We start from the raw sequence: 48,539 nt of genomic DNA, 5'->3' as shown, positions 1-48,539 counted from the left end.
CGTTCGCGCAGTTCCCCGCGCCCCTGAGGCGGAGCTCCGCCCCGCATCCCCGGGCCGCCCGGATTGGTTTGGCTGCGGGCCGGTGGGGGTTGCTCGCGCCGTTCCCCGCGCCCCTGGGGCGGGGGCTTCGCCCCGCATCCCCGGGCCGCCCGGATTGGTTTGGCTGCGGGCCGGTGGGGGCCGTTCGCGCAGTTCCCCGCGCCCCTGAGGCGGAGCTCCGCCCCGCATCCCCGGGCCGCCCGGATTGGTTTGGCTGCGGGCCGGTGGGGGTTGCTCGCGCAGTTCCCCGCGCCCCTGGGGCGGGGGCTTCGCCCCGCGTCCCCCGCCCGTCCGCAGTCGTTCGACTGACGGCCGGTGGGGGCTGGTCGCGCAGTTCCCCGCGCCCCTGAAAGCCTCGGCCCGTCCGGCGTTTGAGGACGAGGCCGTTCAGGCCGACAGGGGGTTTGGGGGCGGAGCCCCCAGGGTGGGACGGGTAGGGGCGGCGGGGGCGAGGAACGTTTGTCAGTGCAGCGCCGCTCGCAACGCACCCTCGATCGACGGGAAGGCGAAGGTGAAGCCGGAGGACAGCAGACGGGTGGGGTGGACGCGTTGGCTGCCGAGGATGTCGCCGGACATGTCGCCGAGGGCGAGCCGGAGGAGGGGGGCCGGGGTGGGGAAGACGGTGGGCCGGTGCAGGACGCGCCCCATCGCCTCGGTGATCTCCCGGTTGGTGAGGGGCGTCGGCGCGGTGAGGTTCACCGGCCCGGACAGCGACGGCGTGTCGATGAGATGCCGGATCGCGGCCACCTCGTCATGGAGGGAGATGTAGCTCCAGTACTGGCGGCCGTCCCCCATCCGCCCACCGAGCCCCGCCTTGAAGAGCGGAAACAACTTCCCCCACGCCCCGCCCTCACGGGCCACCACCAGCCCCGTACGGGCGAAGACGGTACGGACACCCGCCTCCCGCGCCGGTGCCGCCGCCCCCTCCCACGCCACGCACACGGAGGGAAGGAAACCCGCCCCGGGCGGTGCCGACTCGTCCACCACCCGGTCGCCCGTCTCGCCGTAGAAACCGATCGCACTCCCGTTGACGAACACCCCCGGCCGCTCGTCGAGAGAGGCCACCGCCGCGGCCAGCGTCGCCGTCCCCCGCACCCGGCTGTCCAGGATCTTCCGCTTGTACGCCGCCGTCCACCGCCGCGAAGCGACCCCCGCCCCCGCGAGGTTGACCACCGCCGCGCACCCGGCGAGCGCCGCGGCGTCCATCCGCTGCCCGTCCGGATCCCACCGCACCTCGTCCCTCCCGCGGGGCGCACGCCGTACGAGGCGGACCACCTCGTGTCCGTCCGCGGTCAGGGAGCGCGCCAGCGCCGAACCGATCAGGCCGGACGCGCCGGCGATCGCAATACGGGACCTACGGGAATCCGGAGCGAGCGGTGAGTCGTTCATGCGCCCATCCTGCCGCGCGCGCCGGTCAAGCACGGGTCGGGACTCCGCGGGGCGGCCGTAAAGTGACCTTCATGCCGGTACCGCACATACGCATCGCCACCCTCGACGACGAGGACGCGCTCGGCCGTCTCGACCGCGCCACCTGGTCCACCCTGCACGCCGTCCAGCCGCGCCCCCAGCCGCCGTACGAACCCTTCTACAACGAGCGGTTCGGCCCCTGGGACCACCACGTCGCCGAACTCGACGGTGTCCTCGTCGGCTACATCCGGCTGGGCTATCCCACGCCCCTCGCCTGCAACTCCCACGTCCGGCAGATCCAGGGACTCGCCATCGCGGAGGAGGCGCGGCGCGCCGGAGTCGGGCGGGCGCTGCTGCGGGCCGTGCTGGACGAGGCGCGACGGCAGGGCGCCCGGCGGATCACGCTGCGCGTCCTCGGGCACAACGCCCCGGCACGGAAGCTGTACGAGTCCGAGGGCTTCGAGGTGGAGGGCGTCCTGCCCGAGGAGTTCCTGCTCGACGGCGAGTATGTCGACGACGTGTTCATGGGCCGCTCTCTCTGAGCGGCCCCGACCCCGACCGACACGGGGTCACCGGCTACGAGGTGATCAGGTCGCCCGTGTCCACCGGTGTCGTCGCGGCCGCCGCGCGCTGGGCGTCGCCCGCGACCTCGTCGGCCGTCAGCACGTAACCCGTCTCGTTGTCCGAGGTCGAGCGGGCGAACACGACGCCGTACACCCTGCCGTGGGTGGTGAGGAGCGGGCCGCCGGAGTTGCCGGGGCGGACGGTGGAGCGGATCGAGTAGATCTCCCGGGTGACCATGCTCGAGTTGTAGATGTTCTGGCCCCGCGCGTTGATCCGGCCTGCGACCGTGGCCGCCTGGAGATCCAGACCGCCGTCCTGCGGATAGCCCGCGACGACCGCCGAGTCGCCGCGCTTGGCGCTGTCGTCGAAGCGCAGGAGGGGGACCCTGAGGTCCGGTACGTACAGGACCGCGACGTCCTTGCGCGGATCGAAGAACACCACTCGCGCCGAGTACACGCGGCCCACACCGCCCACCCGCACGGTCGGGTTGTCGATGCCCGCCACCACATGGGCGTTGGTCATCACGTGCTGCGCCGCGTACGCGAACCCGCTGCCCTCCCGGCCCTGGTTGCCCGCGGCGCCCTCGATCTTCACCGTGCTGCGCTTGGCGGCGCTCGTCGCGGCCGCGGTGACGCTGTCGCCGGAGGGCTTCGCGACACCCGCCGTCGGCTCGTTCTCGAACGGGTTGAAGACCTGCGGGAAGCCCGCCTCCGTCAGTGCCGAGGTGGCCCGCGAGAACCAGGTGGGCGTCGTGTCCGGCATCGCCGTCTGTACGGCGCCCAGCAGCGCGGAGTTGCGGATCGACTGGGTGATGAGGGTGGACGAGGAGGCTCCCAGGACGCTCGCGGCGACCCAGGCCACCAGCAGCACCGCCACCGTGTTCGCCGCCGCCCCGCCGACCCCGTCGGCCACCCGCAGCGGCCCCTGATCCAGCTCGCGGCGCAGCTTCAGCGCCAGCCGGCCCGCCAGCTCGTGGCCCACCACGGCGGGCACGAGCACCGTCAGCACGGCCGTCACCGTCGCCGCCGACGTCCCCGCCGTCACCAGGTCCATCATCCACGGCAGCACCCATACGCCGATGACGGCACCGCCCACGAAACCGGCCAGCGAGACACAGCCCGCGACCAGCCCGCGCCGGTAGCCGGACGCCGCGTAGGCAAGGATCACCAGCAACAGCAGGATGTCGAGCAGGTCCACGGAGCCGCCTTTCTCTTGGGCCCCTTAGTACGCGTGGGGCAGGCCCAGTGATCAGGCACGCGCGCGTGGAGCCGGGAAACGGCCACGCGTGCGTGGACCTGTAAAAACGTCCCGGACCAGGACGATGGTTCCACCAGGTGGCACAGCACACATCGCGGAGGGATCGGAACCGGGCCAGGGTGGCTCCATGCGTGTCTTCCGAAAGGCGCGGGGGGCATGGACGCGGCTCGCGCGGAGGGTGTGGACGCGGCGTGCCGCCGTCGTCGTGCTCGGGTGCGTGCCCGGTCTGCTCGCCGTGCTCGCGCTGGTGGTGTGTGCGGTGGGGGTCGACCGGACGGTCGTCGAGCGGGAGCGGCCGGTGGCCGCGCCACTGCCCGCGGGTCCCCATCGCGCGGCGCGGCCGGTCATCGTGCCCCGGTCGCGGTGGCTGGACGCCACGAGCACGCACGCGCAGCCACCCGCCCGCTACGACGACCACGTCGTCGCGGTCTTCGTGCACCACACCGACTCGCCGAACGCGTACAAGTGCGCCGACGTGCCCCGCATCATCCACGCCCTCTACGCCGGTCAGACCGGTGTCCGGCGGTGGGACGACATCGGGTACAACTTCCTCGTCGACCGCTGCGGCACGATCTACGAGGGGCGGGCGGGTGGGGTCGACCGGGCCGTCACCGGCGCGCATACACAGGGGTTCAACCATGGCACCGCGGGGATCGCGGCCATCGGTACGTTCGGGGCGGGGACGCCGGTGCCGCGGGCGATGACCGAGGCGATCGCCGTGTTGGCGGCGTGGAAGCTGGGGCTGTCCGACGTCGATCCCCGTGCCACGGTGCGGCTCGTCTCCAGCAACGACCTCAGCCGGTACACCGCCGGTACGAGTGCGGTTCTGCCCACGCTGGCCGGCCACGACGCGGGCTTCATGACCAACTGCCCCGGCGCGGCGCTGACGTCCCAACTCCCCGGAATCCGCTCCCGAGCCGCCCACCTCCAGGGCCGCTGATCGCTCACGCGGTTCCCCGCGCCCCTTGAACGGGGCTGCGCCCCGGATCCGCCGTCCACCCCGAGTCGTTCGGCCGCGGGCCGGTGGGGGCTCTTTCAGCCCGTCCGGCGTTTGAGGACGAGGCCGTTCAGGCCGACGCGGGGGTCTGGGGGCGGCAGCCCCCCAGGGCAGGGACGGGTAGGGGCGGCGGGGGCGAGGAACGCGTTCACAGACAGCCCACAGTCGAGTCAACGGTGTCTCAGATCGCCGCTCTCTAGTGTCCTTCTCGTAACAGCCGACTGGAGGTGGGGAAGATGAGCAGCAGGCGTACTGAGAAGGCGGGCAAAGCGAACAAGGCGGCCGGCGCGGGGGGTTGGAGCACCGCTTTGCGGACCCCGTGGACCGTGGCCTGCGCTGTGGTGACGGTCCTCGTGGGACCCGCCGCCGCCACCGCCTCGGCACTGGACCGAGCCAACGCCGCACCTCCGTACCACGCCCACGAGAATCACGAAAACCACAAGAACCACGAGGCACACCTGCCGTACGTCACCCCGTACGCCACCTTGCCTCAGTCTCTGAAGCGCTCCCACAGCTTGGGATAGCGCTCGGCCAGCACGGACTCGTTCTCGAAGTCCAGCGGCGTACCCTCCGGCTCGGGTGACGCCGGCGGAATGCCCAGGTCGGGCGCGACGACCCCGGTCAGCTGCTCGTACGCCTCGTCCGCGGCGTACCCGAGCTCCTCACCGTCCCCGTCGAGATCCTCGTCGAAGTCGTCCAGGAGATCGGCGAGCGCGTCGGGATCGTGCATCGCGCCCTCGAAGACCTCCCGGCCCTGGCCGATCAGCCAGCACCGGAAGAAGTCGAAGGCGTCGTCGCTCACCCCGTCGAGCAGAACCCACGCCGCGCCCCACAGATCCCAGCGGTAGGCGCGGTTGTAGCGGGCCTCGAAGTGACGGGCGAAGTCGAGCACGGCGTCCGGGTCCAGCTGGACGAGCCGCTCGACGAGCAGGTCGGCGTGGTCCTCGGGGTCGCCCTCGACGGCCTCGCGGGTCGTGTCCACCAGCTCCCAGAACTCCGTCTCGTCCATCACGGGTCCAGCATCGGGCCTGAACGGGAGTGACGCACGCGGAGTGCCGCAGATTGTTATGCGTGCACATGCCGACGGTAAAACCGCCAGCTACGAGCGGTTTTCCCGAGGCACTCCCCAGTCACCGGTACAGCGCCGCCAGCCGCACCGCATCCCCCGCGAAACGGTCCCGCAGCGTCGCGGGGGAGACCACCTCCACCTCGGGCCCGAGCCCCGTCAGTTGTCCATGGGCGACATCCTCGGACTCGACGGGGAGGACGACCCTCACCCAGCCCCGCCCGTCAGGGGCACCGCATCCGCCCAGCGCCTCTCTCGCCGACGCGGGGTCGACGACGTACGGAAGTCTCCTCACGCCCTCCGGGGACAGCCGTACGACGGCCTCCGCCCGCAGGATGGACCGTGCGAACTGCTCGGCCCGCTCCGCCCAGAACCCGGGCAGGTCGAACCCGCCATCCCGGATGAAGCACTCCGCGGCGGGCTTCACCTCCGTGAAGCGGTCGATCCGGTAGACCCGGAAGGGGCCGGATCCGGCGGACCCGGGCACCCGCGCGCACAGGTACCAGACGCCCGCCTTCAGCACGAGCCCGTACGGTTCGAGCACCCGCTCCACCTCGGCCGTCCCGCGCCGGTACCCCGCGGTGATCCGGCGGTCGTCCCAGACCGCCTCCGCGACCGCGGGCAGCAGCTCGGGCGTCTCGGGCTCGTTGAACCACGCGGGCGCGTCCAGATGGAACCGCTGTCCCGCCGCCCGCGAGGCGTCGCGCAGGGAGGGGAGGAGGGCGGCGGACACCTTCAGGCGCGCGGCGGAGGCCGCGTCCTCCAGACCCATGTCCCGCAGGGCCCCCGGCACCCCGCTCAGGAACAGAGCCTCCGCCTCCGTCCGGGCCAGGCCCGTCAGCCGGGTGCGGTAGCCGCCGATCAGGCGGTAGCCCCCGGCCCTGCCCCGGTCCGCGTACACCGGAACCCCCGCCTCCGACAGTGCCTGCGCGTCCCGCGTGATCGTCCGTTCGGACACCTCCAGCTCCCGCGCCAGCTCGGCGGCGGTCATCGACGGCCGCGACTGGAGCAGCAGCACCATCTTGATCAGGCGGGCAGCACGCATACGGCCATGATGCCGGGCCCCACTGACAGCGAAGGGGCGCGCCGCAACGCCGAAGAGCTCGCGGGAACGCCGAAGGGCGCGCGGGAACGCCGAAGAGCGCGCCGCAACGCCGAAGGGCGCGGCGGCCGTAGCCACCGCGCCCCTCATGAAACAGGCGGACCGTCAGAGCCCGTAGCGCTCCCGCGCTTCCTTCACCGCGGACGCCTTGGCCTCGCCCCGCCGTGCCAGCTGCGCCAGCGCCGCGACGACGATCGACTGCGCGTCGACGCCGAAGTGGCGGCGGGCCGCCTCACGGGTGTCGGAGAGGCCGAAGCCGTCGGCACCGAGCGAGGAGTAGTCCTGCTCGACCCACTGCGCGATCTGGTCCGGGACCTGGCGCATGTAGTCGGAGACCGCGAGCACCGGGCCCTCGGCGCCGTGCAGCGCCTGGCGGACGAACGGCACCCGCTCCTCGCCGCGCAGCAGGGCCGCGTCGGCCTCCAGCGCGTCGCGCCGCAGCTCCGTCCAGGAGGTCGCGGACCACACGTCGGCGGCCACGCCCCACTCCTCGGCGAGCAGCTTCTGCGCCTGGAGGGTCCAGTGGATCGCCGTGCCGGAGCCCAGCAGCTGGATGCGCGGGGCGTTGGCGACGGGGGACAGGCCCGCCGACTCGGCCGTGTTGAAGCGGTAGAGGCCCTTGACGATGCCCTCGTCGATACCGAGGCCGGCCGGCTTGGCGGGCTGCGGCATCGGCTCGTTGTAGACCGTCAGGTAGTAGAAGACGTTCGAGTCCTCGCCCGGGGCCGCCTCGCCGTACATCCGGCGCAGACCGTCCTTGACGATCGTCGCGATCTCGTACGCGAACGCCGGGTCGTAGGACAGGGCGGCCGGGTTGGTCGCCGCGATGACCGGGGAGTGGCCGTCGGCGTGCTGGAGGCCCTCGCCCGTCAGCGTCGTACGACCGGCCGTGGCGCCGACCAGGAAGCCGCGGCCGAGCTGGTCGCCGAGCTGCCACATCTGGTCGGCCGTGCGCTGCCAGCCGAACATCGAGTAGAAGATGTAGAAGGGGATCATCGCCTCGCCGTGCGTGGCGTACGCGGTGGACGCGGCGATGAAGTCCGCCATGGAGCCGGCCTCGGTGATCCCCTCGTTGAGGATCTGGCCGTCCTTGGCCTCCTTGTAGTACATCAGCTGGTCGCGGTCGACCGGCTCGTACGTCTGGCCCTTGGGCGAGTAGATGCCGAGAGAGGGGAAGAGGCTCTCCATGCCGAAGGTGCGCGCCTCGTCGGGGACGATCGGCACCCAGCGCTTCCCGGTCTCCTTGTCGCGGACGAGGTCCTTGATCAGGCGGACGAAGGCCATCGTGGTCGCCACGTTCTGCGAGCCGGAGCCCTTGTCGAAGGACGCGAACGCCTTGTCGGCGGGGGCGGGCAGCGGGGCGAGCGCGTGCGTACGGCGGGCCGGGGCCGGGCCGCCGAGGGCCGCGCGGCGCTCCTGGAGGTAACGGACCTCGGGGGAGTCGGCGCCCGGGTGGCCGTAGGGAACCTGGCCGTCGACGAACTGGCTGTCGGAGATGGGCAGCTCGAGCAGGTCACGCATCTGCTTGAACTCGTCCGTCGACAGCTTCTTCATCTGGTGGTTGGCGTTCTTGGACGCGAAGCCCTCGCCGAGCGTGAAGCCCTTGACCGTCTGGGCCAGGATCACCGTCGGCGCGCCCTTGTGGGCGAGGGCGGCGCGGTAGGCCGCGTACACCTTGCGGGACTCGTGGCCGCCGCGGGAGAGGTGGAAGCACTCGGTGATCTTGTCGTCGCTCAGCAGCTTCGCCATCTCGACGAGCGCCGGGTCGGCGCCGAAGAAGTCCTGGCGGATGTAGGCGGCGTCGCGGGTCTGGTACGTCTGCACCTGCGCGTCGGGTACCTCGCGCAGGCGGCGTACGAGCGCGCCCGTGGTGTCGAGCTGGAACAGCTCGTCCCAGGCCGAGCCCCACAGCGACTTCACGACGTTCCAGCCGGCGCCGCGGAACTGGGCCTCCAGCTCCTGCACGATCTTGAAGTTGGCGCGGACCGGGCCGTCGAGGCGCTGCAGGTTGCAGTTGATGACGAAGGTCAGGTTGTCCAGGCCCTCGCGGGAGGCGAGGGCGAGTGCCGCGGTCGACTCGGGCTCGTCCATCTCGCCGTCGCCGAGGAACGCCCACACGTGGGACTGCGAGACGTCCTTGATGCCGCGGCTGGTCAGATAGCGGTTGAAGCGCGCCTGGTAGATCGCCGACAGCGGGCCGAGGCCCATGGAGACGGTCGGGAACTCCCAGAGCCAGGGCAGGCGCCGAGGGTGCGGGTACGACGGGAGGCCGTTGCCGCCCGCCTCCTGGCGGAAGTTGTCGAGGTGCTGCTCGGTGAGCCGGCCGTCGAGGAAGGCGCGGGCGTAGATGCCGGGGGAGGCGTGGCCCTGGATGTAGAGCTGGTCGCCGGAGCCGGGAGCCTCCTGGGACTCCTTGCCCTTGAAGAAGTGGTTGAAGCCGGTCTCGTAGAGCCAGGCCGCGGAGGCGAAGGTGGCGATGTGGCCGCCGACGCCGTGTTTCGCGCCCCGGGTCACCATCGCGGCCGCGTTCCAGCGGTTCCAGGCGGTGATCCGGGCCTCCATCGCCTCGTCGCCGTCCACGACGGGCTCGGCGGCGGTGGGGATGGTGTTGACGTAGTCGGTCTCAAGCAGCTTGGGCAGCGCGAGACCGTTGCCCTCGGCGCGCTCCAGCGTGCGGCGCATCAGGTACGCGGCACGGTGCGGCCCGGCCGCCTGGGTGACGGCGTCCAGGGAGGCCTGCCATTCGGCGGTCTCCTCGGGGTCGCGGTCCGGGAGCTGGTCGAGCTCGCTCGGCTGGATTGCGGTGGGGTCGGTCATTGCGCCGCCTTCCGGATGCGGAGGGGGGTTCCCTCATCGGCAAGGGGTTTTCGGGGGTGCCCTTATGTCTTTGGCAGGACAGGGCGGCGGGCTCTGGTGGGAGCCCAGCGCTGACTGTAACTCCCTGATCGATGATCGATCAAAGGGTTGAAGGCGAAAACCTCTTCGCATCGCAAAAGTCGGCACGGGGTGCCTTGACGACAGGCACCGGGTGCCTTGGATTCCCAGGGTTTCCCCAGGTGAGCATGAGTGTGCTCGGTTGTGTCACGGGCGCGGCGCGCAGCCCAGCACGTGTGCCTTCACCAGGTCGGCGATCAGTGGATCCCGGCGCCGGAAGGCGTCCACGAGCGCCTCGTGCTCCTCCGCGTACGACTGCTGGACGGTTCCCAGCCAGCGGATGGACAGGGCGGTGAAGACCTCGATGCCCAGACCCTCCCAGGTGTGCAGGAGGACGGAGTTGCCCGCGGCGCGCACGAGTTCGCGGTGGAAGGCGACGGTGTGACGGACCTGGCCGGTGCCGTCCGACAGCCGGTCGGCCTCGTACAGCGCCGTGACGTGCGGCTCCAGGGCCGAGCAGTCCTGGGCGAGCCGCTCGGCCGCCAGCTCCGCCGCGATGGCCTCCAGACCGGCCCGTACGGGGTAGCTCTCCTCCAGGTCGGCGGCCGTCAGGTTGCGCACGCGCACACCCTTGTTGGGCGCCGACTCGATCAGCCGCAGCGACTCCAGTTCGCGCAGCGCCTCCCGCACCGGGGTCTGGCTGACCTCAAGCTCGGTCGCGATCCGCCGCTCGACGATCCGCTCACCCGGCTTCCAGCGCCCGCTGACGATCCCCTCCACGATGTGCTCGCGGATCTGTTCGCGCAGCGAGTGGACGACGGGCGCGGTCATGAGGGGCTCCTTCGTTGGGGGTGGGCCGGCCCCAAGGGCGTTTGACCTTTAGACAATAAGGCCGCATCCCCGTCGGAGAGAGGCGTACGGGGGCGCTTTCATGCAGGTGAGACGAGACTTACACGCTGTCAAAGCGGCCGTGGACGTAAAGACCCGTACCGGGTGGGGCCCGGAGGCGTCACGTCCGTGTCACCCGGAGAACCCGCGGGCCCCGCACGGTGTGTGGGTCGGCACAGGGGTTTCGGCGCGGGGGTTCCCACGGGGGGCTCCCGCGAACGCCAGGGGGTTGGCATGGGCGGATGGGGACGGAAGCGGGCGTTCCGCTGGGTTCTGGTGGCCGGGGCGGTCGCGGCCGTGGCGGCGTGCGGGCCGGTGGACACGGGGGCGGCCGCGCGGCCGAGTACGACGCGGGCCCACGGTACCTCGGTCGCCTCCGGCGGGGCGTGTGTCTTCGTCAAGCCGGACGGCGCGCAGAAGTTCGGGCACGTCGGCTGGGGCTTCCGGATCACCGGCACCGACCGCTGGGTGTACGGCGCGGTGGAGAACCCGTCGAACGCGCTCTACACCCCGCCCGGCGGCGACATCGGCGCCTGGCACGCGGAGGGCACGTACGCGCGGATGCTCGGCGACATGTCAGGGGACGCGCTCCCCCAAGCTCTCGGCTTCGCTCGAGCAGGGGGGACCCCCATTCCAGGGAAGTCCACCCACCCGTACAGCCGCTACCGCTGCACCGACTCGTCGACCAGTGACGTGAAGGCCGCCCGCGCCATGATCCGTACGGTCGAGGAGCGGGGCTTCCTCGTCGGCGTCGACCCGCGGACGGGGGACCTCGGCTCGCGCGACTGCCTGGACGCCACGTACGACGTCCTCAGGGCGTACCGGACGCGGCACCTGACACCCGCGTACCCGACGGAGATCCCGAACCTGTGGGTGGAGACGCTGCTGCTGTGGTCGGACAACGTGCTGAAGCCGCGGTGACCTGCGGCGGAAACGCGAAGCCCCCGTCCGGAAGGTTCCGGATGGGGGCAGCGCGCGAGCGGGGGTGGTTACAGGCCGAGCTCGACCTCGAACTCGCCCGCCTCCAGGATCGCCTTGACCGCGGTCAGGTAACGGGCCGCGTCGGCGCCGTCCACCAGACGGTGGTCGTAGGAGAGCGTCAGGTAGGTCATGTCGCGGACGCCGATGACCGTACCCTCCTCCGTCTCGATGACGGCCGGACGCTTGACCGTGGCACCGATGCCGAGGATCGCGACCTGGTTCGGCGGCACGATGATCGTGTCGAAGAGCGCGCCGCGCGAGCCGGTGTTGGAGATGGTGAAGGTCCCGCCGGACAGCTCGTCCGGAGTGATCTTGTTCGCCCGGACCTTGCCCGCCAGCTCGGCGGTGGCCTTGGCGATGCCGGCGATGTTGAGGTCGCCCGCGTGCTTGATGACCGGGGTCATCAGGCCCTTCTCCGAGTCCACCGCGATACCGATGTTCTCGGTGTCGAAGTAGGTGATCGTGCCCTCGTCCACGTTGATCCGGGCGTTGACGGCCGGGTGGGCCTTCAGCGCCTGGGCCGCCGCCTTCACGAAGAACGGCATCGGGGAGAGCTTGACGCCCTCGCGTGCCGCGAAGGAGTCCTTCGCCTGCGCGCGCAGCCGCATCAGGCGGGTGACGTCGACCTCGACGACCGAGGACAGCTGGGCCTGCTCGTGCAGGGCCTTCACCATGTTGTCGCCGATGACCTTGCGGATGCGGGGCATCTTGACGGTCTGACCGCGCAGCGGGGAGACCTCCAGGGCCGGCGCCTTCTTGGCGGCATGGCCACCGGCAGTCACAGCGGCAGCGGCCGGAGCCGGAGCAGCGGCGGCGGCCTTCGCGGCCTCGGCGGCGGCGAGGACGTCCTGCTTGCGGATACGGCCGCCGACTCCGGTGCCCTTGACGGAGGCCAGGTCGACGTAGTTCTCCGCGGCGAGCTTGCGCACCAGCGGGGTCACGTACGCGCCCTCGTCGGTGGCCTGCGCGGCCGGAGCCGGAGCCGGGATGACCGGGGCGGGCGCGGCGACCGGCGCGGGAGCCGGAGCGGCGGGCGCGACCGGGGCCGGAGCCACGGGCTGGACCGGAGCCGGGGCGGCAGCGGCCGGGGCGGCCGGAGCAGCGGGGGCCGGAGCCGGAGCCGCGGGCGCGGCGGGGGCGGCCGGAGCGGCGGCGGGGGCAGCCGGAGCCGCGGGGGCGGCAGCGGCCGGAGCGGCGCCGGGCGCGCCGACGACGGCGAGCTTCGCGCCGACCTCGGCGGTCTCGTCCTCGGCGACCAGGATCTGCAGCAGGACGCCAGCCACCGGCGACGGGATCTCGGTGTCGACCTTGTCCGTGGAGACCTCGAGCAGCGGCTCGTCCTCCGCGACCTCCTCGCCGACCTCCTTCAGCCAGCGGGTGACGGTGCCCTCGGTGACCGACTCGCCCAGCGCGGGCAGCACGACGTCGGTACCGGAGGCGCCACCGGCCGGAGCGGCGGGGGCGGCGGGGGCCGGGGCGGCCGGAGGCGCGGGGGCCTCGGCGACCGGGGCGGGAGCGGCCGGAGCCGGGGCCGGGGCGGCCACGGGCTCGGCGGCCGGAGCGGGGGCGGCGGCGGGCGCGCCCGTGCCGTCGTCGATGACGGCCAGCTCGGCGCCGACCTCGACCGTCTCGTCCTCGGCGACCTTGATGGAGGCGAGCACACCGGCGGCGGGGGAGGGGATCTCGGTGTCGACCTTGTCGGTCGACACCTCGAGCAGCGGCTCGTCGGCCTCGACGCGCTCGCCCTCGGCCTTCAGCCAGCGAGTGACAGTGCCCTCGGTGACGCTCTCACCGAGCGCCGGAAGGGTTACGGAAACCGCCATGGTTTCTGTTGCTCCTTACGAATGGTGCGGAAGTCTGTGGTCGTCGTCGCGCCCAGGAGCGACGCGGTGACTGAAAACAGCCGGGGGCTGGATCAGTCGTGCGAGTGCAGCGGCTTGCCCGCGAGGGCGAGGTGGGCCTCGCCGAGCGCCTCGTTCTGCGTCGGGTGGGCGTGGATGAGCTGGGCGACCTCGGCGGGCAGCGCCTCCCAGTTGTAGATCAGCTGGGCTTCGCCGACCTGCTCGCCCATGCGGTCGCCGACCATGTGGACGCCGACCACGGCACCGTCCTTCACCTGGACGAGCTTGATCTCGCCCGCGGTGTTGAGGATCTTGCTCTTGCCGTTGCCCGCGAGGTTGTACTTCAGAGCGACGACCTTGTCCGCGCCGTAGATCTCCTTGGCCTTGGCCTCGGTGATGCCCACGGAGGCGACCTCGGGGTGGCAGTACGTCACCCGGGGGACACCGTCGTAGTCGATCGGAACGGTCTTCAGACCGGCCAGACGCTCCGCCACCAGGATGCCCTCGGCGAAGCCGACGTGCGCGAGCTGGAGCGTCGGGACCAGGTCACCGACGGCGGAGATGGTCGGCACGTTCGTCCGCATGTACTCGTCGACCAGGACATAGCCGCGGTCCATCGCGACGCCCTGCTCCTCGTAGCCGAGACCGGCCGAGACCGGGCCGCGGCCGACGGCGACGAGCAGGACCTCGGCCTCGAACTCCTTGCCGTCGGCGAGGGTGACCTTGACACCGTTCTGGGTGTACTCGGCCTTCGAGAAGAAGGTGCCCAGGTTGAACTTGATGCCGCGCTTGCGGAACGCGCGCTCAAGAAGCTTGGAGGAGTTCTCGTCCTCGACCGGGACGAGGTGCTTGAGGCCCTCGATCACCGTCACGTCGGTACCGAAGGACTTCCACGCGGAGGCGAACTCGACGCCGATGACGCCGCCGCCGAGCACGATCGCGGACTGCGGGACGCGGTCCAGGACCAGCGCGTGGTCGGAGGAGATGATCCGGTTGCCGTCGATCACCAGGCCCGGCAGCGACTTCGGCACGGAGCCGGTCGCGAGCAGCACGTGGCGGCCCTGGATGCGCTGGCCGTTCACGTCGACCGAGGTGGGGGAGGACAGTCGGCCCTCACCCTCGATGTACGTCACCTTGCGGGACGCGATGAGACCCTGCAGGCCCTTGTAAAGGCCCGAGATGACCCCGTCCTTGTACTTGTGGACGGCCGGGACGTCGATGCCCTCGAAGGTGGCCTTGACGCCGAACTGCTCGCTCTCGCGGGCCTGGTCGGCGATCTCGCCCGCGTGCAGCAGAGCCTTGGTGGGGATGCATCCCCGGTGCAGGCAGGTGCCTCCGACCTTGTCCTTCTCGATCAGGGCGACGTCCAGGCCCAGCTGCGCCCCGCGGAGCGCCGCGGCGTAACCGCCACTGCCACCGCCGAGGATCACTAGGTCGAAAACGGTGCTGGCGTCGTTCGCCACGTCACGTCCTCCATGCATGTGCGCCACGCCGGTCTCCAGTGACCGGTCGGCGGCTGGTGTCCGGCCGCTCTTCTTCGGCCCTGTGGTGGGGGCCCTGTCCTGCCGAGAACCCATCTTCGCACTTGTCCGGAGCGTTCGAGACGCCGGGCCGGTGTGTGAGAAGTCGCACTGTCCGAATACAGGGGGTACCTCCGCGCCGTGACAGGGACGCGGAGGTACTGCGCGATCGGCCGCGAATCACCCGCGGCCGCGACACATCCCTAGCCGAGATCGCCCGCGGCGGTCAGCTCGGCGAGCCGCACCAGCGTCCGCACCGCCGACCCCGTACCACCCTTCGGCGTGTAGCCGAAGGGGCCGGACTCGTTGAACGCGGGCCCGGCGATGTCCAGGTGCGCCCACGTGATGCCCTCGCCCACGAACTCCTTCAGGAACAGACCCGCGACCAGGCCGCCGCCCATCCGCTCGCCCATGTTGGCGATGTCGGCGGTCGGGGAGTCCATCCCCTTGCGCAGGTGCTCGGGCAGCGGCATCGGCCAGGACTCCTCGCCGACCTCGTCCGCGGCCTCGACGATCGACGTACGGAACGCGTCGTCGTTGGCCATCACGCCGAAGGTGCGGTTGCCGAGCGCGAGCACCATCGCTCCGGTCAGCGTCGCCACGTCGATGATCGCGTCCGGCTTCTCCTCGGACGCCTTCCACAGCGCGTCGGCGAGCACGAGACGGCCCTCGGCGTCGGTGTTGAGGACCTCGACGGTCTTGCCGCTGTACATGCGCAGCACGTCACCGGGGCGGGTGGCGGAACCGGAGGGCATGTTCTCGGCGAGCGCCAGCCAGCCGGTGACGTTGACCTGGAGGCCGAGGCGCGCCGCGGCGACCACGGCGGCGAAGACCGCCGCCGCGCCGCTCATGTCGCACTTCATCGTCTCGTTGTGCCCGGCGGGCTTGAGGGAGATGCCGCCCGAGTCGTAGGTGATGCCCTTGCCGACGAACGCGAGGTGCTTGGTCGCCTTCGGCGAGGTGTACGACAGCTTCACCAGGCGGGGAGCGGCGGCCGAGCCCGCGCCGACGCCGAGGATGCCGCCGAAGCCACCCTTCTGGAGGGCCTTCTCGTCGAGCACCTGCACCTTGATGCCGTGCTCCTTGCCGGCGGCGGTGGCGACGGCGGCGAACGCCTCGGGGTAGAGGTCGTTCGGCGGGGTGTTGATGAGGTCGCGGGCGCGGTTGAGCTCCTCGGTCACGGCGGTGGCGCGCGCGAGGGCCGCCTTGTACGCCGCGTCCCGGGGCTTGCCGCCGAGCAGCGTGACCTCGGCGAGCGGGGCCTTGCCGTTCTTCGCGTCCTTGCCGTTCTTGCCGGTCTCCTTGTAGGCGTCGAAGGCGTACGCGCCGAGCGCCGCGCCCTCCGCCAGGACGCCCGCGTCGGCGGCGTCGGTGATCGGCAGGGCGAAGACGGCCTTCTTGGCACCGGCGAGCGCGCGGGCCGCGGCACCGGCCGCGCGGCGCAGCGCCTCGGCACTGAACGTGTCGTCCTTCTCCGGGACGGCTCCCAGTCCGACGGCCACGACGACCGGCGCCTTGAAGCCGGTCGGTGCGGGCAGCTTCGTCACCTCGCCCTCGCCGCCGGACGCGCCGAGGGTCTCCAGGATTCCGGCGAGTGCGCCGTCGTACGCCTTGTCCACGGCCTCGGCGCCCGGTGCGACGACCGGGCCCTTGGCGCCCTTCGCGACACCGACGACGATCGCGTCGGCCCGCAGGCCGGACGCCGCGGCGGTGCTGAGAGTCAGAGCAGTCACTGTGGTGAGATCTCGCTTCCATTGTTTTGCTGCGGCCGAGTAGGGATGGGTCGACCGGGCCCTGACGAATGACCCTAGATCCGGCCTCAGGGAGTGTCGTTACCTGGGTGGCACATAGTCGGGACGAGCCTACGCGCGCCGCCGGGTTTCGCTCATTTCTACGCTCGCTGGAAGTTCAGCCGAGGGAGAGCGCCACGAGGGCGGTGGTCGCCGCCGTCTCGGCGAGGCCGCCGAAGACGTCGCCCGTGACGCCGCCGAAGCGGCGTGTGCAGTGGCGCAGGAGCAGCTCGGCGGTCGCGCAGGCGGCGAGGACGGCCAGTGGGGCGCGTACGAGGTCGTACGTGCCGAGGAGCGCGCCCGCGCCGGCCGCCGCGACGGCGACGGCGAGGGCCACCAGCAGGGCGCCGCGCACGGGCACCGTGCCCGCGACCGCGGCACCCAGGCCCTCGGGGCGGGCCGGGGGCACCCCGGTGCGCGCCGCCAGGGTGAGGGCGAGACGGGCCGCGGTCGCCGAGACGACGGCCGCGAGCACACCCCGCGCCCACGAGGCCTCGTAGGCCTGGAATAGCGCGGCGACCTGTGCGAGCAGCACGAAGAGCAGGGTGATCACGCCGAACGGGCCGATGTCGGACTGCTTCATGATCCGCAGCGCGTCCTCGGCGGGCTTGCCGCTGCCGAGGCCGTCCGCGGTGTCGGCGAGTCCGTCGAGATGCAGACCACGGGTGAGCGCGGCCGGTACGGCGGCGGTGGCGACGGCGGCCAGCAGCGGGCCCGCGCCCATCGCGAGCAGCGTCACGCCCACCAGGGCCGCGCCCGCCCCGACGACCAGCCCGGCGACGGGGGCGCACAGCATTCCGCCGCGCGCCGCCTCACGGTCCCAGCGGGTGACCGTGACCGGGAGCACGGTCAGGGTGCCGAAGGCGAAGCGGAGGCCGTGGGGGAGAGGGGTCCTGGACACCGGCGCAGGGTACCCGGGGCGGTGGCGGGCCGGCCGGGGACGGGTGCGGCGGCCGTGCACGAGAGCCGCGGATAAAGTGCGCAATATGGGTCATTGGTTGCAGAGGAACATCATCGAACCGGGAAAGCTGCCGCTTCTGCTGGCACTCGCCTCCTTCGTGCTGACCTTTGTGATCACCCGTGTCATCGTCCGCCTGATCCGCGCGGGCAAGGGTCCGTTCGGCAACGTCAAGGCGGGCGGTCTGCACATCCACCACGTCGTGCCCGGTGTCGTCCTGACCGTGATCGGCGGCTTCGGCGCGGTGGCCAGCTACCGGCACGGCTTCGGCGCCTCGCTGTTCGCGGTGGTGTTCGGGATGGGCGCCGGGCTGGTGCTCGACGAGTTCGCGCTGATCCTGCACCTCGACGACGTGTACTGGACCGAGGAGGGCCGCAAGAGCGTCGAGGTCGTCCTGGTCACGGCGGCCCTCGTCGGCCTGGTGCTCGGCGGTTTCCTGCCGTTCGGGGTCAACGACATGACCCAGGAGGAACTCCAGGACCGCGGCGGGGTCATCCTGACCGTCGCCCTGAACTTCCTCTTCGCCCTGCTCGCCCTGAGCAAGGGCAAGGCCCGCATGGCGATCTTCGGCGTGATCGTCCCGTTCGTCGCCCTCATCGGCGCCGTCCGGCTGGCCCGCCCGGTCTCCCCGTGGGCCAGGCGCTTCTACCGCCGCAGGCCGCGCGCCCGGGCCAGGTCGATCCTGCGCGCCTACCACCACGACCGCCGCTGGTTCGGCCCGCGCCGCAAGCTTCAGGACTGGATCGGCGGAAAACCGGATCCCGTCCGGTCCCTGCCCGGCCGCCGGTGACGATGGCGGTGTCGGTGGCGGTGACGATGGCCGTGGCGGTGACGCAGGATCGAGATCCCGTACAGCACGAAGACCGCGGCGAGTGCGGCGATGTGCTCCTTGCCCGCGAGGTTCCCCTTGAGCGCCACCTCGATCACCATCGCCGCGGCCACCCCCCACCCCGTCCAGTACGCGCGATAGCGCCAGGCGACGAACACGGCGAGGCCGACCACGGCCGCCGAGGGCCCGGTGTCCACGACCTGCGCGTCCGTCACGGGCAGCCCCAGGGGGTTGCCCGGGCTCAGCGAGATCGCCACGCGCGCGTAGAGCGTGCCGGCCAGCGTGGCGGCGTACGCGATGACGAGCATCCGCCACCAGCCCAGACAGATCTCGGCGATCCCGAACACGATGAGAAGTTGCAGCAGCGCACCCCACACCGGCAGGTCGAGGGCCGGCACGAACAGGGAGAGCGGGGTGCGCAGCAGGGCGAGCCAGCGCGGCTCCTCGGCCCGCACGGAGCCGATGTCCTGCACGAACTGGAAGCCCCAGGGCTGGTTCTGCACGAACTGGAGGAGGGCCGTCAGAAAGACGGCCCCGAGCGTCACCGGCATCGCCCGCCAACGCTGTCCGGCGAGTGCCTCGCGCACGGTGACGTACAGCAGTCCCCATTCGGCGCGGGCGAGGCGGGCGAGGGTGTTCATGCAGTGGTCCCCATCTGTCCTGCTGTCCCGGTCCCCGTCCGGCAGGCTCGCCCCGTCCGTCCGGTCGCCGTCATCGGTGCGACTCCAGGTGCCTGCGGTGCAGCCACTTCGGCAGTCCGGGGGCTTCGAGAAACCCCTCGGCGCGCGCGGCCGCGAGGCCGATACGCAGCAGGTCCGCGCTCTTCTCGAAGAGCAGGAACCGGGGTTCCCAGATCGGCCGGTACTTGGCGTTGGCCCGGTACAGCGACTCGATCTGCCACCAGCGCGAGAAGAAACTGAGCAGGGAACGCCACAGCCGCAGCACCGGCCCGGCGCCGAGGCGTCCACCACGTTCGAAGACGGAACGGAACATGGCGAAGTTGAGCGAGACCTGGGTGATCCCGATCTCCTGGGCGCGGCGCAGGAGTTCGATCACCATGAACTCCATCAGCCCGTTCTCGGCGTCCCGGTCACGCCGCATCAGATCGAGCGAGAGCCCCTGCGGCCCCCACGGTACGAAGGACAGCAGCGCCCGCAACTCTCCCTCCCCATCGGTGCATTCCAGCATCACGCACCGTCCGTCGTCCGGGTCGCCGAGCCGTCCGAGCGCCATGCTGAACCCGCGCTCGGTCGCCCCGTCCCGCCAGTCGTCGGCACGCCGCAGGAGGTACGTCATCTCGTCGGCCGGGATGTCCTCGTGCCGGCGGATGCGCACCTCGTACCCGGCGCGCTTGACCCGGTTGTAGGCCTGCCGGACCGTGCGCATGGCGCGTCCTTCGAGGGTGAATTCGGCGGTCTCGACGATCGCCTCGTCACCGAGTTCGAGGGCGTCGAGCCCGTGCCGTGAGTAGACGGTCCCCGCCTCCTCGCTCGCTCCCATCACCGCCGGGATCCAGCCGTGCGCGCGGGCCTCGGCGAGCCAGGGCTCGATGGCGCCGGGCCACGCCTCCGGGTCGCCGATCGGATCGCCGGAGGCCAGTGAGACCCCGCCGACGACGCGGTACGCGACCGCGGCCTTGCCGGTCGGCGACCAGATCACGCTCTTCTCCCGGCGCAGCGCGAAGTAGCCCAGCGAGTCGCGGTCGCCGTGCCGGTCGAGCAGGGTGCGCAGTCGGTTCTCGTCGTTCTCGGTCAGCGGGTCGACGGCGCGGCGGGAGCGGAAGGCGGCGTAGAACACGGCGAGGACCAGCAGGGTGCTGAGCACGTTGATCGTGACGTTGACCCAGTTGGCGATCTCCAGGCCGGGGAAGCGGGAGTCGTCGGCGGCGACGGAGACCAGTCGCAGGGCGCCGTAGCGCCAGCGGTCCCAGAAGGTCGAACGGTAGGCGTCCTGCGCGCTGTTGGTGACCGTCACCAGCAGTGCGGCGAGCAGGGAGGCGACGAGCAGTCCGCCGACGGCGACGGCCGCGGCGAGCTTGGGGTTCGACCGGTCGCCCTTCGCGTAGAACTCCCGGCGGCCGACGACGAGCGAGACGACGAAGGCGGCGGTCAGGACGATCGAGACCCAGTTCTGGGCGTACTGGCGGATCTCCGGGAACGTCATCGCGACGGCGAACAGCATCAGGAACAGTCCGCTGAGCACGAAGTTGAGGATCCACGCGGCCCGTTTGCGGCGGCGCATCGTGATGGCCAGGAACATGGTGAACACACCCGACGCGAATCCTGCCGTCAGCAGGTACGGGGTGAAGAAGTTCTCGGTGTTGTGGCGCCGTACGTCCTGTCCGAGCGACACCCACGCGGCGCTCAGGAAGTTGATGAACGCGACGGCCCGCAGGTACCAGACCGCGAAGGCGGCGGCTCTGCGCGACGCGCCTGTGGACAGGTGGTCCCCTTCACCCTGACGGGCCGGGACCCGCTCCTGGTCAGCGGCAATTCGGGCATCTCCCATAAAGGGCGATGATATGGGGCGGGGTGCGTCGTGCGGGGGAGGGGCGGTACGGGTGATGCGGGCCGGGGTTCTGTTGCGGGGTGGGTTTCGCGCGCGGTTCTTGGCTGCCGGTCGGTGGGGGCTGGGCGCGCGGTTTCCCGCGCCCCAAAGGGCTTCGGAGCGGGCGGCGTTCACGGGCGAGGGCGCGGGGCGTGCCCCACTCGCCCCCGCCCGTGTCTTTCAGCCCGTCCGGCGTTCGAGGGCGAGGCCGTTCACTCGTTCTGGTCGGAGGCCTCGGGCTCGGGCTCGGGGGCCGGCGTCTCCGGGAGTTCGGCGGAGAGGGCGGCGGCGGCCTGGACGAGGGGGAGAGCGAGGAGGGCTCCCGCGCCCTCGCCGACCGTGACCCCGTGGTCGAGCAGGGGTTCGAGGGCCATACGGTCCAGGGCCTTCGCCTGGGCCGGCTCGCCACTGTTCTGGCCGGCCAGCCACCAGTCCGGCGCCCGGAAGGCGACCCGCTGCCCCACGAGGGCGCACGCGGCCGAGACGACCCCGTCGAGGATCACCGGCATCTTCCGCACCGCGCTCTGCAACAAGAACCCCGTCATCGCCGCGAGATCGGCGCCGCCCACCACCGCGAGCAGTTGCAGCTGATCCCCGAGCACCGGCCGGGCCCGCCGCAAGGCGTCCCGCACGGCCGCGCACTTGCGCATCCACGCGAGGTCGTCGATGGGCCGCCCGCCCCGGCCTGTGACCACGGACGCGTCGGTCCCGCACAGCGCCGCGACCAGCACGGCCGCCGCGGTGGTCCCGCCGACGCTCACATCGCCGAGCACCACCAGATCCGTACCGGAGTCCGCCTCCTCGTCCGCGACCGCGACCCCCGCCCGGAACGCGGCCTCCGCCTCCTCCAGGGTCAGCGCGTCCTCGACGTCGATCCGCCCCGACCCGCGCCGCACCCGATGCCCTGCGACCTCGGCGGGCAGCTCCTGCGGATCGCAGTCCAGCGCCATGTCGACGACCCGTACCGGCACGCCGAGCCGGCGCGCCAGCACCGCCGCGGGGCTCGCGCCCTCCAGGACCGCCCGCACCAACCGGTCGGCGGTGCCCGCGGGCCGCGCCGACACGCCGAGTTCGGCGACCCCGTGGTCGCCCGCGAACAGCACCACACGCGGGTGCTCGATCGGCCGCACCGGCACCGCGGACTGCGCCGCCGCCAGCCACTCACCCAGTTCGTCGAGGCGGCCCAGCGCCCCGGGCGGCACGATCTGGCGCTCCCGGCGCGCCTCGGCGTCCCGGCGCACGCCTCCGTCGGGGCGCTCGATCAGATCGGTGAAGTCGTCGAGATTAAGCGAGCTCATTCGCCGAACAGTACCGGCAGCGATCGAACACGTCCGCGCCACGTCGTTGCACTCCGGATCACGATCCGCTCCGTACCGTTTGTGTCGGATTGTCGTACGGCTCGATCGCGCCCCCCGCTGTCCCCTCACCCTGCCGTCCCCAGGAGCGTCCATGCCCCCCACGCCACCCCCGAGCGCCGAGCGCCGCGCCGCCTACGCGGCCGAACTCGCCCAAGGCACCGACCGGTTCCACGAGCCGCGCCGGGAGGACTGTCCCTGGTGCGGCTCGAAGCGGCTGCGCACCCGGCTGCGGACGCCGGACCAGGTGCAGCGCAAGCCCGGCACCTTCGTCGTCGACGAGTGCGCGGACTGCTCACACGCCTTCCAGAACCCCCGGCTCAGCGCGGAGGGACTGGCCTTCTACCACCGGGACTTCCACGAGGGACTCGACGGCCTCACCGACCGGCTGCTCGGCGCCCGCGGCAGCAGAGGGCGCCACCGGGCCGCCGCCCGCGCGCTGCTCCGGTACGCCGAGCCGGAGAGCTGGCTCGACGTCGGCACCGGGCACGGGCACTTCCCGGCCGTCGCCCGGGAGGTCCATCCGTACACGTCCTTCGACGGCCTCGACCCCACCCGGCGGGTCGAGAAGGCACGGGCGGCCGGGCACATCGAGGAGGCCCACCGCGGCCGGCTCACCGACCCGCGGATCATCGGGCGGCTGAGCGCCCGCTACGACGTCGTGAGCATGTTCCACCATCTGGAGCACACCCGCGACCCGCGCGAGGAACTGCGCGCCGCCCTGACGGTCCTGCGGCCCGGCGGCCACCTCCTCGTCGAAGTGCCCGACCCCGACTGCGCGTTCGGCGCGCTGCTGGGCAGGTGGTGGGTGTCGTACGGCCAGCCGCGCCATCTGCACCTGATGCCGCTGTCCAACCTGCTGGGCGAACTGGAGTCCCTCGGCTGCGAGATCGTCGCGACGGACCGCCGAGAACCGCACATCCCGTACGACCTCGCCGGCGCCCTCGCGCTGGCCCTCGGCCGCGTCCTGCCCGACCTCGACGCCCCCTGGCGCCCCACCCCGCCGACCCCGCTCCAGCGCATCCTGCACACGGCCCTGGCCCGGGTGAGCGTCCCGCTGCTCGCCTCGGTCTCCGCCCTGGACCACGCGATGGCCCCGGTTTTCCGCCGCACCCGCTTCTCGAACGCCTTCCGGATCATCGCCCGCAGGCAATCCTGATCCCCGGTCAGCCCCGGTCAGCCCCGGTCAGCCCCGGTCAGCCCCGGTCAGCCCCGGTCAACCCCGGTCACCCCCGGTCAGCCCCGCAATGCCAGCGCCTGCCCCGCCACCACCAGCAGCACGTGCTCGCACTCCGCCGCGAACCCCGCGTTCAGGCGGCCGAGTTCGTCGCGGTAGCGGCGTCCGGAGGCGGTGGCGGGGACGATGCCGGAGCCGACCTCGTTGGAGACGGCGACGAGGGTGCGGCGCGTGTTGCGGACGGCGGAGGTGAGTTCCTCGACGCGGGCGCGCAGCGCGCGTTCGCCGCCGCCGGCCCACTCCGCGTCGTCCCACGCGTTCACGGAGTCCATCGCGTCCGTGAGCCAGAGGGAGAGGCAGTCGACGAGAAGGGGAGGGCCGGAGCCCTCCAGGAGCGGCACCAGGTCACAGGTCTCCACCGTGCGCCAGGAGCCGGGCCGCCGCTCACGGTGGGCGTGCACGCGCGACGCCCACTCGTTGTCCCCGTTGCGAGATCCGCCCGTCGCGACGTACAGCACCTCGGGGAAGGACTCCAGACGCCGTTCCGCCTCCACCGACTTGCCCGAGCGCGCCCCGCCGAGCACGAGGGTGCGGCGCGGTACGTCGGGTACGTCCTCGTAGACGCCCACGTCCAGCGTCGTCCCGTCCGGCACCGCCCGCGCGCCCGCCGCCGCGAGCCGCCGCCGCAGTTCGGGGCCCGGCGGCACGTCGTGGTCGAGGTGGACCGCGATCACGTCCGTCGTCGGCCCGACGGCCCCGACCGCGCGCAGCTTCGCCAGGGCGTCCGGCCGCCCCACCACATCGGCGACCACCATGGCGTACGAGTCGCCGTTCTCGTCCAGTCCCGCGGGCGCCGCGCCCGGCGGCAGATACAGCAGCCGCTGTCCGTCCGGCCCGGAAACCGCGTACCCCGTACCGGGCGAGTCCATCGGCACCGCCCGCACCCGGTGTCCGGTCAGCAGCGCCAGCTCGCTGCCGTCCGGAACCCGTACGGGCTGCGGCAGCCCGGCCGGCACCTCGACGGCGGGCCCGTCGTGCGGATGCGAGAGCAGGACCTGCCGTACGCCGCCCAGCGAGTGCCCGGCGCGGGCCGCGGCGAACGCGGCGCCGGGCGTGAGGTCGAGCAGCAGGGTGCCGTCCACGAGCAGCGCGGTGGCCGCCCGCGCGTCCTCGCCGAGCGCACTCGCACAGGCCGCACAGGGACAGTCGGGACGGGGCAGGCCCTCGGGGGCGCCGGTGCCGAGCAGAGTCAGTTCCACGCCCTGATTTTCCCGTGTCACCGTGGGCGGCGCGCGTTCGGGTACAGCGCCCGGAGGCGCGCGGGGCCGTTCACGACCCGCGACGCGTGCCGCGACTCGCGATCTTCTGTTCCGCACCCGGCTCAGCGCCTAGGCTTCGGACGGGAGCCGGATCTTGTGCGGCTTCCGCTGTGCAGTGTGCTCATACCTGGGAGGCGTACATGGCGGCATGGACGTGGCGGTTCGAGAAGTCCGACGGGACAGAGGTCCAACCCGCGGTGCAGCCCGAGGAGTTCACCACACAGGGGGATGCGGAGTCCTGGATCGGCGAGGTCTGGAAGGACCTCCTGGAGGGCGGCGCGGACCAGGTGTTCCTCTTCGAGGACAGCACGAAGATCTACGGGCCGATGAGCCTGCACGCCGAACCGGAGTAGACCGGCCGGGGTTGCCGGGACCGCTCCCGGCAACCCCGTTCGCCGTGCGTCAACCCCTCGCCACCGCCTTCACCCCCGTACCTACTGCTCACCCAGCCGCACGCCCACCGTCCGCTCGGCCGCGCCCCGGACGAACGTCACCCGCGTCCGCTGGCCCGGCTTGTCGGCCGCGAGCGCCTCGGCGAGCGAAGTGAGGGTGGTGATGTCGTTCGTGCCGATCCGGGTGATGATGTCGCCGGGCCGGATGCCCGCCGTGTCGGCCGCGCCGCCGGGCTTCACCTCGACCACGGCGACACCCGCGGGAGCGTAGGTCTCGTCGAGCACGGTACGGCCGGTGATGCCGAGCGCGGCCCGTCCCGAGTCGGTGACCTTGCCGGTCCTGATGATCTGGTCGGCGATCGTCCGCACCATCGAGGCGGGGATCGCGAATCCGATACCGGGCGCCGTGCCGCCCCCGAGGCTCGGGTCCGTCGCGGCCAGCGTGGGAATGCCGATGACCTGCCCGTTCAGGTTGACGAGCGCGCCGCCGCTGTTGCCCGGGTTGATCGCGGCCGACGTCTGCACCATGTTGGCGATGGTGGCCCCCGTCCCGCCGTCGGTGCTGTTCTCGCTGACGGTGCGCCCGGTCGCCGACACGATGCCCTGGGTCACGCTGGACGACAGCCCGAGCGGCGAGCCCATCGCCAGCACGATCTGGCCGACCTCGACCTTCTCCGAGTTCCCGATGGTGGCCGCCTTCAGCCCGCTCGGCACCTTGTCCAGCTTGATGACGGCGAGGTCCTGGCCCGGGTAGGTGTACACGAGCTTGGCCGTCAGCACGTTCTGGCTGTTGGCCGTCGTCACCCTGAACGTCTTCTCGCTCCCGACCACGTGCGCGTTGGTGACGATGTGTCCCTGGCCGTCGTACACCACCCCCGAGCCCAGTTCGTCGCTCGCCTGGATCTGCACCACCGAGGGCAGGACGTTCTTGATCACCTTCAGATACGCGTTCTGCAGGTCGTCGGCCGCGAGCGGGACAACGGCCTGGGTCGTCCCGTCCTTCGTCCCGTCCCTCGTGCCGCCCTTCTGGGCAGGCGACCCGGCGTCGGAACAGCCGGAGAGCAGGGCGGCGGCGCAGACGAGGGCGGTTATGGGGAGCAGCAGACGCGACACGGGGGCACGGGTGGCAGCCATGTCCCGAGTGTCCCTTTCGCGACTCTGCTCCGGCTTGCGGTGCAGGGCCGAACAGGGGGCGACCAGGCAGCGATCAGCCGCGTACGCCGCAGAGATGCAGCAGGGCCGCCACCTGGCGATAGGGGTCCGTCCGCCCGGCCCGCTCCTCCGCGGCCAGGAGAGTCTCCACGTCCTCGGGGACGGGGGTCCCGTCGGGCGCAGTGTCCGTGAAGACCCGCACGCCGTACCAGGCGTGCAACGCCGCCCCGATCCCCGCGAGCGTCGACGTCAGCGTGGCGAGCCGGTCCGCGCGGACGGCGAGGCCGAGCCGATTGACGTAGGCGTCCGTGTCGAACGCGGCCAGGGTCGCCGTCCAGTCCCCGGACAGGCCCGGCCGCATGGCCAGCGCGTCGGCGTTGCGCACCAGCAGCGAGAGCAGCCCGCCCGGGGCCAGCATCCGCGCCAGCCCCGCGAGGAGCGGGTCCGGCTCCTCGACGTACATGAGTACGCCGTGGCACAGCACCACGTCGAAGCTGCCGGGCAGGAAGTGCACGCCCGTCTCGCGTCCGTCGCCCTCGATGAGCCGCACCCGGCTCCGGATGCCCTCGGGCTCGGCGGCCAGCGCCTCCCGGGCCACGGCGAGCATCTTCGCGTCCTGCTCCAGGCCGGTCACCTGATGCCCGGCGCGGGCCAGCCGCAGCGCCTGCGTGCCCTGGCCCATTCCGACGTCGAGCACCCGCAACCGCTGCCCGACCGGGAACCGGCCTGCTATCTGCTCGTCGAGCTGCCGGGCCACCAGCTCCTGTCGTACGACATCACGCAGTCCGCCCAGCTTGCTCAGCCAGGCATCCGCCGCGCCTCCGGAGAACGATGTCGCGCTCAGGGCCGCTCTCCGCGCTTGACCTGCGGCTTGGGCAGCCGGAGGCGACGCATCTGGAGGGTGCGCATCAGCGCGTACCTGACCGCGCCCTTAGTGGGCACGTCGGGGAAGCGGGCGGGCAGCTGCTTCTTCAGACGGATCGCGATGCCGATCGAGTCGACCACGATCATCACGATCACCACGAGCCACAGCAGCAGCGCGACGTTCTGCAGCGGGCCCACCCGCACCATGCTCAGCACGAGGATGACCACGGCCATCGGCAGGAAGAACTCAGCGACACAGAAGCGCGAGTCCACGAAGTCGCGTGCGAACTTCCGCACCGGCCCCTTGTCACGGGCGGGCAGATAGCGCTCTTCGCCGTTGGCCAGGGCCTGGCGCTGCTTCTCCATCTGGACACGACGTTCGTCGCGCTGCCGCTTGGCCGCCTCCTTGCGCGTCGTCGGCGTCGTGGCGACGCTGCGACGCTGGGTTTGGGCCTCACTGCGCTTGGGCGTGGGGCGGCCCTTGGGGGCCTGCGGGTCACGGGTCTGCTTGGAGTCGGTCACCTGCGCCTTGTCGGCGGGGGCCTTCTCTTCCTTGGCACGGCTACGGAACACAAAACCCAAGGGTACGGGGTGCGGCGGCATGGACGTCGATCGAGTGGGGAACGATCCGGCAACACCGCACGTCTGTAGTGGGACAGAGGGGACGTTGTGTACGGGTGGACCCCGAGTCCCACCTACTCCCTACGCCGGAGCGGTGCCGTACGCAGTCGTCCTTGGGGATGAGCGCATCCGTCCCCGAACAGTGCGGTAATGGATGCAGGGCCCGTACTGTGGGTTCTGTTGCAGTACCTGGAGCTGGAGTCCGTCAGAAGGGGGCGCGCGAAGCCCATGAGCGGTGTCATGAAGCGTATGGGGATGATCTTCCGCGCGAAGGCGAACAAGGCCCTTGACCGGGCCGAGGACCCGCGCGAAACCCTCGATTACTCGTACCAGAAGCAGCTGGAGCTGCTGCAGAAGGTGCGCCGCGGCGTCGCGGATGTGGCGACCAGCCGCAAGCGCCTCGAACTTCAGCTGAACCAGCTCCAGAACCAGTCCACCAAGCTGGAGGACCAGGGCCGCAAGGCGCTCGCGCTCGGCCGCGAGGACCTGGCCCGTGAGGCGCTCTCCCGCCGGGCGGCGCTCCAGCAGCAGGTGACGGACCTGGAGACGCAGCACCAGACCCTCCAGGGCGAGGAGGAGAAGCTCACCCTCGCGGCGCAGCGGCTCCAGGCCAAGGTGGACGCCTTCCGTACCAAGAAGGAGACCATCAAGGCGACCTACACGGCGGCCCAGGCGCAGACCCGTATCGGAGAGGCCTTCTCCGGCATCTCCGAGGAGATGGGCGACGTCGGCATGGCGATCCAGCGTGCCGAGGACAAGACCGCGCAGCTGCAGGCCCGCGCCGGCGCGATCGACGAGCTGCTCGCCTCCGGTGCGCTCGACGACCAGTCCGGTCTGGCCAAGGACGACATCCAGAGCGAGCTGGACCGGCTCTCCGGTGGTACGGATGTAGAGCTGGAACTGCAGCGTATGAAGGCCGAGCTCGCCGGTGGTTCGCCGCAGCAGGCGATCGAGGGCGGCACGGGACAGTCCCAGTCGCAGTCCCAGCCGCGGGACACCCCGCGCTTCGACAAGCAGTGACCCACGCCTAGGGCGCCTGAGGAGGGCGACATGATCGTACGGATCATGGGGGAGGGGCAGGTGAGGTTGGACGACAGCCACCTCACCGAACTGAACAAGCTGGACGACGAGCTGCTCGCCGAGATGGAGAGCGGTGACGAGGCCGGCTTCCGCCGCACCCTGAGCACTCTTCTCGACTCGGTCCGCCGCCTGGGCGCTCCGCTCCCCGACGAGGCCCTGGAACCCTCGGACCTCATCCTCCCGTCCCCGGACGCGACCCTCGAAGAGGTCCGCGCCATGCTGACCGACGAGGGCCTGATCCCAGGCTGACGGTTCCCTCCGGCGGGTGAGCGGGGGGACCTCCTCAGCTTCGGAAGTGCCTTGGCTGCGGGCCGGTGGGGGCTGGTCGCGCAGTTCCCCGCGCCCCTCAAGGGCGCTGGCGCGCATCTTTCAGCCCGTCCGGGGTTCGAGGACGAGGCCGTTCAGGCCGATAGCGGGGGTCGTCGGAGATATCCAGAGCCCCGTTCCGCCCCCTGCAAGGGCCCCGTACCGTAAAACGAGTGAGCACCCTAGAGCGCACGAAGTACAGACTCCGTGCGCATCCCATGGCCCTGGACGCCACCCTGGCGACCGGCGTACTCGTGACGATGATGGCCAGCTCCTTCGTCGACCCCCACAGGGAGAACGGAGCGACCTGGGGCACGCACACCCCGAACGTCCTCAGCCTCACCCTCATGGTGCTCAGCGCCGCCGCCCTCGTGTTCCGCCGCCGCGCCCCCAGAACGATCCTCGCCACGACCGGCGCCTTCTCCGCCCTGGAACTGGTGGCCAGCGACCCCAGAGCCCCGGTGGTGATGTCCGCCGTCGTCGCCCTCTACACCGTCGCGTCGGCCACGGACCGCCCCACCACCTGGCGCGTCGGCCTGCTCACGATGACGGTGCTGACGGCCTGCGCGATGCTGGTCGGCCCCCTGCCCTGGTACGCGCAGGAGAACCTCGCGATCTTCGCCTGGACGGGCATGGCCGCCGCCGCGGGCGACGCCGTACGCAGCCGCCGCGCCTTCGTGCACGCCATCCGCGAACGCGCCGACCGCGCCGAGCGCACCCGCGAGGAAGAGGCCCGCCGCCGGGTCGCCGAGGAGCGGCTGCGCATCGCCCGCGATCTGCACGACGTCGTCGCCCACCACATCGCCCTCGTCAACGTGCAGGCCGGAGTCGCGGCCCATGTGATGGACAAGCGCCCCGACCAGGCCAAGGAAGCCCTCGCGCACGTCCGCGAGGCCAGCCGCTCGGCCCTCAACGAACTGCGCGCCACCGTCGGCCTGCTGCGCCAGTCCGGCGACCCCGAGGCCCCCACCGAGCCCGCCCCGGGCCTCGCCCGCCTCGACGAACTCGCCGACACCTTCCGCAACGCCGGACTCCCCGTCGAAGTCGCCCGCGCCGACCACGGCACCACCCTCCCCGCCGCCGTCGACCTCGCCGCGTACCGCGTCATCCAGGAAGCCCTCACCAATGTGCAGAAACACGCGGGCCCGGAGGCGAAGGCCGAGATCAGCGTCGTACGCGTGGGACCGAACGTGGAAGTGACCGTCCTCGACAACGGACCCGGGCAGGACGGCGGCCCGGAGGAGGGCGGCGGGCACGGGCTGCTCGGGATGCGCGAGCGGGTCACCGCGCTCGGCGGCACCTGCACGACCGGTCCCCGCTACGGAGGCGGCTTCCGGGTCCATGCGATCCTTCCGGTCAAGAACCGCACCGCGCCCGCCCTGGGGGACTCCGCATGACCATCCGTGTCCTGCTCGCCGACGACCAGGCGCTGCTGCGCAGCGCGTTCCGTGTCCTCGTCGACTCCGAGCCCGACATGGAGGTCGTCGGCGAGGCGTCCGACGGCGCGGAGGCGCTGCGGCTCACCCGGGAGACCCGCGCCGACGTGGTGTTGATGGACATCCGGATGCCGGGCACCGACGGCCTCGCCGCCACCCGGCTGATCAGCGCCGACCCGGGACTCGCGCACGTACGGGTGGTCATGCTGACGACCTTCGAGGTCGACGAGTACGTGGTGCAGTCGCTGCGGGCCGGCGCCTCCGGCTTCCTCGGCAAGGGCGCGGAGCCGGAGGAGTTGCTGAACGCCATCCGGATCGCGGCGGGCGGCGAGGCACTGCTGTCCCCGGCGGCCACCAAGGGGCTGATCGCCAGGTTCCTCGCCCAGGGGGACGGTGCGGACGAGGGCCGGGGCTCCGCCCGGGCCGAGCGGCTCCAGGCGCTCACCGGGCGCGAGCGCGAGGTGCTCGTCCAGGTCGCGGGAGGCCACTCCAACGACGAGATCGCCGAGCGGCTGGAGGTCAGTCCGCTCACCGTGAAGACGCACGTCAACCGGGCCATGGCCAAACTCGGCGCCCGCGACCGGGCCCAACTCGTCGTCATCGCCTACGAGTCGGGCCTGGTACGCCCGAGGGTGGAGTGATCCCGGTACGCCCGAGGGCGCAGTGATCTCCGAGTTACGGCAGCGCCAGCATCCGCTCCAGCGCCAGCTTCGCGAACGCCGCCGTCTCCTTGTCCACCTCGATGCGGTTGACCAGGTTGCCCTCGGCGAGGGACTCCAGGGTCCACACCAGGTGGGGGAGGTCGATGCGGTTCATGGTGGAGCAGAAGCAGACCGTCTTGTCGAGGAAGACGATCTCCTTGTCCTCGGCGGCGAAACGGTTCGCCAGGCGGCGGACCAGGTTCAGCTCCGTGCCGATCGCCCACTTGGAGCCGGCCGGAGCGGCCTCCAGCGCCTTGATGATGTACTCCGTGGAGCCGACGTAGTCCGCCGCCGACACGACCTCGTGCTTGCACTCGGGGTGGACGAGGACGTTCACACCGGGGATGCGCTCGCGGACGTCGTTCACCGAGTCCAGCGAGAAGCGGCCGTGGACCGAGCAGTGGCCGCGCCACAGGATCATCTTGGCGTCGCGCAGCTGCTCCGCGGTGAGGCCGCCGTTCGGCTTGTGGGGGTTGTAGAGGACGCAGTCCTCCAGGCTCATCCCCATGTCGCGGACGGCGGTGTTGCGGCCGAGGTGCTGGTCGGGGAGGAAGAGGACCTTCTCGCCCTGCTCGAACGCCCACTCCAGGGCCCGCTGGGCGTTGGAGGAGGTGCAGATCGTGCCGCCGTGCTTGCCGGTGAACGCCTTGATGTCGGCGGACGAGTTCATGTACGAGACGGGCACGACCTGCTCGGCCACCCCGGCCTCGGTCAGCACGTCCCAGCACTCGGCGACCTGCTCGGCCGTCGCCATGTCGGCCATGGAGCAGCCCGCGGCGAGGTCGGGGAGGACCACCTTCTGGTCGTCGGACGTCAGGATGTCCGCGGACTCCGCCATGAAGTGCACACCGCAGAAGACGATGTACTCGGCCTCCGGGCGCGCGGCGGCGTCGCGGGCCAGCTTGAAGGAGTCGCCCGTGACGTCGGCGAACTGGATGACCTCGTCGCGCTGGTAGTGGTGGCCGAGCACGAAGACCTTGTCCCCGAGTTTCTCCTTGGCCGCGCGGGCGCGCTCCACGAGGTCCGGGTCGGACGGCGAGGGCAGGTCTCCGGGACACTCCACGCCGCGCTCGCTCCTCGGGTCGGCCTCACGGCCGAGCAGCAGCAGGGCGAGGGGCGTCGGCTGTACGTCGAGCTCCTGGGTCTGGGCGGTGGTCACGACACGCACCCTTTCTGTTCTGCGGCTCGCTTGGATCACGGGGGCGATCCAGCGGGACATTCGGACTAGCCTTTTCGTCGAAATGACGCTATCTATCATAACCGCTTCACGTCATGTTGACGATGCCCATAGTGTCGATGTGACGTGAATCCCGGAGGTTGTCCACAGGTCGCTGTCCGCGCTGCGGAGCGTGTGCGAGCATGGGAGACGAGAACGGAAAGCCCACGGAAAGGCAGACTCTCGGCCCGGAATGAATCCGCGGCCCCGGCGGTTGCAATCGTCGGCAAGCAGTCTCCGTACAACCCGGGAGAGAAGCAGATGTCCGTATCGGACGAGAAGACCACCGTGAGCGACGGCATCATGCTGTCCGACTCCGCCGCGGGCAAGGTCAAGGCCCTGCTCGACCAGGAAGGCCGCGACGATCTGGCGCTGCGCGTCGCCGTTCAGCCCGGCGGCTGCTCCGGTCTGCGCTACCAGCTCTTCTTCGACGAGCGCTCCCTCGACGGCGATGTCGTCAAGGACTTCGGTGGCGTCAAGGTCGTCACCGACCGCATGAGCGCTCCGTACCTGGGCGGCGCGTCCATCGACTTCGTGGACACCATCGAGAAGCAGGGCTTCACGATCGACAACCCGAACGCGACGGGCTCCTGCGCCTGCGGCGACTCCTTCAGCTGAGTCCCGGCCAACGGCCAACGCGCAACGCGTACGAAGGCGGCGTCCCCCTCCGACAGGGACGCCGCCTTCGCGTATCCGGGGCCAGGTGCAGAACGGCCCGGACCGCTCCCGCGCCTATCGCGCCCGAGGCGTCTTCACCGAGGCGCCGGGCACCCTGCCCTCCGGGATCGGCGTGCCGTCCGACCCGACGACCTTCCGGTCGCCGAGCGGCTGGTCGAGGTGCACCGTCTTCTCGTACACCTTGGCGATGAGGATGCAGATCTTGCCCTGCCACGGTGTCTCGGTCACCTTGACGGTCACCTTGTCCGTGCTCTCGCTCGCCGAGGCGGAGTAGTCCGCGCACACCCCGCCCGTGAAGCTCACGGTCAGGTCCTTGCCGTCGGCCGTGTAGCCCTGCACCTTGACGTCGCGGGACGTGGGCGCCGCGGTCGGCGGCGGGCTGGGGGTGGCGGTCGGTGTCGGCGCCCGGGTCGGCTCCGGCGAGGTCAGGTACTTCGGGTCGACCGCCGGATGCGTCACCGTGAAGGCGGAGTCCGTGCCCGTCGGCCGTACCTCGAACAGCCAGGAAGGCACCAGTGTCTGGTGCCCGGACACGAAGTGCGAGGCCAGCCCGAAGACGGCCTTCTCGACGGCCACCGACTCCCGCTTCGGCACCGTCGTCGACGCGCCGCACGGCGTCTCGTCACGGTCCTTCAGCGGTACGGCACTGGCGCAGCCGCCGGGTCCCATGCGCCCGCCGCCCGGCGTCGCGAGGGATGCCGGGCCGTTCATCAGGTCCAGGGTCTTGCGCGCGCTGATCACGGGATACGTGTCGCCCTTGACCGGCGTCTTCAACAGACCGTTGCCGCCCACCACCTGGCCGTCCGGGCCGACCTGGACGCCGGTCGTCCAGCCGTACGTGGGCAGGCCCCCGACCTTCGGGTCCGCGTTCACCACCCGTACGGCGCCCATGAGCTCGCTCGCGTCCAGCTTGGCGTCGTCCTGGCCCAGCGCCTTCAGCACGGGCACGGCGGCCTTCTTCGCGGCGGCCTCGGTCACCGCGTGGCTGCTCGGGGAGCCGGGGTCGCTCCTGCACACCGCGCCCTTGCAGTTGTCGGTGCCGGGCGCATACCGGCTGAACGTCCAGGTCCCGGGGGCCCGCTGGTTCACCTGGAGGCTGGGTCCCGAGCCGTCCTTGTCCTGGCCGACCTTCCAGATCTCGCCGGTGAGCTTCGGGGTGCCCGCGATGTCGAGGGCCTTCGCGAGGCGGGCCACCTCGGCCGCCGTGACCTCGCCCTTCGCCGCGTAGACGGGCGCGGAGTCCGGGCCGGCGGGCAGGGTGCCGTCCGCGTGGTAGGTCGCGCCGTAGGGGTTGGGCTCACCGGGCGCGATATCGCCCGTACCGCCCGTGCCACCCGTACCGCCCTCGGTGTAGCCGTCGAGGGCCAGCGGCGGGGGAGTGCCGTCGGCGCCGGGGGTCGCGGAGTGGCCGCGGTCGCTCCCGCCGCCGGACGCGGTCGCCGCGAAATAGGCCCCGCCACCGCCGACGAGCAGCACCGCCGCCGCGACCGACGCGACGGCCGCCGGGGAATGGCGGCGGCGCGGCTTCGCCTGCTCGCCGCCGTCCTCGGGGGGCTCGGGCGCTTCGGTCTCGGGTCGCTCGGTGCTCACCGCATCGCTCCTTCTGGTCGTACACCGCATCCCCTTTACGGGGGACAGCGATGGGACGCAGCGGGGGAGCGCACGGTTCCCTGCGGGCGCCGTTCGGGGCCGCCCTCTTCGAGATCCTTTCGGGTCCTGTCAGTCGCCGTAGTCGGACATCGCGTCCAGCAGGCGGGCTGACGCGGGAGGCACGGTCACCCCGTGGATGCGCGACGGGGACACGGGAAGGTCGGGACGGGAGATGATCGGGTCCGGTACAGCCCAGTGCCGGGCCATGGCGCCGTCGCCGCGCAGCGACGCCAGGCCGCCTTCGAGGTCGTGCGGAACGGAGCCGTGGACCTTGAGGTTCGTCATGACGGAACCGTATGCACGCCGAGCGTTACGAAGAAAGACCTACTATCGGGTAGTTTTGACCGCTTCAGAGGGCACGTGTCGACCGGGTAGCGTGGACTGTCAATCCCCTTCCGTCGCAGGAGCGTGTCCTCGCCGTGCGTATCGCAGTCACCGGCTCCATCGCCACTGACCACCTCATGACCTTCCCCGGCCGTTTCGCCGACCAGTTCGTCGCGGACCAGCTGCACACGGTCTCCCTGTCCTTCCTGGTCGACAACCTCGACGTACGCCGGGGTGGCGTCGGCGCGAACATCGCCTTCGGCATGGGACAGCTGGGCACCCGGCCGATCCTGGTCGGGGCCGCGGGCTCCGACTTCGACGAGTACCGGGCGTGGCTCGACCGCCACGGCGTCGACACCGACTCGGTCCGGATCTCCGAGGTGCTGCACACCGCGCGCTTCGTGTGCACCACGGACTCCGACCACAACCAGATCGGCTCCTTCTACACGGGCGCGATGAGCGAGGCCCGGCTGATCGAGCTCAAGTCGGTCGCGGACCGGGTCGGCGGCCTCGACCTCGTCCTGATCGGCGCCGACGACCCGGAGGCGATGCTCCGCCACACGGAGGAGTGCCGCTCCCGCACGATCGCCTTCGCCGCGGACTTCTCGCAGCAGATCGCCCGTATGAACGGCGACGAGATCCGGATACTGCTGGACGGGGCGACCTACCTCTTCTCCAACGAGTACGAGAAGGGGCTCATCGAGTCCAAGACCGGCTGGAGCGACGAGGAGATCCTGTCGAAGGTCGGTCACCGTGTGACGACCCTCGGCGCACGGGGCGTGCGCATCGAACGGGCCGGTGAGGACCCGATCGAGGTCGGCTGCCCGGACGAGGAGCGCAAGGCGGACCCGACGGGCGTCGGCGACGCGTTCCGCGCCGGCTTCCTCTCCGGCCTCGCCTGGGGAGTCTCCCTGGAGCGCGCCGCCCAGGTCGGCTGCATGCTCGCGACGCTGGTCATCGAGACGGTCGGCACCCAGGAGTACCAGCTCCGCCGCGCCCACTTCATGGACCGCTTCACCAAGGCGTACGGCGATGACGCGGCCATCGAGGTCCGGGCCCACCTGGCCTGATCACCGAGGTCCGGGCCCGCCCGGCCTGATCAGGACACCCTTCCGGCCGACCGCCTAGGACACCCGGCGGACCACATAGGCGAAGCCGTGGTCCGCCGGCTCCTCCCCGACGTACTCCTGCCCCCGCATCTCGCACCACGCCGGGATGTCCAGCCGGGCGGCCTCGTCGTCCGAGAGGACGCGAACCGTGCCGCCCACCGGCACGTCCCCGATGACCTTGGCCAGTTCGATGACCGGAATGGGGCAGAGCTTGCCGAGGGAGTCCACCACGAGCGCGTCGGAGCCGGAGGGGGACGGGAAGGGCGGCGCCGACGCCGTCGGGGCGCCGAGTTTCTCGCGTACGTCCGCGACCGCGCCCGGCAGCACCGACAGGAACCGGTCGATGTCCTCGGACGGCGTACCCGGCGGCAGCGAGATTCGGACGTTGCCCTCGCTCAGGACGCCCATCGCCTTCAGGACATGGCTCGGGGTCAGTGTGCTGCTCGTACAGGAGGAGCCGGAGGAGACCGAGAAGCCCGCCCGGTCCAGTTCGTGCAGGAGCGTCTCCCCGTCGACGTACAGGCAGGAGAAGGTGACGATCCCCGGGAGCCGGTGAACCGCGTCCCCGACCACCTCCACGTCCGGGACCAGTTCGGGCACCCGTACGCGGATCCGTTCCGTCAGTTCACGCAGGCGCGCGGCCTCCGCGGCCGCCTCCGCCCGTACCGCCCGCAGCGACGCCGCCGCGGCCACCACGGCCGGGATGTTCTCGAAGCCCGCCGCCCGCCCCGACTCCCGCTCGTCCACGGGCCCTTGGGGAGCGAACCGCACCCCCTTGCGCACGACGAGCAGTCCGACCCCCGAAGGGCCGCCCCATTTGTGGGCACTTGCCGTCAGGAGGGACCAGTCGCCCTCCACCCGGCGCCAGGGCAGTGACTGCGCCGCGTCCACCAACAGCGGCACCCCCGCCGCCCGGCACGCCTCCGCGACCTCCCGCACCGGCTGCTCCGTGCCCACCTCGTGGTTGGCGGACTGGAGGCACGCGAGCGCGGTGTCGGGGCGCAGGGCGGCGGCGTAGGAGGAAGGGGAGACGGTGCCCGCGCGGTCGACGGGCACCGTCGTCACCGAGCCGCCCGCCGCCTCGTGGACCTCTGCCGAATGGAGTACCGACGAGTGTTCGACGGCTGACACGATCAGGTGGCGTCCGACGCGCCGGCGGCCCGCCAACGCACCCTCGATCCCGGAGTGCACCGCCCGGGTGCCGGACGAGGTGAAGGTCAGCTCGTCCGGGCGGCACCCCACCGCCTCGGCCGCCGCCTCGCGCGCTGCGTCGAGCAACAGCCGGGCCCGCCGCCCCTCCCGGTAGAGCCGCGCGGGATCGGCCCACCCCTCGTCGAGCGAGGCCTGCAGGGCCTGCCGGGCGACGGGATGAAGAGGAGCAGCGGAAGCAGCATCGAAGTAGGCCACACCCCAACGCTAAAGCCCCGGTCAGGGCAGCGCCCCAGAGGGGCGCGGGGAACGGCGCGACAAGCCACAACGAGCCCGCAGCCGCCGAAGGACCTGGTCGACCGGGCTACGAGGCGCCCGAACCCCCCGTCAGAAAGCGACCCAGGGCGGGGCATCCCACCCCTTCAGAGTGACCCGCGGCGCGTTGGGCACCCTCCCCGCGCGACCCCAAATAGCGTCCAGTAGGGTTTGGTCCGCATAAACATCCAAACCCCTGCCCGACGCAGGGCGGCGACCGACCAGCGAGAAGGCCGCAGCCAACAGCGCGGGCGAGACTCTCGGGAAGGCGCTACGTGAGTCCCAACGGCTCCGACCGCTCGCCGCGGCGCCCGATGCGGCGGAAGCTGCTGCAGGCACTGACTGCGGGCCTGGTCCTGGCGACCGCCACCGGTTGCACATACAAGGACTTCCCCCGCCTTGGTATGCCCACCCCGACCACGGAAGAGGGTCCGCGGATCCTCTCCCTGTGGCAGGGGTCCTGGGCGGCCGCGCTCGCCGTTGGCGTGCTGGTGTGGGGCCTGATCCTGTGGAGTGTGTTCTTCCACCGGCGCAGTCGCACCAAGGTCGAAGTTCCTCCGCAGACCCGGTACAACATGCCCATCGAGGCGCTGTACACGGTGGTCCCGCTCATCATCGTCTCGGTGCTGTTCTACTTCACCGCCCGCGACGAGACGAAGCTCCTCAGCCTCAATCCGAAGCCGGACGTCACGGTCAACGTGGTCGGCTATCAGTGGAGCTGGGGCTTCAACTACATCGAGGACGTTCCCGGTGTCACCGGCAACGCCAAGATCGACCCGAACCTGGCCGCCATTCCGGACCGGTTCAAGAAGGACTTCCCGGCGAACGCCGGCGGTGTCTACGAGGTCGGTACGCCGGGTGAGCGGAACCCGCAGACGGGCAACCCCGGTCCGACCCTCTGGCTGCCCAAGGGCAAGACGGTCCGCTTCGTCCTCACTTCGCGTGACGTCATCCACTCCTTCTGGGTGGTGCCGTTCCTGATGAAGATGGACGTCATCCCGGGCCACACCAACTCCTTCCAGGTGACCCCCAACAAGGAGGGCACCTTCCTGGGCAAGTGCGCCGAGCTGTGCGGCGTCGACCACTCCCGGATGCTCTTCAACGTGAAGGTCGTCTCCCCCGAGCGCTACGAGGCCCACCTCAAGCAGCTCGCGGCGCAGGGACAGACCGGTTACGTCCCGGCCGGCATTGAGCAGACGGGCCACGAGAAGAACCGGGAGACGAACAACCTGTGAGCATCCTCAACGAACCTCAGGGTGCCGGGGCAGCCGAAGACTCGTACGAGAACGAGCTGCCGGTGCGGCGCAAGCAGCCGGGCAACGTCGTGATCAAGTGGCTCACCACCACTGACCACAAGACGATCGGCACGCTCTACCTCGTCACGTCGTTCGCGTTCTTCATCATCGGCGGCGTCATGGCGCTGCTGATGCGCGCCGAACTGGCGCGCCCCGGTACGCAGATCATGTCGAACGAGCAGTTCAACCAGGCGTTCACGATGCACGGCACGATCATGCTGCTGATGTTCGCGACGCCGCTGTTCGCCGGTTTCACCAACTGGATCATGCCGCTGCAGATCGGCGCGCCCGACGTGGCGTTCCCGCGGCTGAACATGTTCGCCTACTGGCTCTACCTGTTCGGCTCGACCATCGCGGTCGGTGGCTTCCTCACCCCGCAGGGCGCGGCCGACTTCGGCTGGTTCGCCTACAGCCCGCTGTCGGACGCGGTCCGCTCGCCGGGTGTCGGCGCCGACATGTGGATCATGGGTCTGGCCTTCTCCGGCTTCGGCACGATCCTCGGTGCGGTCAACTTCATCACGACCATCATCTGCATGCGCGCCCCCGGCATGACGATGTTCCGCATGCCGATCTTCGTGTGGAACGTGCTGCTCACCGCGGTGCTGGTGCTGCTGGCCTTCCCCGTGCTGGCGGCGGCGCTGTTCGCGCTGGAGGCGGACCGAAAATTCGGTGCGCATGTGTTCGACGCCGCCAATGGCGGAGCCTTGCTATGGCAGCACCTCTTCTGGTTCTTCGGCCATCCAGAGGTGTACATCATCGCTCTACCATTCTTCGGAATCATTTCCGAAGTCATCCCGGTGTTCTCCCGCAAGCCGATGTTCGGCTACATGGGCCTGATCGCCGCGACGATCTCCATCGCCGGTCTGTCCGTGACCGTGTGGGCGCACCACATGTACGTCACCGGTGGTGTACTGCTCCCGTTCTTCTCCTTCATGACGTTCCTCATCGCCGTGCCGACAGGCGTGAAGTTCTTCAACTGGATCGGAACGATGTGGAAGGGGTCCTTGAGTTTCGAGACCCCGATGCTCTGGGCGGTCGGCTTCCTGATCACCTTCACCTTCGGTGGTCTGACCGGTGTCATCCTGGCCTCGCCGCCGATGGACTTCCACGTCTCGGACTCGTACTTCGTGGTGGCGCACTTCCACTACGTGATCTTCGGTACGGTCGTGTTCGCGATGTTCTCCGGATTCCACTTCTGGTGGCCGAAGTTCACCGGCAAGATGCTCGACGAGCGCCTCGGAAAGATCACCTTCTGGACGCTGTTCGTGGGCTTCCACGGCACGTTCCTGGTGCAGCACTGGCTGGGTGTCGAGGGCATGCCGCGTCGCTACGCGGACTACCTCGCCGCCGACGGCTTCACCGCGCTGAACACGATCTCGACGATCAGCTCGTTCCTGCTCGGCCTGTCGATGCTGCCGTTCTTCTACAACGTGTGGAAGACCGCCAAGTACGGCAAGAAGGTCGAGGTCGACGACCCGTGGGGTTACGGCCGCTCGCTGGAGTGGGCCACGTCCTGCCCGCCGCCGCGCCACAACTTCCTCACGTTGCCGCGGATCCGTTCCGAATCCCCGGCCTTCGACCTGCATCACCCGGAGATCGCCGCTCTCGACCAGCTCGAGAACGCCGGTCACGGTGAGAAGGCCCTCACTGGTGGCAAGGAGGCCGGCAAGTGAAGGTCCAAGGCAAGATGTTCCTCTGGCTGGCTGCCTTCATCCTCGTCATGGCGATCGTCTATGGCGTGTGGTCGAAGGAGCCGGCCGGCACCACGGCGCTCTTCCTGGCCTTCGGCCTGAGCGTGATGATCGGCTACTACCTGGCCTTCACGGCCCGGCGGGTCGACCAGCTGGCGCAGGACAACGACGAGGCCGATGTCGCGGACGAGGCCGGCGAGGTGGGCTTCTTCAGCCCGCACAGCTGGCAGCCGCTCGCGCTCGGTGTCGGCGGCGCGCTCGCGTTCATGGCCGTCGTCTTCGGCTGGTGGCTGCTGTACTTCGGGTTCCCGCTCATCCTGATCGGCCTGTGGGGCTGGGTCTTCGAGTACTACCACGGTGAGAACCGCACCCAGTAGCACGCTCGCGGTCCCGTAGCGATCGCTGGACACCCCGGAAGCCCGGATTCTCCTGACGGAGAGTCCGGGCTTCCTCTTTTGCCGCACGTCGCATCCCCCACACGGCTCACTCGCCGCGCCATGGTTGACGGGTGTTCATAGCGTGAGTCCATGAATCACGCACCGCGAATCCGCACGGCCGTCAGCCGCACCACGCTGGTGGTCGCGCTCGGCGCGGCCGCCGCTGCCTGCGGCGGAAGCGGCCACCCGCTCTCCGCCAGACCGTACGACGCGGCGGGTCAGCTCTCCTTCACCGACGTGGTCGGCGACAGCCGCAAGGTCGACCCGGACAAGCCCCTGGAAATCACCTCCAAGGGCGACGACGAGCGCATCACCGATGTGACGGCCGTCGACTCGTCGGGGCGCTATGTGGCCGGCGAACTCGCCGCCGACGGCTCCCGATGGCACAGCACCTCACCGCTGGCCGCGGGCGCTCACTACACGGTGCACGTGAGCACGGAGGACGAGGACGGCGCACCCGGCCGCCAGATCGTCGACTTCGAGACGACCGCGCCCAGCACCACCAAGCCTCTGGGCGTGACCCTGGGGCCCGCCTCGGGGGAGTACGGCGTCGGGCAGCCCATCACCGCCGAACTCAGCGCCCCGGTCAAGGACAAGGCCGCCCGCGCGATCGTCGAGGGCGCTCTGAAGGTCGACTCCGTGCCCGCCACGGAGGGCGCCTGGCACTGGGTGGACGACAAGACGCTGCACTACCGCCCCAAGGAGTACTGGCCCATCCACGCCACCATCCAGGCCCACAGCAACCTCAAGGGCATCAAGGTCGCCGACCGGCTCTGGGGCGGCGACGCGAAGCCCCTGACGCTCACCACCGGGGACCGCTTCGTCGCCGTCACGGACGCCGCCGCGCACTCCATGACGATCTACAGGAACGACCAGGTGATCAACCAGATCCCCGTCACCACCGGCAAGCCGGGCTACGAGACCCGCAACGGCGTCAAGGTCGTACTGAGCAAGGAGCCCTACGTACGGATGCGCGGTACCACCGTCGGCATCGCAGAGGGCAGCGCGGACTCCTACGACCTGTCCGTCTACTGGGCGACCCGGGTCACCTGGAGCGGCGAGTACGTGCACGCCGCGCCCTGGTCGGTGGGGGAGCAGGGGTCCGCCAACGTCAGCCACGGCTGCACGGGGATGAGCACCAGCAACGCCGAGTGGTTCTTCAAGAACGTCCGCCCGGGCGACATCGTGAAGGTCCAGAACTCCAACGGTGACCAGATGACCCCGTTCAACAACGGCTTCGGCGACTGGAACGTCGACTGGAAGGCCTGGCGCAACGGCAGCGCCCTGACAGCGGGCACCCCGGAGGGCCCGAAACCGATGGACCGGGCGAGGCTGCGCCCGGAGAGCGTTTGAGATCGTCCCGCGCCCCGAAAGGGGCGCGGGGCTGTGTTCTACGTGGCGGACCGAGCTCTCAGGCGCCCAAAAGGGCCTTGCGGCGGAGCAGCGAGGCCAACGCGGAGGCGAACTCGACCGGATCCACCGGAAGGGTCACCGCCGCGTCCGCACGGCTCCACGTGGCCAGCCAGGCGTCCTGAGGCCGCCCGATGAGCACCAGCACGGGCGGGCAGTTGAAGATCTCGTCCTTGATCTGCCGGCAGACGCCCATGCCGCCCATCGGAACCGCCTCGCCGTCCAGCACACAGACGTCGATCCCGCCCTTGTCCAGCTCCGTCAGGACGGCGGCGGGCGTGGCGCACTCGATGAACTCGACCTGGGGAACGTCGGGGGCCGGTCTGCGGCCGGTCGCCAGCCGCACCTGCCCCCGGGTGTTGGAGTCGTCGCTGTAGACCAGCACCGTGGCGGTCGGCTGCATTGTTCCTCCACGCATCTAAGAAGCACCGCATTGGTCGGGAACTCCTGGTACCGATGGCGCGGATGCTACCCCCTCGAACACCTCGTCAACAGCGGTTCGGACAGGGCTTCGATGGGCCATACGGGCTGGACACAACCCATCAACACCCCGAACGGCACCCCCGGGCGTGAGGGCGGGATAAGCGACCGACATAATGTCGGTCGTGGCGACAGCAACGACAGTAGAAACCGGGCACGCGCACCCGTCGGTCAATCGACCGAACCTCACCAGCGTCGGAACCATCATCTGGCTGAGTTCCGAGCTGATGTTCTTCGCGGCCCTCTTCGCGATGTACTTCACCCTGCGATCGGTGACCGGGCCGGATCACTGGAAAGAGATGGCGAGCCATCTCAACATCCCGTTCTCGGCCTCCAACACCACGATCCTGGTGCTCTCCTCCCTGACCTGCCAGCTCGGCGTCTTCGCCGCCGAGCGCGGGGACGTGAAGAAGCTCCGGATGTGGTTCAGCGTCACGTTCGTGATGGGTGCGATCTTCATCGGTGGTCAGATCTTCGAGTACACCGAGCTGGTCAAGAAGGACGGGCTCTCGCTCTCCTCCGACCCGTACGGCTCGGTGTTCTACCTGACCACCGGTTTCCACGGCCTGCACGTGACGGGTGGCCTCATCGCCTTCCTGTTCGTCCTCGGCCGCACCTACGCGGCCAAGAGGTTCACTCACGAGCAGGCGACCGCCGCCATCGTCGTGTCCTACTACTGGCACTTCGTCGATGTCGTCTGGATCGGCCTCTTCGCCACGATCTACTTGATCAAGTAACCGGGCGGCGTCTGCGGCGAACCGATCGCACGCGACGAACCGATCCATTTCCCGAAGCATCGACGCAGAAGATCCTGACACCGGGGTAATCCGTGAAAAAGCTCTCCGCACGACGACGCCATCCGCTGGCGGCGGTCGTCGTCCTACTCCTCGCGCTGGCGGCCACCGGGGGGCTGTACGCCGCGTTCGCACCCGCGAGCAAGGCGCAGGCCGATACGACCGCCCAGTCCCTTGCCATCGACGAGGGCAAGAAGCTCTACTCCGTGGGCTGCGCCAGCTGCCACGGAACCGGCGGTCAGGGGTCCTCCGACGGGCCGAGCCTGGTGGGTGTGGGCGCCGCGGCGGTCGACTTCCAGGTCGGCACCGGCCGTATGCCGGCCCAGCAGCCGGGCGCTCAGATCCCGAGCAAGAAGGTCATCTACTCGCAGGCCGAGATCGACCAGCTCGCGGCGTACATCGCCTCGCTGGGCGCTGGTCCCACGGTGCCTACGAAGAGCCAGGTCAGCCCCGAGGGCGCGGACATCGCCAAGGGCGGCGAGCTCTTCCGTACGAACTGCGCGCAGTGCCACAACTTCACCGGCAAGGGCGGCGCGCTGACGCACGGCAAGTACGCGCCTAGCCTTGAGGGTGTCGACCCCAAGCACATCTACGAGGCCATGCAGACGGGCCCGCAGAACATGCCGTCCTTCCCCGACACCACGCTGTCGGAGAAGAACAAGAAGGACATCATCGCGTACCTCAACGCGGTCAACGGTGACGACACCGAGAGCCCCGGCGGTCTGGAGCTGGGCGGCCTCGGGCCGGTCAGTGAAGGCCTCTTCGGCTGGATCTTCGGTCTTGGCGCCCTGGTCGCCGTCGCCGTCTGGGTCGCCGCTCGGACCGCAAAGGCCAAGAAGTCATGAGTAGCCAAGACATTCCAGAAGAGAACCTGCCCGCTGAGCAGGTCGACGAGCACGGTCACGGCGCGGTAGCCGTCGCGGACGAGACCAACCCGTTCGCGGACCCGGGCCTGCCGCCCCACGAGCCCCGCATCCAGGACATCGACGAGCGGGCCGCCAAGCGGTCCGAGCGCGTCGTCGCCATGCTGTTCACGTTGTCGATGCTGGCCACCGTCGGCTTCATCGCCTCGTACGTGGCGATCCCGAGGGACAAGTCGATCTTCGTCTTTCCGCTCGGGCACATCGGCGCGCTGAACTTCGCGCTGGGGATGACCCTCGGTGTGGCACTGTTCGCGATCGGCGCGGGCGCGGTCCACTGGGCCCGCACCCTGATGTCCGACGTGGAGATCGCCGACCAGCGTCACCCGATCGAGGCGGAGCCCGAGGTCAAGGCCAAGGTCCTGGCCGACTTCAAGCAGGGCGCCAAGGAGTCCGCGATCGGCCGCCGCAAGCTGGTCCGCAACACGATGTTCGGCGCGCTGGCCCTGTTCCCGCTCTCCGGCGTCATGCTGCTGCGCGACCTGGGCCCGCTGCCCGGCACCAAGCTGCGCCACACGCTCTGGTCCAAGGGCAAGCTGCTCGTCAACATGAACACGAACGAGCCGCTGCGCGCCTCCGACGTCGCCGTCGGCTCGCTCACCTTCGCCAAGCCCGAGGGCCTGGAGGAGCACGACGAGGACTTCCAGCTCCAGATCGCCAAGGCGGCTCTGATGATCGTCCGGCTCCAGCCGGAGAACATCAAGGACAAGCGTGAGCTCGCCTGGTCGCACGAGGGCATCGTGGCGTACTCGAAGATCTGCACCCACGTCGGTTGCCCGATCTCCCTGTACGAGCAGCAGACGCACCACGTGCTCTGCCCCTGCCACCAGTCCACCTTCGACCTCTCCGACGGTGCCCGAGTGATCTTCGGCCCGGCCGGTCACGCCCTGCCGCAGCTGCGCATCGGTGTGAACGAACAGGGCTACCTCGAAGCGCTCGGCGACTTCGAAGAGCCCGTCGGTCCTGCCTTCTGGGAGCGCGGATGAGCACTACCACCACTTCCGACTCGCGCCCCTCGCGCGAGAAGGCCCCGGCCGGCGAGAAAGTCGCCGACTGGGCCGATGGACGGCTCGGGATCTACTCCCTGGCCAAGTCCAACATGCGCAAGATCTTCCCCGACCACTGGTCGTTCATGTTGGGTGAGATCTGCCTCTACAGCTTCATCATCATCATCCTCACGGGTGTGTACCTGACGCTGTTCTTCCACCCGTCGATGAACGAGGTCACGTACCACGGCAGCTACGTCCCCCTGCAGGGACAGCTGATGTCCGAGGCGTTCAACTCGACCATGCACATCTCCTTCGAGGTGCGCGGTGGTCTGCTGGTCCGGCAGATCCACCACTGGGCGGCGCTGGTCTTCCTCGCCGGCATGTTCGTGCACATGATGCGCGTGTTCTTCACGGGTGCGTTCCGCAAGCCGCGTGAGGTCAACTGGCTGTTCGGCTTCCTGCTGTTCGTCCTGGGCATGTTCACCGGCTTCACCGGTTACTCGCTCCCGGACGACCTGCTCTCCGGCACCGGTGTCCGCTTCATGGAGGGCGCGGTCCTGTCCGTGCCGGTCGTCGGCACGTACCTGGCGTTCTTCCTCTTCGGCGGCCAGTTCCCGGGCGGCGACTTCGTCGCGCGGTTCTACTCGGTCCACATCCTGCTGCTGCCGGGCATCATGCTCGGCCTGGTGGTCGGCCACCTGATCCTGGTCTTCTACCACAAGCACACGCAGTTCGCGGGCCCCGGAAAGACGAACAACAACGTCGTCGGCATGCCGCTGCTGCCGGTCTACATGGCCAAGGCCGGAGGCTTCTTCTTCCTGGTCTTCGGTGTCATCGCGGCCATCGCGGCGATCGCCTCGATCAACCCGATCTGGACCATGGGCCCCTACCGTCCGGACATGGTGTCCACGGGCGCCCAGCCCGACTGGTACATGGGCTTCTCCGAGGGCCTGATCCGTGTCATGCCGGGCTGGGAGATCAACGTCTGGGGTCACACGCTCGTCCTTGGCGTGTTCATCCCGCTGGTGATCTTCCCGCTGGTCCTGGTCGCGATCGCGGTCTACCCGTTCATCGAGTCCTGGGTCACCGGCGACAAGCGTGAGCACCACATCCTGGACCGCCCGCGCAACGTCCCGACCCGGACCGCGTTCGGCGCCGCCTGGATCAGCTGGTACTTCGTCCTGCTCGTCGGTGGCGGCAACGACATCTGGGCCACGCACTTCCACCTGTCGATCAACTCGATCACCTGGTTCGTGCGCATCGGCTTCTTCGTCGTGCCGGTCATCGTGTTCGTCATCACCAAGCGTGTCTGCCTCGGCCTCCAGCGCCGCGACAAGGACAAGGTGCTGCACGGCCGCGAGTCGGGCATCATCAAGCGCCTGCCGCACGGTGAGTTCATCGAGGTGCACGAGCCGCTCAGCCAGGAGGCCCTGCACACGCTCACCGCGCACGAGCAGTACCAGCCGGCCGAGATCGGCGCGACGGTCGACGAGAACGGTGTCGAGCGCAAGGTGAGGGGCTCGGAGCGGCTGCGCTCCAAGCTCAGCGAGGGCTTCTACGGGGAGGAAAGCCAGATCCCCAAGCCCACGGTCGAGGAGTACAAGGAGATCACGAGCGGCCACGGCCACCACTGATCTTCCGACCGGTTGACCGGTCTTTACTGATCGCCACGGCGAGAGCCTCCGTCCATTGCCTGGACGGGGGCTCTTTGCCGTCTCCGGGCCTGGATAGGGTGTTCCCATCTACACAAGGCGTCCCTTTGCCGGGACGACGGACCCAGGAGCGGCTTATGAGCGCTGTGAACCCCGCTGGAGGCAACACCGCGGCGGGCCGTTCCTGGCCCGTGGTGCTGAACGGCCTGCTCGAGGGCCGCGACCAGAGCGCGGACGACACGGCCTGGGCGATGGACCGGATCATGAGCGGCGAGGCGACGGACGCGCAGATCGCCGGGTTCGCGGTGGCGCTGCGGGCCAAGGGCGAGACGGTCGAGGAGATCTCCGGTCTCGTCCGGACGATGTACGAGCACGCCAATGTGATCGAGGTGCCGGGGGACACGGTCGACATCGTCGGTACGGGCGGTGACGGCGCGAAGACGGTGAACATCTCCACGATGTCGTCGATCGTCGTGGCCGGGACCGGCGCCAAGGTCGTCAAGCACGGCAACCGGGCCGCGTCCTCCGCGTCCGGTGCCTCGGACGTCCTGGAGAAGCTCGGCGTCAATCTGGACCTGACGACGAAGCGGGTGGCCGAGGTCGCGGAGGAGGCCGGGATCACCTTCTGCTTCGCGGTGAAGTTCCACCCGGCGCTGCGTCATGTCGCGGCGGCGCGGGGGCAGTTGGGGATCCGGACCACGTTCAACGTGCTGGGTCCGCTGACGAACCCGGCGCGGGTGAAGGCACAGGCCGTCGGAGTCGCGGACCTGCGCATGGCGCCGATCGTGGCGGGCGTGTTCGCCGAGCGCGGCAACTCCTCGCTCGTCTTCCGCGGCGACGACGGCCTGGACGAGCTGACCACCACCGCGACGTCCCGGGTCTGGATCGTCCGCGACGGCAAGGTCACCGAGGAGCGCTTCGACCCGCGTGACGTCGGCCTCGAACTCGTCCCCGTGGAGGCCCTGCGCGGCGCCGACGCGTCCTACAACGCGGACGTCGCCCGTCGCCTGCTGGGCGGCGAGACGGGGCCCGTACGGGACGCCGTGCTCCTGAACTCCGCGGCGGCCCTCGTCGCCCTGTCCCCGACCGACGCACCGCTCGCGGACCAGCTCCGCGCCGCGATGACGAAGGCGGCGGAAGCGATCGACTCGGGGGCGGCGAAGCGAACGCTGGAACGCTGGGTGGCAGCGAGCCAGTCGTAGTCCACTTCTCCGCCCGCGGACCGTTGGGGATTGCCCGCGCAGTTCCCCGCGCCTCTGGGGCGGGGCTGCGCCCCGATTTCCCGCCCGCCCCGGTTTTGTTCGTCCGCGGGTGGGTGGGGGTTGCTCGCGCAGTTCCCCGCGCCCCTTTTTGGGGGCGCGGGGAAC

General features: G+C 70.5%; 43 protein-coding genes. 21 read left to right on the top strand and 22 right to left on the bottom strand.

All coding sequences use genetic code 11. The annotated features are described in order from the left end of the window. Window positions 1–501 precede the first annotated feature (501 nt). Window positions 502–1,428 (bottom strand): TIGR01777 family oxidoreductase, encoded by a 927-nt coding sequence (locus tag ACFVWD_RS38245; protein WP_389602619.1) that lies wholly within the window; start codon window positions 1,426–1,428, stop codon window positions 502–504. A 71-nt stretch (window positions 1,429–1,499) separates the two neighbouring features. On the opposite strand from ACFVWD_RS38245, the gene ACFVWD_RS38240 reads away from it, so the two are divergent. Next, a complete protein-coding gene (locus tag ACFVWD_RS38240) occupies window positions 1,500–1,988 on the top strand; it encodes a GNAT family N-acetyltransferase (protein ID WP_389602618.1) in 489 nt (162 codons plus the stop codon). Between the two features lie 34 nt (window positions 1,989–2,022). Here ACFVWD_RS38240 and ACFVWD_RS38235 read toward each other — a convergent pair whose 3' ends face one another. Further along, on the bottom strand, window positions 2,023–3,207 hold the full coding sequence (locus tag ACFVWD_RS38235; protein ID WP_389602617.1) for a MarP family serine protease: 1,185 nt from the start codon (window positions 3,205–3,207) through the stop codon (window positions 2,023–2,025). Between the two features lie 187 nt (window positions 3,208–3,394). Between ACFVWD_RS38235 and ACFVWD_RS38230 the strand changes: the two genes are divergently transcribed. Further along, window positions 3,395–4,207, top strand: coding sequence for a peptidoglycan recognition protein (locus ACFVWD_RS38230; RefSeq protein ID WP_389602616.1), 813 nt, complete (start codon window positions 3,395–3,397; stop codon window positions 4,205–4,207). Between the two features lie 547 nt (window positions 4,208–4,754). Here the strand turns inward: ACFVWD_RS38230 and ACFVWD_RS38225 are convergent. The 4 genes from ACFVWD_RS38225 to ACFVWD_RS38210 form a co-directional block, all read right to left on the bottom strand. Further along, window positions 4,755–5,273, bottom strand: coding sequence for a DUF4240 domain-containing protein (locus ACFVWD_RS38225; RefSeq protein WP_054230746.1), 519 nt, complete (start codon window positions 5,271–5,273; stop codon window positions 4,755–4,757). A 121-nt stretch (window positions 5,274–5,394) separates the two neighbouring features. After that, a complete protein-coding gene (locus ACFVWD_RS38220) occupies window positions 5,395–6,375 on the bottom strand; it encodes a helix-turn-helix transcriptional regulator (RefSeq protein ID WP_389602615.1) in 981 nt (326 codons plus the stop codon). Window positions 6,376–6,537: 162 nt separating this feature from the next. Beyond that, on the bottom strand, window positions 6,538–9,249 hold the full coding sequence (gene aceE, locus ACFVWD_RS38215; RefSeq protein WP_384926436.1) for a pyruvate dehydrogenase (acetyl-transferring), homodimeric type: 2,712 nt from the start codon (window positions 9,247–9,249) through the stop codon (window positions 6,538–6,540). Window positions 9,250–9,513: 264 nt separating this feature from the next. Further along, the gene (locus tag ACFVWD_RS38210) at window positions 9,514–10,137 is read right to left on the bottom strand and encodes a GntR family transcriptional regulator (RefSeq protein ID WP_054230749.1); all 624 of its coding nucleotides are present in this window, start codon (window positions 10,135–10,137) and stop codon (window positions 9,514–9,516) included. A 291-nt stretch (window positions 10,138–10,428) separates the two neighbouring features. Between ACFVWD_RS38210 and ACFVWD_RS38205 the strand changes: the two genes are divergently transcribed. After that, the gene (locus ACFVWD_RS38205; protein WP_389602614.1) at window positions 10,429–11,115 is read left to right on the top strand and encodes a hypothetical protein; all 687 of its coding nucleotides are present in this window, start codon (window positions 10,429–10,431) and stop codon (window positions 11,113–11,115) included. Window positions 11,116–11,183: 68 nt separating this feature from the next. On the opposite strand, the gene sucB is transcribed toward ACFVWD_RS38205, so the two are convergent. The 4 genes from sucB to ACFVWD_RS38185 form a co-directional block, all read right to left on the bottom strand. Further along, entirely contained in the window at window positions 11,184–12,998 is a 1,815-nt protein-coding gene (sucB, locus tag ACFVWD_RS38200) for a 2-oxoglutarate dehydrogenase, E2 component, dihydrolipoamide succinyltransferase (RefSeq protein WP_389602613.1), read from the bottom strand. Between the two features lie 92 nt (window positions 12,999–13,090). Further along, window positions 13,091–14,479 (bottom strand): dihydrolipoyl dehydrogenase, encoded by a 1,389-nt coding sequence (gene lpdA, locus ACFVWD_RS38195; RefSeq protein ID WP_067363503.1) that lies wholly within the window; start codon window positions 14,477–14,479, stop codon window positions 13,091–13,093. 260 nt (window positions 14,480–14,739) lie between these two features. Next, window positions 14,740–16,269 (bottom strand): leucyl aminopeptidase, encoded by a 1,530-nt coding sequence (locus ACFVWD_RS38190; protein WP_389602612.1) that lies wholly within the window; start codon window positions 16,267–16,269, stop codon window positions 14,740–14,742. Between the two features lie 175 nt (window positions 16,270–16,444). Beyond that, a complete protein-coding gene (locus tag ACFVWD_RS38185) occupies window positions 16,445–17,227 on the bottom strand; it encodes an adenosylcobinamide-GDP ribazoletransferase (protein WP_389602611.1) in 783 nt (260 codons plus the stop codon). Window positions 17,228–17,312: 85 nt separating this feature from the next. Here ACFVWD_RS38185 and ACFVWD_RS38180 point away from each other — a divergent pair, with 85 nt between their 5' ends. Then, window positions 17,313–18,074, top strand: coding sequence for a hypothetical protein (locus ACFVWD_RS38180; RefSeq protein WP_389602610.1), 762 nt, complete (start codon window positions 17,313–17,315; stop codon window positions 18,072–18,074). Here ACFVWD_RS38180 and ACFVWD_RS38175 read toward each other — a convergent pair. The 3 genes from ACFVWD_RS38175 to cobT all read right to left on the bottom strand — a co-directional run bounded on the left by ACFVWD_RS38175 (window position 18,017) and on the right by cobT (window position 21,958). Then, window positions 18,017–18,754, bottom strand: a complete 738-nt coding sequence (locus tag ACFVWD_RS38175) for a hypothetical protein (RefSeq protein ID WP_389602609.1) — start codon at window positions 18,752–18,754, stop codon at window positions 18,017–18,019. The genes ACFVWD_RS38180 and ACFVWD_RS38175 overlap by 58 nt on opposite strands. 70 nt (window positions 18,755–18,824) lie before the next feature. After that, window positions 18,825–20,621, bottom strand: coding sequence for a phosphatidylglycerol lysyltransferase domain-containing protein (locus ACFVWD_RS38170; RefSeq protein ID WP_389602608.1), 1,797 nt, complete (start codon window positions 20,619–20,621; stop codon window positions 18,825–18,827). Window positions 20,622–20,872: 251 nt separating this feature from the next. Continuing rightward, entirely contained in the window at window positions 20,873–21,958 is a 1,086-nt protein-coding gene (cobT, locus tag ACFVWD_RS38165; protein ID WP_389602607.1) for a nicotinate-nucleotide--dimethylbenzimidazole phosphoribosyltransferase, read from the bottom strand. 151 nt (window positions 21,959–22,109) lie between these two features. Here cobT and ACFVWD_RS38160 point away from each other — a divergent pair, with 151 nt between their 5' ends. Then, a complete protein-coding gene (locus ACFVWD_RS38160; RefSeq protein WP_389602606.1) occupies window positions 22,110–23,174 on the top strand; it encodes a class I SAM-dependent methyltransferase in 1,065 nt (354 codons plus the stop codon). A 77-nt stretch (window positions 23,175–23,251) separates the two neighbouring features. Here the strand turns inward: ACFVWD_RS38160 and ACFVWD_RS38155 are convergent, their stop codons facing one another. After that, the gene (locus ACFVWD_RS38155; protein WP_389602605.1) at window positions 23,252–24,451 is read right to left on the bottom strand and encodes a bifunctional adenosylcobinamide kinase/adenosylcobinamide-phosphate guanylyltransferase; all 1,200 of its coding nucleotides are present in this window, start codon (window positions 24,449–24,451) and stop codon (window positions 23,252–23,254) included. A gap of 200 nt (window positions 24,452–24,651) precedes the next feature. On the opposite strand from ACFVWD_RS38155, the gene ACFVWD_RS38150 reads away from it, so the two are divergent. Further along, window positions 24,652–24,864, top strand: coding sequence for a hypothetical protein (locus tag ACFVWD_RS38150; protein WP_054231569.1), 213 nt, complete (start codon window positions 24,652–24,654; stop codon window positions 24,862–24,864). An 81-nt stretch (window positions 24,865–24,945) separates the two neighbouring features. Here the strand turns inward: ACFVWD_RS38150 and ACFVWD_RS38145 are convergent, their stop codons facing one another. From ACFVWD_RS38145 to ACFVWD_RS38135, 3 genes are all read right to left on the bottom strand, one after another. Then, a complete protein-coding gene (locus tag ACFVWD_RS38145) occupies window positions 24,946–26,037 on the bottom strand; it encodes a S1C family serine protease (RefSeq protein WP_389602604.1) in 1,092 nt (363 codons plus the stop codon). A 73-nt stretch (window positions 26,038–26,110) separates the two neighbouring features. Next, window positions 26,111–26,812 (bottom strand): bifunctional 2-polyprenyl-6-hydroxyphenol methylase/3-demethylubiquinol 3-O-methyltransferase UbiG, encoded by a 702-nt coding sequence (locus tag ACFVWD_RS38140; protein WP_190170140.1) that lies wholly within the window; start codon window positions 26,810–26,812, stop codon window positions 26,111–26,113. A gap of 83 nt (window positions 26,813–26,895) precedes the next feature. Next, on the bottom strand, window positions 26,896–27,522 hold the full coding sequence (locus tag ACFVWD_RS38135; RefSeq protein WP_389602603.1) for a DUF3043 domain-containing protein: 627 nt from the start codon (window positions 27,520–27,522) through the stop codon (window positions 26,896–26,898). Window positions 27,523–27,768: 246 nt separating this feature from the next. On the opposite strand from ACFVWD_RS38135, the gene ACFVWD_RS38130 reads away from it, so the two are divergent. The 4 genes from ACFVWD_RS38130 to ACFVWD_RS38115 all read left to right on the top strand — a co-directional run bounded on the left by ACFVWD_RS38130 (window position 27,769) and on the right by ACFVWD_RS38115 (window position 31,003). Beyond that, on the top strand, window positions 27,769–28,560 hold the full coding sequence (locus ACFVWD_RS38130; RefSeq protein WP_101408192.1) for a PspA/IM30 family protein: 792 nt from the start codon (window positions 27,769–27,771) through the stop codon (window positions 28,558–28,560). Between the two features lie 30 nt (window positions 28,561–28,590). After that, complete coding sequence (locus ACFVWD_RS38125; protein ID WP_389602602.1) at window positions 28,591–28,869, top strand: hypothetical protein; 279 nt, start codon at window positions 28,591–28,593, stop codon at window positions 28,867–28,869. A gap of 230 nt (window positions 28,870–29,099) precedes the next feature. After that, window positions 29,100–30,323 (top strand): sensor histidine kinase, encoded by a 1,224-nt coding sequence (locus ACFVWD_RS38120; protein ID WP_389602601.1) that lies wholly within the window; start codon window positions 29,100–29,102, stop codon window positions 30,321–30,323. Beyond that, window positions 30,320–31,003, top strand: a complete 684-nt coding sequence (locus ACFVWD_RS38115; RefSeq protein WP_389602600.1) for a response regulator — start codon at window positions 30,320–30,322, stop codon at window positions 31,001–31,003. Before ACFVWD_RS38120 ends, ACFVWD_RS38115 begins: the two co-directional genes overlap by 4 nt. Before the next feature lie 34 nt (window positions 31,004–31,037). Here the strand turns inward: ACFVWD_RS38115 and nadA are convergent, their stop codons facing one another. Continuing rightward, window positions 31,038–32,222 carry a quinolinate synthase NadA gene (gene nadA / locus ACFVWD_RS38110; RefSeq protein ID WP_389602599.1) on the bottom strand — a complete coding sequence of 395 codons (1,185 nt, stop codon included), beginning with the start codon at window positions 32,220–32,222 and terminating at the stop codon, window positions 31,038–31,040. A 318-nt stretch (window positions 32,223–32,540) separates the two neighbouring features. On the opposite strand from nadA, the gene ACFVWD_RS38105 reads away from it, so the two are divergent. Next, on the top strand, window positions 32,541–32,897 hold the full coding sequence (locus tag ACFVWD_RS38105) for an iron-sulfur cluster assembly accessory protein (protein WP_067363548.1): 357 nt from the start codon (window positions 32,541–32,543) through the stop codon (window positions 32,895–32,897). Between the two features lie 114 nt (window positions 32,898–33,011). On the opposite strand, the gene ACFVWD_RS38100 is transcribed toward ACFVWD_RS38105, so the two are convergent. Next, window positions 33,012–34,577, bottom strand: a complete 1,566-nt coding sequence (locus ACFVWD_RS38100) for a hypothetical protein (protein WP_389602598.1) — start codon at window positions 34,575–34,577, stop codon at window positions 33,012–33,014. Between the two features lie 99 nt (window positions 34,578–34,676). Continuing rightward, window positions 34,677–34,892, bottom strand: coding sequence for a hypothetical protein (locus ACFVWD_RS38095; protein WP_389602597.1), 216 nt, complete (start codon window positions 34,890–34,892; stop codon window positions 34,677–34,679). Between the two features lie 134 nt (window positions 34,893–35,026). Here ACFVWD_RS38095 and ACFVWD_RS38090 point away from each other — a divergent pair, with 134 nt between their 5' ends. After that, window positions 35,027–36,001 (top strand): carbohydrate kinase family protein, encoded by a 975-nt coding sequence (locus ACFVWD_RS38090; RefSeq protein WP_075026442.1) that lies wholly within the window; start codon window positions 35,027–35,029, stop codon window positions 35,999–36,001. Between the two features lie 54 nt (window positions 36,002–36,055). Here the strand turns inward: ACFVWD_RS38090 and ACFVWD_RS38085 are convergent, their stop codons facing one another. Continuing rightward, window positions 36,056–37,447 (bottom strand): cysteine desulfurase/sulfurtransferase TusA family protein, encoded by a 1,392-nt coding sequence (locus tag ACFVWD_RS38085; protein ID WP_389602596.1) that lies wholly within the window; start codon window positions 37,445–37,447, stop codon window positions 36,056–36,058. A gap of 332 nt (window positions 37,448–37,779) precedes the next feature. Here ACFVWD_RS38085 and coxB point away from each other — a divergent pair, with 332 nt between their 5' ends. The 4 genes from coxB to ACFVWD_RS38065 all read left to right on the top strand — a co-directional run bounded on the left by coxB (window position 37,780) and on the right by ACFVWD_RS38065 (window position 42,280). Continuing rightward, a complete protein-coding gene (gene coxB, locus ACFVWD_RS38080) occupies window positions 37,780–38,739 on the top strand; it encodes a cytochrome c oxidase subunit II (RefSeq protein ID WP_389602595.1) in 960 nt (319 codons plus the stop codon). Then, on the top strand, window positions 38,736–40,472 hold the full coding sequence (gene ctaD / locus ACFVWD_RS38075) for a cytochrome c oxidase subunit I (RefSeq protein WP_389602594.1): 1,737 nt from the start codon (window positions 38,736–38,738) through the stop codon (window positions 40,470–40,472). The genes coxB and ctaD overlap by 4 nt, the downstream gene beginning before the upstream one ends. Continuing rightward, window positions 40,469–40,867, top strand: a complete 399-nt coding sequence (locus ACFVWD_RS38070) for a cytochrome c oxidase subunit 4 (protein ID WP_168490649.1) — start codon at window positions 40,469–40,471, stop codon at window positions 40,865–40,867. The genes ctaD and ACFVWD_RS38070 overlap by 4 nt, the downstream gene beginning before the upstream one ends. 150 nt (window positions 40,868–41,017) lie before the next feature. Continuing rightward, window positions 41,018–42,280, top strand: a complete 1,263-nt coding sequence (locus tag ACFVWD_RS38065) for an Ig-like domain-containing protein (protein ID WP_389602593.1) — start codon at window positions 41,018–41,020, stop codon at window positions 42,278–42,280. 58 nt (window positions 42,281–42,338) lie between these two features. Here the strand turns inward: ACFVWD_RS38065 and ACFVWD_RS38060 are convergent, their stop codons facing one another. Next, window positions 42,339–42,740 carry a response regulator transcription factor gene (locus ACFVWD_RS38060; protein ID WP_075026437.1) on the bottom strand — a complete coding sequence of 134 codons (402 nt, stop codon included), beginning with the start codon at window positions 42,738–42,740 and terminating at the stop codon, window positions 42,339–42,341. Between the two features lie 193 nt (window positions 42,741–42,933). Here ACFVWD_RS38060 and ACFVWD_RS38055 point away from each other — a divergent pair, with 193 nt between their 5' ends. The 5 genes from ACFVWD_RS38055 to trpD all read left to right on the top strand — a co-directional run bounded on the left by ACFVWD_RS38055 (window position 42,934) and on the right by trpD (window position 48,374). Further along, window positions 42,934–43,554 (top strand): heme-copper oxidase subunit III, encoded by a 621-nt coding sequence (locus ACFVWD_RS38055; protein WP_060902037.1) that lies wholly within the window; start codon window positions 42,934–42,936, stop codon window positions 43,552–43,554. 92 nt (window positions 43,555–43,646) lie between these two features. Further along, the gene (locus ACFVWD_RS38050; RefSeq protein ID WP_389602592.1) at window positions 43,647–44,456 is read left to right on the top strand and encodes a c-type cytochrome; all 810 of its coding nucleotides are present in this window, start codon (window positions 43,647–43,649) and stop codon (window positions 44,454–44,456) included. Continuing rightward, on the top strand, window positions 44,453–45,517 hold the full coding sequence (locus tag ACFVWD_RS38045; RefSeq protein ID WP_389602591.1) for a Rieske 2Fe-2S domain-containing protein: 1,065 nt from the start codon (window positions 44,453–44,455) through the stop codon (window positions 45,515–45,517). Before ACFVWD_RS38050 ends, ACFVWD_RS38045 begins: the two co-directional genes overlap by 4 nt. Beyond that, window positions 45,514–47,154, top strand: a complete 1,641-nt coding sequence (locus ACFVWD_RS38040) for a cytochrome bc complex cytochrome b subunit (protein ID WP_389602590.1) — start codon at window positions 45,514–45,516, stop codon at window positions 47,152–47,154. Before ACFVWD_RS38045 ends, ACFVWD_RS38040 begins: the two co-directional genes overlap by 4 nt. A 155-nt stretch (window positions 47,155–47,309) precedes the next feature. Continuing rightward, a complete protein-coding gene (gene trpD / locus ACFVWD_RS38035) occupies window positions 47,310–48,374 on the top strand; it encodes an anthranilate phosphoribosyltransferase (protein ID WP_389602589.1) in 1,065 nt (354 codons plus the stop codon). Window positions 48,375–48,539: the final 165 nt, after the last annotated feature.

The sequence above is a fragment of the Streptomyces sp. NPDC058086 genome, assembly GCF_042885015.1.
Taxonomy (GTDB): Bacteria; Actinomycetota; Actinomycetes; order Streptomycetales; family Streptomycetaceae; genus Streptomyces.
This window is presented reverse-complemented; position numbering and strand designations above follow the sequence as displayed.

Bases quoted from the DNA above. Each gene is read 5' to 3' on its own strand.
- trpD (WP_389602589.1), top strand. From the start codon at position 47,310: ATGAGCGCTGTGAACCCCGCTGGAGGCAACACCGCGGCGGGCCGTTCC.
- ACFVWD_RS38115 (WP_389602600.1), top strand. From the start codon at position 30,320: ATGACCATCCGTGTCCTGCTCGCCGACGACCAGGCGCTGCTGCGCAGC.
- ACFVWD_RS38040 (WP_389602590.1), top strand. From the start codon at position 45,514: ATGAGCACTACCACCACTTCCGACTCGCGCCCCTCGCGCGAGAAGGCC.
- ACFVWD_RS38225 (WP_054230746.1), bottom strand. From the start codon at position 5,273: ATGGACGAGACGGAGTTCTGGGAGCTGGTGGACACGACCCGCGAGGCC.
- ACFVWD_RS38145 (WP_389602604.1), bottom strand. From the start codon at position 26,037: ATGGCTGCCACCCGTGCCCCCGTGTCGCGTCTGCTGCTCCCCATAACC.
- sucB (WP_389602613.1), bottom strand. From the start codon at position 12,998: ATGGCGGTTTCCGTAACCCTTCCGGCGCTCGGTGAGAGCGTCACCGAG.
- ACFVWD_RS38125 (WP_389602602.1), top strand. From the start codon at position 28,591: ATGATCGTACGGATCATGGGGGAGGGGCAGGTGAGGTTGGACGACAGC.
- ACFVWD_RS38245 (WP_389602619.1), bottom strand. From the start codon at position 1,428: ATGAACGACTCACCGCTCGCTCCGGATTCCCGTAGGTCCCGTATTGCG.
- ACFVWD_RS38060 (WP_075026437.1), bottom strand. From the start codon at position 42,740: ATGCAGCCGACCGCCACGGTGCTGGTCTACAGCGACGACTCCAACACC.
- ACFVWD_RS38105 (WP_067363548.1), top strand. From the start codon at position 32,541: ATGTCCGTATCGGACGAGAAGACCACCGTGAGCGACGGCATCATGCTG.
- ACFVWD_RS38150 (WP_054231569.1), top strand. From the start codon at position 24,652: ATGGCGGCATGGACGTGGCGGTTCGAGAAGTCCGACGGGACAGAGGTC.
- ACFVWD_RS38160 (WP_389602606.1), top strand. From the start codon at position 22,110: ATGCCCCCCACGCCACCCCCGAGCGCCGAGCGCCGCGCCGCCTACGCG.
- ACFVWD_RS38095 (WP_389602597.1), bottom strand. From the start codon at position 34,892: ATGACGAACCTCAAGGTCCACGGCTCCGTTCCGCACGACCTCGAAGGC.
- ACFVWD_RS38130 (WP_101408192.1), top strand. From the start codon at position 27,769: ATGAGCGGTGTCATGAAGCGTATGGGGATGATCTTCCGCGCGAAGGCG.
- ACFVWD_RS38240 (WP_389602618.1), top strand. From the start codon at position 1,500: ATGCCGGTACCGCACATACGCATCGCCACCCTCGACGACGAGGACGCG.
- ACFVWD_RS38045 (WP_389602591.1), top strand. From the start codon at position 44,453: ATGAGTAGCCAAGACATTCCAGAAGAGAACCTGCCCGCTGAGCAGGTC.
- ACFVWD_RS38175 (WP_389602609.1), bottom strand. From the start codon at position 18,754: ATGAACACCCTCGCCCGCCTCGCCCGCGCCGAATGGGGACTGCTGTAC.
- ACFVWD_RS38180 (WP_389602610.1), top strand. From the start codon at position 17,313: ATGGGTCATTGGTTGCAGAGGAACATCATCGAACCGGGAAAGCTGCCG.
- ACFVWD_RS38205 (WP_389602614.1), top strand. From the start codon at position 10,429: ATGGGCGGATGGGGACGGAAGCGGGCGTTCCGCTGGGTTCTGGTGGCC.
- ACFVWD_RS38170 (WP_389602608.1), bottom strand. From the start codon at position 20,621: ATGGGAGATGCCCGAATTGCCGCTGACCAGGAGCGGGTCCCGGCCCGT.
- ACFVWD_RS38210 (WP_054230749.1), bottom strand. From the start codon at position 10,137: ATGACCGCGCCCGTCGTCCACTCGCTGCGCGAACAGATCCGCGAGCAC.
- aceE (WP_384926436.1), bottom strand. From the start codon at position 9,249: ATGACCGACCCCACCGCAATCCAGCCGAGCGAGCTCGACCAGCTCCCG.
- ACFVWD_RS38100 (WP_389602598.1), bottom strand. From the start codon at position 34,577: ATGCGGTGTACGACCAGAAGGAGCGATGCGGTGAGCACCGAGCGACCC.
- ACFVWD_RS38135 (WP_389602603.1), bottom strand. From the start codon at position 27,522: ATGCCGCCGCACCCCGTACCCTTGGGTTTTGTGTTCCGTAGCCGTGCC.
- ACFVWD_RS38230 (WP_389602616.1), top strand. From the start codon at position 3,395: ATGCGTGTCTTCCGAAAGGCGCGGGGGGCATGGACGCGGCTCGCGCGG.
- ACFVWD_RS38055 (WP_060902037.1), top strand. From the start codon at position 42,934: ATGTCGGTCGTGGCGACAGCAACGACAGTAGAAACCGGGCACGCGCAC.
- ACFVWD_RS38220 (WP_389602615.1), bottom strand. From the start codon at position 6,375: ATGCGTGCTGCCCGCCTGATCAAGATGGTGCTGCTGCTCCAGTCGCGG.
- ACFVWD_RS38065 (WP_389602593.1), top strand. From the start codon at position 41,018: ATGAATCACGCACCGCGAATCCGCACGGCCGTCAGCCGCACCACGCTG.
- cobT (WP_389602607.1), bottom strand. From the start codon at position 21,958: ATGAGCTCGCTTAATCTCGACGACTTCACCGATCTGATCGAGCGCCCC.